This is a genomic window from Acinetobacter sp. XH1741 (assembly GCF_041021895.1).
Classification (GTDB): domain Bacteria; phylum Pseudomonadota; class Gammaproteobacteria; order Pseudomonadales; family Moraxellaceae; genus Acinetobacter.
The window spans coordinates 2,074,412-2,132,082 of the sequence record NZ_CP157428.1; the positions used below are offsets into that span (position 1 = coordinate 2,074,412).

At 38.2% G+C, this 57,671-nt stretch carries 54 protein-coding genes and 1 riboswitch (2 of these 55 running past the window's edge); of the genes, 34 read left to right on the top strand and 20 right to left on the bottom strand.

All coding sequences use genetic code 11. The features are described 5' to 3' along the window. On the bottom strand, window positions 1–351 hold the beginning of the coding sequence (locus tag ABLB96_RS09845) for an FMN-binding glutamate synthase family protein (RefSeq protein WP_348898183.1). The gene continues 1,323 nt to the left of window position 1, outside the view; 351 of the gene's 1,674 nt are visible here — the first part of the coding sequence; the start codon lies at window positions 349–351; the stop codon falls past the left edge of the window. A 488-nt stretch (window positions 352–839) separates the two neighbouring features. Here ABLB96_RS09845 and ABLB96_RS09850 point away from each other — a divergent pair, with 488 nt between their 5' ends. The 5 genes from ABLB96_RS09850 (at window position 840) to ABLB96_RS09870 (ending at window position 6,592) form a co-directional block, all read left to right on the top strand. Next, window positions 840–1,271 (top strand): hypothetical protein, encoded by a 432-nt coding sequence (locus tag ABLB96_RS09850; RefSeq protein ID WP_348898562.1) that lies wholly within the window; start codon window positions 840–842, stop codon window positions 1,269–1,271. Window positions 1,272–1,800: 529 nt separating this feature from the next. Continuing rightward, on the top strand, window positions 1,801–2,331 hold the full coding sequence (locus tag ABLB96_RS09855; RefSeq protein ID WP_348897368.1) for a spore coat U domain-containing protein: 531 nt from the start codon (window positions 1,801–1,803) through the stop codon (window positions 2,329–2,331). A gap of 85 nt (window positions 2,332–2,416) precedes the next feature. Continuing rightward, window positions 2,417–3,124, top strand: coding sequence for a fimbria/pilus periplasmic chaperone (locus ABLB96_RS09860; protein ID WP_348897369.1), 708 nt, complete (start codon window positions 2,417–2,419; stop codon window positions 3,122–3,124). Between the two features lie 40 nt (window positions 3,125–3,164). Next, on the top strand, window positions 3,165–5,573 hold the full coding sequence (locus tag ABLB96_RS09865; RefSeq protein WP_348897458.1) for a fimbria/pilus outer membrane usher protein: 2,409 nt from the start codon (window positions 3,165–3,167) through the stop codon (window positions 5,571–5,573). Next, window positions 5,564–6,592, top strand: coding sequence for a spore coat U domain-containing protein (locus tag ABLB96_RS09870; RefSeq protein ID WP_348897370.1), 1,029 nt, complete (start codon window positions 5,564–5,566; stop codon window positions 6,590–6,592). Before ABLB96_RS09865 ends, ABLB96_RS09870 begins: the two co-directional genes overlap by 10 nt. Before the next feature lie 64 nt (window positions 6,593–6,656). Here ABLB96_RS09870 and ABLB96_RS09875 read toward each other — a convergent pair whose 3' ends face one another. Then, a complete protein-coding gene (locus ABLB96_RS09875) occupies window positions 6,657–8,009 on the bottom strand; it encodes a PepSY-associated TM helix domain-containing protein (protein WP_348897371.1) in 1,353 nt (450 codons plus the stop codon). A gap of 245 nt (window positions 8,010–8,254) precedes the next feature. Here ABLB96_RS09875 and ABLB96_RS09880 point away from each other — a divergent pair, with 245 nt between their 5' ends. The 3 genes from ABLB96_RS09880 (at window position 8,255) to ABLB96_RS09890 (ending at window position 11,137) form a co-directional block, all read left to right on the top strand. After that, the gene (locus ABLB96_RS09880) at window positions 8,255–9,052 is read left to right on the top strand and encodes an MBL fold metallo-hydrolase (protein ID WP_348897372.1); all 798 of its coding nucleotides are present in this window, start codon (window positions 8,255–8,257) and stop codon (window positions 9,050–9,052) included. Between the two features lie 267 nt (window positions 9,053–9,319). Beyond that, complete coding sequence (locus ABLB96_RS09885) at window positions 9,320–10,486, top strand: MFS transporter (RefSeq protein WP_348897373.1); 1,167 nt, start codon at window positions 9,320–9,322, stop codon at window positions 10,484–10,486. 147 nt (window positions 10,487–10,633) lie between these two features. Then, on the top strand, window positions 10,634–11,137 hold the full coding sequence (locus tag ABLB96_RS09890; protein WP_348897374.1) for a hypothetical protein: 504 nt from the start codon (window positions 10,634–10,636) through the stop codon (window positions 11,135–11,137). Window positions 11,138–11,193: 56 nt separating this feature from the next. Here ABLB96_RS09890 and accC read toward each other — a convergent pair whose 3' ends face one another. From accC to ABLB96_RS09920, 6 genes are all read right to left on the bottom strand, one after another. Further along, a complete protein-coding gene (accC, locus tag ABLB96_RS09895; protein WP_348897376.1) occupies window positions 11,194–12,564 on the bottom strand; it encodes an acetyl-CoA carboxylase biotin carboxylase subunit in 1,371 nt (456 codons plus the stop codon). A 16-nt stretch (window positions 12,565–12,580) separates the two neighbouring features. Then, entirely contained in the window at window positions 12,581–13,000 is a 420-nt protein-coding gene (accB, locus tag ABLB96_RS09900) for an acetyl-CoA carboxylase biotin carboxyl carrier protein (RefSeq protein WP_004701124.1), read from the bottom strand. Between the two features lie 17 nt (window positions 13,001–13,017). Next, window positions 13,018–13,473: a type II 3-dehydroquinate dehydratase gene (gene aroQ, locus ABLB96_RS09905; RefSeq protein ID WP_348897378.1), complete on the bottom strand. Its 456-nt coding sequence runs from the start codon at window positions 13,471–13,473 to the stop codon at window positions 13,018–13,020. A gap of 235 nt (window positions 13,474–13,708) precedes the next feature. Continuing rightward, entirely contained in the window at window positions 13,709–15,037 is a 1,329-nt protein-coding gene (locus ABLB96_RS09910; RefSeq protein ID WP_348897379.1) for a Y-family DNA polymerase, read from the bottom strand. A gap of 351 nt (window positions 15,038–15,388) precedes the next feature. Further along, window positions 15,389–16,396, bottom strand: a complete 1,008-nt coding sequence (locus ABLB96_RS09915) for an ABC transporter substrate-binding protein (RefSeq protein WP_348897380.1) — start codon at window positions 16,394–16,396, stop codon at window positions 15,389–15,391. Then, window positions 16,397–16,987 carry an ANTAR domain-containing protein gene (locus tag ABLB96_RS09920; RefSeq protein WP_348897382.1) on the bottom strand — a complete coding sequence of 197 codons (591 nt, stop codon included), beginning with the start codon at window positions 16,985–16,987 and terminating at the stop codon, window positions 16,397–16,399. It lies immediately after the preceding gene. 380 nt (window positions 16,988–17,367) lie between these two features. On the opposite strand from ABLB96_RS09920, the gene ABLB96_RS09925 reads away from it, so the two are divergent. From ABLB96_RS09925 to ABLB96_RS09980, 12 genes are all read left to right on the top strand, one after another. After that, window positions 17,368–17,709, top strand: coding sequence for a hypothetical protein (locus tag ABLB96_RS09925; protein WP_348897383.1), 342 nt, complete (start codon window positions 17,368–17,370; stop codon window positions 17,707–17,709). An 11-nt stretch (window positions 17,710–17,720) separates the two neighbouring features. Further along, window positions 17,721–20,267, top strand: a complete 2,547-nt coding sequence (gene nirB / locus ABLB96_RS09930) for a nitrite reductase large subunit NirB (RefSeq protein WP_348897384.1) — start codon at window positions 17,721–17,723, stop codon at window positions 20,265–20,267. Between the two features lie 12 nt (window positions 20,268–20,279). After that, window positions 20,280–21,902 carry a nitrite reductase small subunit NirD gene (nirD, locus tag ABLB96_RS09935; protein WP_348897386.1) on the top strand — a complete coding sequence of 541 codons (1,623 nt, stop codon included), beginning with the start codon at window positions 20,280–20,282 and terminating at the stop codon, window positions 21,900–21,902. 18 nt (window positions 21,903–21,920) lie between these two features. Further along, window positions 21,921–24,701: a molybdopterin-dependent oxidoreductase gene (locus ABLB96_RS09940; protein ID WP_348897387.1), complete on the top strand. Its 2,781-nt coding sequence runs from the start codon at window positions 21,921–21,923 to the stop codon at window positions 24,699–24,701. After that, entirely contained in the window at window positions 24,698–25,327 is a 630-nt protein-coding gene (locus tag ABLB96_RS09945; protein WP_348897389.1) for an NTP transferase domain-containing protein, read from the top strand. The genes ABLB96_RS09940 and ABLB96_RS09945 overlap by 4 nt, the downstream gene beginning before the upstream one ends. A 150-nt stretch (window positions 25,328–25,477) precedes the next feature. Beyond that, window positions 25,478–27,751: a molybdopterin-dependent oxidoreductase gene (locus ABLB96_RS09950; protein WP_348897390.1), complete on the top strand. Its 2,274-nt coding sequence runs from the start codon at window positions 25,478–25,480 to the stop codon at window positions 27,749–27,751. 229 nt (window positions 27,752–27,980) lie between these two features. Further along, entirely contained in the window at window positions 27,981–29,021 is a 1,041-nt protein-coding gene (moaA, locus tag ABLB96_RS09955) for a GTP 3',8-cyclase MoaA (RefSeq protein WP_348897391.1), read from the top strand. Next, window positions 29,022–29,276, top strand: coding sequence for a MoaD/ThiS family protein (locus tag ABLB96_RS09960; protein WP_348897392.1), 255 nt, complete (start codon window positions 29,022–29,024; stop codon window positions 29,274–29,276). A 3-nt stretch (window positions 29,277–29,279) separates the two neighbouring features. Further along, complete coding sequence (locus ABLB96_RS09965) at window positions 29,280–29,765, top strand: molybdenum cofactor biosynthesis protein MoaE (protein ID WP_348897394.1); 486 nt, start codon at window positions 29,280–29,282, stop codon at window positions 29,763–29,765. A 23-nt stretch (window positions 29,766–29,788) separates the two neighbouring features. After that, window positions 29,789–30,712 (top strand): bifunctional molybdenum cofactor biosynthesis protein MoaC/MoaB, encoded by a 924-nt coding sequence (gene moaCB / locus ABLB96_RS09970; protein WP_000799986.1) that lies wholly within the window; start codon window positions 29,789–29,791, stop codon window positions 30,710–30,712. Continuing rightward, entirely contained in the window at window positions 30,712–31,947 is a 1,236-nt protein-coding gene (locus ABLB96_RS09975; protein WP_348897396.1) for a molybdopterin molybdotransferase MoeA, read from the top strand. Before moaCB ends, ABLB96_RS09975 begins: the two co-directional genes overlap by 1 nt. Before the next feature lie 207 nt (window positions 31,948–32,154). Then, window positions 32,155–32,637 carry a helix-turn-helix domain-containing protein gene (locus ABLB96_RS09980; protein ID WP_348897398.1) on the top strand — a complete coding sequence of 161 codons (483 nt, stop codon included), beginning with the start codon at window positions 32,155–32,157 and terminating at the stop codon, window positions 32,635–32,637. Here the strand turns inward: ABLB96_RS09980 and ABLB96_RS09985 are convergent. Further along, window positions 32,634–34,037: a PLP-dependent aminotransferase family protein gene (locus ABLB96_RS09985; protein WP_348897399.1), complete on the bottom strand. Its 1,404-nt coding sequence runs from the start codon at window positions 34,035–34,037 to the stop codon at window positions 32,634–32,636. The two genes, ABLB96_RS09980 and ABLB96_RS09985, sit on opposite strands and share 4 nt — an antisense overlap. A 122-nt stretch (window positions 34,038–34,159) precedes the next feature. Here ABLB96_RS09985 and ABLB96_RS09990 point away from each other — a divergent pair, with 122 nt between their 5' ends. Further along, entirely contained in the window at window positions 34,160–35,023 is an 864-nt protein-coding gene (locus tag ABLB96_RS09990) for a DMT family transporter (RefSeq protein WP_348897400.1), read from the top strand. Between the two features lie 4 nt (window positions 35,024–35,027). On the opposite strand, the gene ABLB96_RS09995 is transcribed toward ABLB96_RS09990, so the two are convergent. The 4 genes from ABLB96_RS09995 to tusD are packed head-to-tail and all read right to left on the bottom strand — an operon-like array spanning window position 35,028 to window position 36,424. Then, the gene (locus ABLB96_RS09995; protein WP_348897402.1) at window positions 35,028–35,339 is read right to left on the bottom strand and encodes a TusE/DsrC/DsvC family sulfur relay protein; all 312 of its coding nucleotides are present in this window, start codon (window positions 35,337–35,339) and stop codon (window positions 35,028–35,030) included. Between the two features lie 19 nt (window positions 35,340–35,358). Continuing rightward, a complete protein-coding gene (locus ABLB96_RS10000) occupies window positions 35,359–35,643 on the bottom strand; it encodes a DsrH like protein (protein ID WP_348897403.1) in 285 nt (94 codons plus the stop codon). Window positions 35,644–35,660: 17 nt separating this feature from the next. Next, window positions 35,661–36,011, bottom strand: a complete 351-nt coding sequence (locus ABLB96_RS10005; protein ID WP_348897404.1) for a hypothetical protein — start codon at window positions 36,009–36,011, stop codon at window positions 35,661–35,663. A gap of 44 nt (window positions 36,012–36,055) precedes the next feature. Beyond that, window positions 36,056–36,424: a sulfurtransferase complex subunit TusD gene (tusD, locus tag ABLB96_RS10010; protein ID WP_031982817.1), complete on the bottom strand. Its 369-nt coding sequence runs from the start codon at window positions 36,422–36,424 to the stop codon at window positions 36,056–36,058. Between the two features lie 65 nt (window positions 36,425–36,489). Between tusD and galE the strand changes: the two genes are divergently transcribed. Both galE and fumC read left to right on the top strand, forming a co-directional pair. Next, window positions 36,490–37,497 carry a UDP-glucose 4-epimerase GalE gene (gene galE, locus ABLB96_RS10015; RefSeq protein WP_348897406.1) on the top strand — a complete coding sequence of 336 codons (1,008 nt, stop codon included), beginning with the start codon at window positions 36,490–36,492 and terminating at the stop codon, window positions 37,495–37,497. A 114-nt stretch (window positions 37,498–37,611) separates the two neighbouring features. Continuing rightward, a complete protein-coding gene (fumC, locus tag ABLB96_RS10020; RefSeq protein ID WP_348897408.1) occupies window positions 37,612–39,006 on the top strand; it encodes a class II fumarate hydratase in 1,395 nt (464 codons plus the stop codon). A gap of 127 nt (window positions 39,007–39,133) precedes the next feature. On the opposite strand, the gene ABLB96_RS10025 is transcribed toward fumC, so the two are convergent. Continuing rightward, a complete protein-coding gene (locus ABLB96_RS10025; protein ID WP_348897410.1) occupies window positions 39,134–39,430 on the bottom strand; it encodes a hypothetical protein in 297 nt (98 codons plus the stop codon). Window positions 39,431–39,807: 377 nt separating this feature from the next. On the opposite strand from ABLB96_RS10025, the gene ABLB96_RS10030 reads away from it, so the two are divergent. Together ABLB96_RS10030 and ABLB96_RS10035 are read left to right on the top strand one after the other, a co-directional pair. Beyond that, window positions 39,808–40,299, top strand: a complete 492-nt coding sequence (locus ABLB96_RS10030) for a hypothetical protein (protein WP_348897411.1) — start codon at window positions 39,808–39,810, stop codon at window positions 40,297–40,299. A gap of 146 nt (window positions 40,300–40,445) precedes the next feature. Then, window positions 40,446–40,534, top strand: a riboswitch (glycine riboswitch). A 176-nt stretch (window positions 40,535–40,710) separates the two neighbouring features. After that, a complete protein-coding gene (locus tag ABLB96_RS10035; RefSeq protein WP_348897414.1) occupies window positions 40,711–41,955 on the top strand; it encodes a D-amino acid dehydrogenase in 1,245 nt (414 codons plus the stop codon). A 46-nt stretch (window positions 41,956–42,001) separates the two neighbouring features. On the opposite strand, the gene ABLB96_RS10040 is transcribed toward ABLB96_RS10035, so the two are convergent. Beyond that, complete coding sequence (locus ABLB96_RS10040; RefSeq protein WP_348897415.1) at window positions 42,002–42,646, bottom strand: hypothetical protein; 645 nt, start codon at window positions 42,644–42,646, stop codon at window positions 42,002–42,004. A 100-nt stretch (window positions 42,647–42,746) separates the two neighbouring features. Here ABLB96_RS10040 and ispF point away from each other — a divergent pair, with 100 nt between their 5' ends. Next, window positions 42,747–43,229, top strand: coding sequence for a 2-C-methyl-D-erythritol 2,4-cyclodiphosphate synthase (ispF, locus tag ABLB96_RS10045; protein ID WP_348897417.1), 483 nt, complete (start codon window positions 42,747–42,749; stop codon window positions 43,227–43,229). Here the strand turns inward: ispF and ABLB96_RS10050 are convergent. The 5 genes from ABLB96_RS10050 to glnL all read right to left on the bottom strand — a co-directional run bounded on the left by ABLB96_RS10050 (window position 43,226) and on the right by glnL (window position 48,498). Beyond that, window positions 43,226–43,750, bottom strand: coding sequence for a protein tyrosine phosphatase family protein (locus ABLB96_RS10050; protein ID WP_348897418.1), 525 nt, complete (start codon window positions 43,748–43,750; stop codon window positions 43,226–43,228). The two genes, ispF and ABLB96_RS10050, sit on opposite strands and share 4 nt — an antisense overlap. A 191-nt stretch (window positions 43,751–43,941) precedes the next feature. Beyond that, window positions 43,942–44,862 carry an ornithine carbamoyltransferase gene (gene argF / locus ABLB96_RS10055; RefSeq protein ID WP_348897420.1) on the bottom strand — a complete coding sequence of 307 codons (921 nt, stop codon included), beginning with the start codon at window positions 44,860–44,862 and terminating at the stop codon, window positions 43,942–43,944. 114 nt (window positions 44,863–44,976) lie between these two features. Beyond that, window positions 44,977–45,630 (bottom strand): TetR/AcrR family transcriptional regulator, encoded by a 654-nt coding sequence (locus ABLB96_RS10060; protein ID WP_348897421.1) that lies wholly within the window; start codon window positions 45,628–45,630, stop codon window positions 44,977–44,979. Window positions 45,631–45,908: 278 nt separating this feature from the next. Continuing rightward, window positions 45,909–47,402 carry a nitrogen regulation protein NR(I) gene (gene glnG / locus ABLB96_RS10065; protein ID WP_348897423.1) on the bottom strand — a complete coding sequence of 498 codons (1,494 nt, stop codon included), beginning with the start codon at window positions 47,400–47,402 and terminating at the stop codon, window positions 45,909–45,911. After that, entirely contained in the window at window positions 47,389–48,498 is a 1,110-nt protein-coding gene (gene glnL / locus ABLB96_RS10070) for a nitrogen regulation protein NR(II) (RefSeq protein ID WP_348897424.1), read from the bottom strand. Before glnL ends, glnG begins: the two co-directional genes overlap by 14 nt. A gap of 342 nt (window positions 48,499–48,840) precedes the next feature. On the opposite strand from glnL, the gene rimO reads away from it, so the two are divergent. From rimO to bamA, 8 genes are all read left to right on the top strand, one after another. Beyond that, window positions 48,841–50,184 (top strand): 30S ribosomal protein S12 methylthiotransferase RimO, encoded by a 1,344-nt coding sequence (rimO, locus tag ABLB96_RS10075; protein ID WP_004701193.1) that lies wholly within the window; start codon window positions 48,841–48,843, stop codon window positions 50,182–50,184. A 51-nt stretch (window positions 50,185–50,235) separates the two neighbouring features. Next, a complete protein-coding gene (gene pyrH, locus ABLB96_RS10080) occupies window positions 50,236–50,964 on the top strand; it encodes a UMP kinase (protein ID WP_000852257.1) in 729 nt (242 codons plus the stop codon). Window positions 50,965–51,049: 85 nt separating this feature from the next. Continuing rightward, complete coding sequence (gene frr / locus ABLB96_RS10085) at window positions 51,050–51,604, top strand: ribosome recycling factor (RefSeq protein WP_348897426.1); 555 nt, start codon at window positions 51,050–51,052, stop codon at window positions 51,602–51,604. A 4-nt stretch (window positions 51,605–51,608) separates the two neighbouring features. Continuing rightward, window positions 51,609–52,361 (top strand): polyprenyl diphosphate synthase, encoded by a 753-nt coding sequence (gene uppS / locus ABLB96_RS10090; RefSeq protein WP_348897428.1) that lies wholly within the window; start codon window positions 51,609–51,611, stop codon window positions 52,359–52,361. After that, complete coding sequence (locus ABLB96_RS10095) at window positions 52,361–53,185, top strand: phosphatidate cytidylyltransferase (RefSeq protein ID WP_348897429.1); 825 nt, start codon at window positions 52,361–52,363, stop codon at window positions 53,183–53,185. The genes uppS and ABLB96_RS10095 overlap by 1 nt, the downstream gene beginning before the upstream one ends. Continuing rightward, entirely contained in the window at window positions 53,186–54,382 is a 1,197-nt protein-coding gene (gene ispC, locus ABLB96_RS10100; protein ID WP_348897430.1) for a 1-deoxy-D-xylulose-5-phosphate reductoisomerase, read from the top strand. 1 nt (window position 54,383) lies between these two features. Continuing rightward, a complete protein-coding gene (gene rseP, locus ABLB96_RS10105; protein WP_348897432.1) occupies window positions 54,384–55,739 on the top strand; it encodes an RIP metalloprotease RseP in 1,356 nt (451 codons plus the stop codon). A gap of 37 nt (window positions 55,740–55,776) precedes the next feature. Continuing rightward, window positions 55,777–57,671, top strand: the 5' portion of a protein-coding gene (bamA, locus tag ABLB96_RS10110) for an outer membrane protein assembly factor BamA (protein WP_369029317.1). 631 nt of this gene lie beyond the right edge of the window; only the first 1,895 of its 2,526 coding nucleotides appear in the window; the start codon lies at window positions 55,777–55,779; its stop codon lies off the right edge, out of view.

Sequence of the window (57,671 nt, forward strand, 5' to 3'; positions counted from 1 at the left end):
CATACGCGAGAAAGGTAGGGCATCTTGATCTGCTTCAATAAAGTATTGGCGAATTTCAGGGCGTATATCTTCAAATAAAAAACGGAAATGTCCCATAATTGGGTAATTTCTTAAGATAGAGTGTTTATTTTGCAAGACATCATATAAGCCCAGTAAACTCAAAGCACTAGTGACAACCCATAAACCGTTAAGTAGCGTATCTGAAATGAAATAATAGATACTATGCGGAGTATAGACGGTTCTAAACCATGTAATACTGAGTGCAGTAAAAATACATAAGAACCAGAGAGAATGGCGTGAAAAGAATGTATTGAGAAATTTATGTCGAATAATTTGTGCTGGACTCGCCATATGTGAACAAATTCCTAATGTTTTACTGGCACATACATTGCCAAGAAGCAACTAAAACTACAAGTATGGAATTGTTAGTTATACAAACAACGGGGTAAATCAGTTAACATTTCTATTTTAAAGTGAACTTTATAAATTTTTTATAATTTGGCACTTAATAGGATTTTATTTAAATATAATCATTCAAGTTTAAGATATTTTAAATAAGTTTAAAATTTTAACTTAAGCACTTAAAGCTATATATAATAAGTTTAAATTATTTTAATAATATAAAATTTATACTTATTATATATATTAAATTTTATGATTTTACTTAAATCCAGTTTTTTTGATTGTATATAGTTTAGTCAAAGAGTGAATTTTTAAATTAATAGTTTCGTGTTTTTTTAATTTTTTTGATAGTATTTGTCAATTGAGAGAGTGTTTTCAATAGATTTTATTAGAACTATATAGCTATAGCATTTTAAAAAATTAAGTAAGGATCTGAAATGAGCTGGAAATTATTAACATTTTCTGTTTTTTTTACTGATATTTTTTTATTAGTTTTAATGTTTTATCTTGGTTATGACTTCGAAACTTTTAAAAAAGTAGCTTTATTCGAATCCTTACTGGTCGCCGTGGCTATAATTTTTGATGCATTAGAGAAAAAAAAGAAACCTATTTTTCCTGGTAGTATCGTCTATCCATTATTAGGACTTTTATTCATTTTAGGGTTTACACCTATCCTTGATTTTTTTGCAGAGCGACCTAAAGGCTTCCATAGTTGGGATATAAAAAATATCTTGATGATGAGTGCGAATAGTGAAAATTATCAATTTAATAAGCTTGCTTGGTATGGTAAAGCATACGTGCAACTAGGCTTTGCCATGGTTGGTGGAATATTAGGTTTCATATTTCATTTGGTATTTAGAAATAGTTAAGTAAAAAAGTCGACCTGTTGCCATTCAATTTTTTACAACCTTTAAGTTAAGAAAAACTGTCAAAACCCACATCAACTACTTAGAATTCTTATTCATAGAATCCTTCTTTCTTATTCATTTGAAATATATAGATTAAACAATAGCTTACTTTTTAGTCTATGATTATCAAGATAAATTTAAATAAATTATAAAATATAAAAAATGATGGTAAAATTTAACTAATGAAAATATATTATTTTTTTATAAAAACTAAAATAAAGTGCGGAAAAATACTGGAAAATGATAGAAAAAGTGGTATAGACCATATAAAACCTAATAATTGAGAAATCCATCTATGTGTGAATTGTTAATAGATATTTAAAATGAAACTAATGTAAGTGTTTTTGTTGTTTTTTTGTATTATTCGCGACCAGTAGAGTAAAAAAATGACGCTTTGAAAAAACAGTCAAAAAAGCTAGTGATTGGATTGGGGAAGGCTAGTTTTTACATCTATTAATTTTATTGGCGTAATGTAAAAAAGGTTTCCATCATGAAAAAATCTCTCATTGGTTTGTCAGCGATTGCTATGGGTTTAATGTCTTTCAATGCCGCAAATGCTGCAACGGCTACTGGTACATTGACTGTTAAAGCTACAATTACAAATAGTTGTGTTCTAAATACCTCAGCTACAGGTACAACTGCTAATGCAGTTTTAGATTTTGGTACTTTAAGTTCTCTTGCAAGCAATGTAGATGCTGATACGACTACTACAGGCGGTACTGCAATTAAGGTTCTATGTAACAACACTGTGCCATGGACTTTAGCTTTTGATGCGGGCAAAAATGCTCAAACAACCCAGCGTCGTATGATTGGTGGTGCAACAAGCAACGAATATATCCCTTATAACCTTTTCTCTGATACTAACCGTGCAACAGCAATTGGTATTGCAACGAGTGCGTATAGCGGTACAGGTACTGGTGCAGTACAAACAGTGAACGTGTATGGCCGTATTCCTGCTGGTTCAGTGTTGCCAAGTGCTGGTGGCTACGTTGATACAGTGACTGTGACTGTAACTTACTAATTTTAATTAAGTTCGATTCACTGTTGTCGCTAGCTCTTATTTGAAAGAGCTAGCTTAATTTGAGAAAAGTAATGCTGGGCAAATCATGAGAAAAAATATCTTTGTTGTTACAAGTTTATTGTTATTTTTGCCTAGTATGCTAAATGCTGCCTCAATACGACTTTCGCCTGTAAATGTTGAAATATTGAGTGATCAGACAGCATCCTCAATCAGTTTATATAATCAGTCAAATGACAGTGCTGATTTACAGGTACGTATATTTGAATGGACTCAAAATGCTGGACAAGATCAATTAATACCTACAGATGACATAGCCATTAGCCCACCTTTTTTAAAATTACAACCTAATGATTCCTACAACTTAAGAGTAGTTCGAATTAAGCCAGAAGCTATTTCCGGTGAAAAAACCTATCGTATTATTATTGATGAATTACCAAAGCCTATTGATAGTCGTAAAGCTTCTCAAGGCGTAAATGTATTACTTCGTTCGTCATTGCCTGTATTTGTGGTCAATAAAGATGCAATCACCAAATTAAATTGGTCAATACAACACGAGCAAGATAATGCTTACCTTACGGTGACCAACGTTGGTAATCGCCATGCACTTTTAAATAATTTAATACTTGTCGATATAACTGCAAATAAAAGTTATCCGATTAAAGTAAATACAGTAAATGGTTATATTCTTTCTGGAAAATCAAGAAACTTTAATATTAGCCCAGATTTTAAATTTCAAGCGAATCATAAATATAATATTTCTTTGAATATTAACGGTAAGCAAGCATCTCTTTAAAGAGGCACATATGAAATATCTCGTAAGTGCTTTATGTGTTATGTACTTGCCGGTTCATGCTTTTGCTGAATCATTGCAAGATAGTGCTAATGCCGCTTTACCCAACATTCCGGAAGTTGCAAATTCTTCTTATCAGGGCTTTAGTTCTGATAAAGGATACGTACAGTTATTTTTAAATATTTCTGTTAACTCTAATACTTCTACGGATTTAATATCGGTACACCAAAATCAAGATAAAAAGTTATATATCCGCGCCCGTGACTTGAAAACTCTAAGAGTAAAAGTGGATGAGCATATCCCTGATAGCCAGTGGGTATGTCTTAATGAGCTCAAAGGAATTCAGCTTAAGTATCTGGAAAATGAGCAATCTTTAAACTTACAAGTTCCGTCAAACATGTTAACGGACTATTCAGTTGACTTAACTGGTCAACCGACTACAAACACTAATTTAGTAAAAATGAAACCCTTGAATGCGGCAATTCTGAATTACAGTCTCTACCATACCATCACCAATGATGAGCGTGTTTTTTCAGGTTCGGCAGAAGGGATTTTTAACAGTGCACTCGGTAATTTTTCATCGGGTGTTTTATACAACGGTAGTAATGAAAATAGTTATAGCCATGAAAAGTGGGTTCGCTTAGAAAGTAAATGGCAATATGTAGACCCTGAAAAAGTCAGGATATACACTCTAGGTGACTTTGTTTCCAATAGCTCTGACTGGGGCAATAGTGTACGTCTGGCTGGTTTTCAGTGGTCAAGTGCATATACCCAGCGTGGGGATATTGTGACTTCGGCACTGCCACAGTTTTCAGGTTCGGCAGCACTGCCTTCAACACTCGATTTATACGTTAACCAGCAAAAGATTTATTCGGGACTGGTGCCATCTGGTCCATTTGACATTAAACAGCTCCCGTTTATTTCAGGGAATGAAGTCACGCTTGTGACGACCGATGCCACAGGTCAGCAAAGTATTACCAAAAAGCCTTACTATTTCTCATCGAAGATTTTGGCAAAAGGCATAAATGAGTTTTCAGTAGATATTGGGATTCCACGTTATAACTACGGGCTGTACTCAAACGATTATGATGATGCCACTTTTGCATCGGGTGCGATTCGATATGGTTATAGCAACTCATTCACCTTAAGCGGTGGTGCAGAGGCTTCAACAGATGGATTGACTAACCTCGGAACAGGTTTTGCCAAGAATGTTTTTGGTGTGGGGGTTATCAATGCCGACATTGCAGCAAGCCAGTATAAAAATGAAAACGGCTATTCGGCTCTGGTGGGTTTAGAAGGGCGTATTAGCAAGAATATTTCGTTTAATACCAGTTACCGCAGAGTATTTGATAACTACTTTGACCTAGCTCGAGTGTCACAAGTCAGATACTTAAAAGATAATCAGATTACTTCTGAGCCACAAAACTATCTGAGCTACAGTGCACTGGCAGATGAAATATTTAGGGCAGGGATAAACTATAACTTTTACACTGGATATGGCGTTTATGTCGGTTATAACCAGATTAAATATAGTGATAACTCCTATAAGTTACTTTCTGCCAACTTAAGCGGAAGTTTAAACAAGAACTGGGGTTTTTATACATCTGCTTATAAAGATTATGAAAACCATAAGGACTATGGCATTTACTTTGCGCTGCGTTATACGCCATCTACCAGAATTAATGCGATTAGTAGTTTTTCTAATGACGGCGGTAAAACAACCTATAGACAAGAAATAAATGGATTTAGCGATCCACAAATTGGTTCATTCGGATGGGGGGGCTATGTTGAGCGGGATCAAGATAAAAATGCTAACAATGCATCGATCTATGGTTCTTACCGCGCACGGGCTGCCTACTTAACTGGCCGATATAACCGAATTGGAGATAACGATCAGGTTGCACTTTCGGCGACTGGGTCATTGGTTGCGGCAGCAGGGCGGATTTTTGCGGCCAATGAAATAGGTGATGGTTATGCTGTTGTTACCAATGCCGGTCCACAAAGCCAGATTATCAATGGTGGGGTAAATTTAGGAGAGACTGATAAATCTGGCAGATTCTTAATTGCGAACTTAAGACCGTACCAGTCTCATCACATTTATCTAGATCCATCTTATTTACCTTTAAATTGGGATGTTACATCTACAAACCGGACAGTACTCGTCGGTTATCGCCAAGGGACAGTAGTTGACTTTGGGGCACATCAGGTCATTTCAGGTTTAGTGAGAGTCGTTGATAAAAAAAACTCACCCTTGTTGCCTGGGTATAGCGTTCGAATTAATGGGCAGCAAGATGCTGTAGTGGGCTACGATGGCGAAGTATTTATTCCAAACCTATTACAACAAAACAAACTTGAAGTAGATCTTCTAGATCATGGCACCTGTCAAATTAATTTCACTTATGAAAGTAAGCAATACAGTGCTAAAAAATTGGGGCCTTATGTATGTCAATAAGTGTAGTAAGTCATAGTTCTTGGTTGGTAGCTCAAAAGTTTTCATCAACAATAAAGTATGTGTTAGCTGCGTTATTGTTATTTGTACTTTATGCATTTTTTAGTTCAGCACATGCTGCTTGTACGGTAACTGGAACTACAAATAGTACTTATACTTATACGGCAGCAAATATTAATAGTGATGCAACTATTAATTTTTCAGGAACGATTAGCTGTATTGGTGGGAAAACTACTCCAGAAATATCACCCTATATGTGTATGAAGACGGTATTTACAGGGGCAACTACTGCGAATAGCAGTGTGACCTTACCTTATACGGTTACGGCAACTGTAGGTGGAGCTGGTTCTTCTACCACAAATCAAACGTCAAATGTCTGGTATGGCCCAGTCAAGACGATCGCTACAAATAATATTATTAGCTACTCTGTAAATGTAAAAGTACCAGCGCGAACGGGAACGTTAGTTGCCTATCCTAAAGGAACGTATATAGGTACAGTTCAGCTTTATTGGGATATGCAGGCGAGTTCAAGTACCGTATGTGAAGGTGATAGTGGTGGTGGCTGGGACTCAGGCAATACGACTATTACTGCTAACTATGTTGTGCCAAGTTTCTGTCAGCTAGATTCCACATCAAATGTTGATTTTGGCAACATTAATGATATTGGTACAACCAGTCGTGACTACACCGCTCAAGGTGCGATTAATACAACCTGTAATAATGGAACGCCTTATAGTATTTACTTGGGGGATGGTAATAACCGTATAAGTGGTGGATTTAGGCGTATGACCAATGGGAGTAGCCAATACATTCCTTATCAGTTATACAAAGATGCTGCTTATAGTTCGGTGTGGGATGCTACAGGTGGTGTAACAACAGTCGGCGGTTCTGGAGGAGTATCAAAGACAGGCTCTGGTACTGCTCAAAGTTCAAATGTATATGGAAAGATTCCACAAGGCACCGCTATTTCAAATACTCCTGGTAATTATTCAGATAGCATTGTAGTTACGGTGACTTACTAAGCATCTTGCCAACTCAACATTTACTCAAAGTGAGAAGATGATGAGTTGGCAAGTATCATGAGTTTTATTTGGTTGGTATGGAGCTTTGTTTCCGTATTAGCAATATAAATAGCGTGATCAATAAGCTAAATCCGAAAATAGGCAAACTAAGCCCTAAAATAATAAGTGTAAATGCAGTGAATATTTTTTGATGATTGCTTGCGCGCTTCCATACCAATACAGTTTGGCTAACAAAATGGCTAGTCGTGAGTTTTAAATTAGATGTTTTAAACCAAGCTTTATATGCATAAATAATCATGATGCATAGCCCGAATGCATATAAGGCGAGTATGAGTTGATTGACCCAACCGAATAAGACTCCGATATGTGCATCGACTCCCCAGCGTGTAAGTTTTGCAAATAACGAATAATCTTTAAAAGCCAGTTTATCTATGACTTTATGTTGATGTGTATCAATAGCTACACTATCTGCTTGTGTTGGCCATCTGCGCTGTAATTCAGTAACCGTCCAAGCTTGGTTTATATCAACGGGCGGTTTGATTTGTATTTGTGCTGAATGAATTCCATTTGCTCTAGCAATTGCTAATGCAGAGTCGAATTCAGTTGGCATGATTTCTAACTTCGAAGTTTCCATGATCATTTCATGATGTTCTTTATGCTCATCACGAGACATTTTTGATAATGGGGCATTATTTAAAGTTGTGGCTAATGTTGGCGTTTGCCAATCTAACCATTGACGAGCAATACGAATATTATCACCAGCCCATTGGGACCATGTAAGACCAGTAATCGCAATGAACAATAAAAGTGGTAATAAGGTCAAGCCAATAGAACTATGCCACTTTAATAAAAGATTTTTAGATGTTTGTCTAATTTTAAGGTTTTGCCGACGTTTCCACCAACTGTATAGCCCAGTTAGGGTTAAAATGCCGAGCCAGCTTGCAGCAAGTTCACTATAAAAACGTCCCCATTTCCCTAGTAATAAATTACTATGTAACTGGTCTAGAAATGTACGAAATGGTAATACACCACTGGTTCCATAGACAGCAAGTTGACCTTTTATAGAAAGCGTATATGGGTCAACAAAAATAGCTTCATTGTTTAAATGATGAGTTTGATCGGAAAAAATCACGCGTGTTGTTTGTGTGGAACTTGGTGCTGGCCTAACTTCTGTAATTTGTGCAGAAGTAGGTATAACTTGTTTTGCTGCCTCAATTTGTTCGCTTAGAGGGTGAGTGTCTTTATTTAAAGGCTGAACATACAAAGCATCTTTATAGATAAATTGTTCGATCTGTGGAGTAACTGCATAGAGTAAGCCCGTAAATGCCGCAATAAATATGAATGGGGCAATAAAAATACCTGCATAAATATGTGTAAGACGGAAGAGGCTACGCCAAAAGCTAGAGGGATGAGACATTTTAAAAACAGATATCGAACAAACTTTGGCGTGAAGTATATCTACTTTATTTAGAAATTTTAAAATAATTAAAGCATGAGATTGTTGGGTATATGCTTAAGTGTTTATAAAAATTATCTTTATGGGAGAGGACAACTAAGCAATCTTGATCAAGCGATTAGTGGAAATAATCTATGAGTTATTAAACTTCTACTAAATGAATAGTTTATAATTAAGCTTTATATAATTAAACAATTTGTATAGTTATGAAAATTCATCATTTGCGAAGTGCAACTTTTATCATTGAAGCTGATCCTTATTTTATTTTAGTTGATCCAATGTTAGGTGATAAAGGATCGCTTCCTGCCTTTTCCTACTTTCGTTTTAAAGCTAAAAAGAATCCTTTGGTTGGTCTGCCTTTGAATGCCCAAGACTTATTAAACAAAGTTACCCACTGCCTCATTACTCATAGCCAAACATTTGGCATAAAAAACTTTCAACATACTGATCATTTAGACCAAAAGGGTGAGGACTTTCTCATTCAAAAACAGATTCCTGTTTACTCCTTTCAAAATGATGTGTCGTATTTATCTAAATATGGAATAAATGTTCAGTGTGGTATTGATTACTGGAAAGAAATCGAGTTTTTAGGTGGACGATTAGTTGCAATACCAGCGCGTCATGGTCATGGTTGGATTAGTAAACTTATGGCAAATGGTTGTGGCTTCTATTTAGAGTTGCCAAATGAACCTTCTTTATATATCAGCGGTGATACCGTGCTCACCAATGATGTTAAAAATGCCTTACTTAGCTTTCAACCTGATATTGCTGTAGTTGCTGCAGGGCAAGCGCAAATGGATGTCGGGCAACCGATTCTTATGTCAAAAGAAGAAGTGCGTGAATTTATAGAGCTTTCGCCTAAACATGTTATTGCTAATCATCTTGAAGCATTAAATCACTGTCCAGTAAAACGGGATGAAATTAAGCAAATTTTGAATGAGATGAATGTTGGTGATCGTGTACAAGTCCCCGATGATGGACAAACACTTATTTATGAAAATTAAGATAAGATTTAATCAACATTTACTAAATGAAAGTCTTGTAATTTCATATTTTCTATTATGAATAGCGAATAACGCTATTAGTTTTTTATGTAAATGATAGAATTGCGACGGTCGGTAAGTTGTATCTATTTTGTCTAACTCATGCGCAGTCTACAAAATGTTTGAAATGAAATTTGTAGACTGCTGAACTACAAGTGAGGGTAAAGGTAGATATACCTATGCAACCATCTAGAATTTCAACCTATTGAAAATACAAAGGTTTATCACTTGCTCCCATCTCTTACAATCCAAACCAGATTAGGTGGCTTCTACTTTTTCTACTATTCCATTGTTGGCACATTCATGCCGTATTGGAATTTATATCTTCAAGATCAAGGATTTAATTATCAAGAGATAGGGGTTTTATCATCTATTGCCATTATAACGCGTTTCTTTGCGCCTTTAGTTTGGGGGTGGATTGCTGATAAATCGGGTAAACGAATGCTTTTGGTACGTCTAGCGACTTGGATGGAAGCATGTATCTGGTTAGCTATTTTTATTGTCCCTAATACGTTTCAATCTGTTGCTTTACTCATGCTTATTTTTAGCTTTTTTCAAAATGCTATTTTAGCTCAATTTGAAGGTGTAACTTTATTTTGGTTGGGTGAACAAAGGGCAAAACTCTACGGCAAGGTCCGCAAATGGGGATCGGTTGGCTTTATTGTAGGGGTGTTCACAATAGGAGCAATTTTAGAAATTATTCCAATTTCTATGCTTCCTGTCTTATTACTTATTATTGCATCACTTGCATTTATTTGGGCGTTTACGATTCGTGAACCAGAAGGGGCTCCAAATTCGCAAAAACTGTTAGAACCTTTGTTGCCTGTATTAAAACGTCCTGAAGTTGCTGCTTTTTTTATAATTGAATTTATTCTCCTTTTTTCACATGCACCCTTTTATAGTTTTTATAGTAATTTTTTAAAATCTTTAAATTACAGCACGACTGAAATTGGCTTTTTATGGGCTATGGGGGTGGTTTCTGAAATTGTGATGTTCGCGTTTGCGGCAACATTTTTTAAATATTTTTCTTGGCGAAGCCTTGTTGCTGTGTGTTTGGTTTTGACAAGTATACGCTGGTTATTGGTTGCTGTTTTTTCTCACTATTTTATTGGGCAGCTATTTGCACAGTGCTTGCATGCGTTTAGTTTTGGCTTGTTTCATCTCATTGCAATGCGAGTTATTTTCCAAAACTTTTCCTTAGGGCAACAAGGCCGAGGACAAGCTTTTTACAGTACCATGTGGGGGCTTGGTGTCGCATTTGGAAGTATTTTGGCTGGACACTACTGGAAAGTACTTACGGGTGAGCACATCTTTATGATTGCTGCTTTAGTTGTCCTTTTCGGTTTATGCTTTGTGTTTTGGTTGCCTAAAAAGATTGAACAGCCTGTTACTTAAAGCAAATATTGATAGAAAATGTTTGGATTGGGTAGTTAAAAATATAAATTGTTTGATAAGAAGTATCTATTGGTTACGGTTGAAAAATATTGTTTTTATATGGTTATGAAGCAATGTTTTTCTAAAAAAATGTGCTAACTTAAACCCATGCGTTTAATGATTAATAAATCTATGAAAAATATTTATATTATGGGATTATTATTGGCTTTTTCAGGTTTTACTATGGCTGAGACAGTGACTAAACAGCCGACTGAGCAGCCTGTTCGAACTGCAAGTAATCCTAATGCTATACGTATTGTTACGCGTCCTGAAATTATGGGATTATGGGGAATGGAGATTCCAAATAATAAAAAATGTGTAGAGTACTATAACTTCCGCAGTAGTAATGATGTGGTGATTAAAAGTGGTGAAGAATGGTCATACGGTATTTACGAATACCAACCAGCTGACGATCCTAAAGAGCAGCTATCAGCTTTAGTAATGCAGATTAAGTTTGATAATAATAATGTAGATTGCTCTGGTCAGCAGCAAGATCAAACCGGTGATATTTCTCAATATTTTGTAAAATGGAAAAATGACCATACCATTAATTTCTGTTCAACAGCCAAAGGTGAGCAATGTTTTGCGACTTTACGTCGAATGTTGCCTTAAATCTAAATAGATATAAAAAAGCCTCTTAAATAAGAGGCTTTTTTATATCTTGCATATTATGCAGTTTCAGCTTTCTTTTTTTCTTCCAATTGCTTTAACAAGTGCTTTTCAAGGTAATGGATGTCCATTGCTTGATCACAGAAGCTTTTATCTTGCAAAATGAGATCTTTGTGTAAAGGAATATTGGTTTTAATTCCTGTAAGAATCATTTCATCTAACGCTTGACGCATACGAGCAAGCGAAGTTTCACGATCCTTACCATGCGAGATCAATTTTGCAATCATTGAGTCATAGTATGGAGGAATGCTATATCCAGGATAGATATGTGAATCTAAACGGATACCAGCACCGCCTGGCGCATAGAAGTTCTCAATTTTACCTGGTGAAGGTAAGAATGTTGTTGGATCTTCTGCATTGATACGACATTCAATAGCATGACCACGAACTTCAATATCTTCTTGTTGAAGTTCTAGACCTAAACCTGCTGCAATACGTAATTGCTGCTCAATAATGTCAACACCAGTAACCATTTCAGTTACAGGGTGCTCAACTTGAACACGAGTGTTCATTTCAATGAAGAAGAACTCACCGTCTTCGAACAAGAATTCGAATGTACCAGCACCACGATATTGCATGAGCTGACATGCGTGAACACAAGCTTCTAAAATATCAGCACGTGCTTTTTCTGGTAAATTTGGAGCAGGAGCTTCTTCTAACACTTTTTGGTGACGACGTTGTAATGAACAGTCGCGATCATATAAATGAATCGCATGGCCATTACCATCACCTAAAATTTGAACTTCGACGTGGCGAGGTTTTTGTAAGAAGCGTTCCATGTATACGGTATCATCACCGAACCACATTTCTGCATCACGTTGAGCTGCCTGAACTGACTCAAGTAATGTATCTACGCGTTCAACAATACGCATACCACGACCACCACCACCAGCTGCCGCTTTAACAATAAGCGGGAAGCCGATTTCTTTAGCTTCAGCTAAAGCATTGTGGATAGTTACAGCATGGTCACAACCAGGTACGGTAGGTACACCAGCTTTTTTCATTGCAACAATTGCAGAAACCTTATTACCCATTAAACGAATATGTTCTGGGCGAGGGCCAATGAATGTGAAGCCTGAGCTTTCTACAATTTCAGCAAACTCGGCATTTTCTGAAAGGAAGCCATAGCCTGGATGAATTGCATCAGCACCAGTAATTTCTGCAGCAGTAATAATTGCTGGGATGTTTAAATAGCTGTCACTACTTGCACCCGGACCAATACATACTGCTTCATCAACAAAACGTAAATGCATCAAATCTTTATCAGCATCTGAATAGATACCGACAGTTTTGATTCCTAATGTTTTGCAAGCCCGGGTAATTCGTAAAGCGATTTCACCACGGTTTGCAATTAAAACTTTTTGCAACATAGTTGTCCCCGGGGTATTACGCGCGATAACGGAATAAAGGTTGACCGAATTGGATCACATCACCATTTTTCACTAAAATTTCTTCAATCACGCCGCTTTGAGTTGCTTCAATCGGGTTCATGATTTTCATTGCTTCGATAATACCCAAAGTCTCACCAGCAGATACAGTTTGACCTACTTTAACAAATGGTGCTTCACCTGGGCTTGGAGCAGCATAGAACACACCAACCATAGGAGAAGTTTCAACTGCTCCACGTGGGGTTTTTGCAACAGGTGCTTCAGCAACAGGAGCTGCCGGAAGTGCTACACCAGCCGCAGCAACGACAGGATTACGACGAGTTAAAGCGATTGATTGATCACCTTCTTTAACTTCAATCGCTTGCAAGTCAGACTCAATCATTAAATCGATGAGTTTTTTAATTTTGCGGATATCCATGGGCGACTATTCCTGAACTAGTTTGGGTTAGATGGTTGAATTTTTTCAATAGCGTAATCGAGTGCAAAGCTATAACCTTTTGCACCTAGACCACAAATCACGCCAATTGCTTTGTCTGATAAATAAGAGTGATGTCTAAACGCTTCACGTGCGTGAACATTTGATAAATGTACTTCAATGAAGGGAATGGCAACGCCAAGTAAGGCATCGCGTAAAGCAACCGAAGTATGGGTGAGGGCAGCAGGATTAATAATAATAAGTTTTACGCCTTCAGTTTGTGCCTGATGAATACGGTCAATAATGGCACCTTCCCAGTTGCTTTGAAAAGTATCTAGTGTAATTGAAGCTTGTTTAGCTTGAGCAATAAGTTGTTGGTTGATATTGTCCAAGGTAAGATGACCATATACTTCTGGTTCGCGTTTTCCCAGCAAATTCAAATTCGGTCCATGAATCACCAAAATGGTCGAACTCATTCAGATTGCTCCAGCTCTAAAGTTGCAAATAATCTTTGCAAGATGTCTGCAAAGTTTGCTTATTATGGCATATGTTTCTACAAGTTTTTTATAATTTCTTTTAATTGTCGCAGAAAGGGTACACCAAATTCGGCTTATATATTGTAAATTTTGCGACGAATTAGCAATGTTAAAAAATGACAAAATTTCAAGTAATTTAACGAAGCTTATTTTAAACCGAATTGACAAAAACAGTTCATGTATTTTGTGTAACGACGGTTTGAGCATCTTCAATTGTTAACATTTCATTCCAACGAGTTAGATAGTTTTTTGATCGATGACACTGTTTCATTTGCCAAGATGGATTACGTGAGTGATAGCCGACTTGTAAATAGTGACTACCAAAGCGTCTGCGTACTGTACCTAAAGTTTCCATCAATTGTTGTCTTTGATGGATGAGTTCAAGGGGTTGCCATAAGTCATCGATATGCTGCTGACGGGCATGTAGAGCACAAAATAATACTCCAATTTTTATATAATTTTTATTTTCTTTATATAAAACATCGATTTGTTGCATAGCTGCTTTTGTGAGTATGCATAAGTCATCTGTTGCATATTGAAGACCAATGGCCTGAGATGTAGCTTTTTTATAAGGGGGCTTGTCGGTTTTTTCATAAAGCATGACTTGAATACAGGCACAAAGTTGCTCTTGTTTCATTAAACGGCGGTGCGCCCGATTAAGATGAAAGATAAGCGCTTGTTTAATAATCTCAATGCTGGATAAAGCTTGAGCAAAACTTCTTGATGCTAAAATGCGTTTAGTAGGAATAGCTGGGTCATCAAGTTGAATACATGATTGGCCTTTTAGCTCACGGATAGTACGTGCCATGACCACAGAAAATGCCTTTGCCATATGATGTTCATTGGCAAAAGTTAAGTCTAGGCATGAATACACTTCATAACTTTGTAGCTGTTTGACTAATTGATAGCCAATTCCCCATATTTCTTTGACTGATGTCTGGTGCATAAGGTCTTCAAGAATTAACGGATCTAATGTAATGAAATTACATATTCCCTCAAAACTTTTAATTTTCTTTGCATAATGATTGGCAAGTTTTGCTTGGGTTTTTGAATATCCAATTCCAATACAACAAGGTAAACCTAGCCATTTGAAAAGTGTTTTTCTTACTTCATTGCAATAATCAGGAATATCAATAGATTGAAGGTAAGGAGTGAGATGAATAAAACATTCATCAATAGAGTAGGCTTCTAAATCATCAGGAGAGAAAAATTCGCCTAACACTGCAAAGAAACGACGGGACATCTCGGCATATAACGTGTAGTTGCTTGAGTATACTTCGACACCCGCTTGCACGGCATCTTTCTCAATTTGAAACCAAGGCACTCCCATTTTGATTCCTAAGAGTTTTGCTTCTTCGCTACGTGATACTACACAGCCATCGTTATTGGATAAAACAACTACTGGTTTATTAATGAGTTGAGGATTAAAAAGCCGCTCGCAGCTCACATAGCAATTATTAATATCGACCAGTGCATAAACTTCGCGGTGTGAGATTTCTCTCATTCTCTTATCCCCCAATTCATTACTTCAAACACATATTTGAATTTGTAACGTAATCAAGTTAACAAAATTATGGCTGGATATCTAGGGGAGGTTTGGTTGTTCGTCGAAATTATAAGAACAATGGGTGAAATGAATTAAATGTCAGTTATTGACATGGAATTGTCTGAAAATGATAAGTTTGGTTGGTTATGATCAAAACCATAAGAACAATGTTTAATGGATGGGTTGAGTCCTTTAAATATCGTAATGCGTATAACGCATTTGTCTTATGGGTCTTTCAAGCTGTCTTTTTATAAAAGACAGCTTTTTTTATGCTGATTTTATAAAATTAAAATGCGAAAAGTACCAGAATTATTTAGCTCTTTCATAAGCTTGAAGATTAATGCATTGATGGCTCAGTGCTGTGACTTGTGCTTGGTCTAGTTGAAGCTCATCCCACTTTTGCATTTGCTGAAATATCCAATGAAAATCTTCAGGTTGAGGAGATGCATTTTCTTTAACCAAATTTTTAACAATATTCTGAATCATATAATATTTACTGACATGTACCTCTTCGGAACAATGAAAACGTACAATTCCAAACTCCACTAACAATTGTAAGACAGGCGAAAAATCGTTTAACTCACTCAATTCTTTTTGAGCTTTCATAACTGCTGTGGTGAGTGCGATCAAAGTTTGAGGGTGCTGTTCCGCCCACTCTTGAGTTGTTGCGAGGACTTTGTCTGCCACATTAGGAATAATATGCTGACTTGAACATACAATTTTGCTTAATCCTAAAAGCTCTCCTTGAGTATTCCAAGGTTCTCCAACACAGAAACCATCAATGACATGGTTATCTAAAGCTTCGACCATATAGGGTGGTGGAAGTGTCTTAAGTTGTAGCGTTTGAGCTATTTGAAAGTCTGCTAAAGCGAGCCATTCTCTTAAACAATAATGATGAATTGAATGTTTAAATACATGGGCTAGGGCAAGAGAGTTGCCTTGTTTGAGATACTGGGTAACTTTTTGGGCTGTTACTTTTGCCTCATCATTTTCTTTAATTTCCAATTGATAGCTTAATTTTTGGCTTAAGCTAATAAAGGCACGGTTTTTACTTAAAATAAGAGGAGTTTGCAGTGCAATACCAATCTGGTCTGCACCCACAGCTGCTGCAGGTAGCATTGCAGACAAACAATGTGCAGCATCTAATAAACCAAAAGCCAGACGGTCACGTAAACTTGCCCATGAAGCTTCTTTAACTAGGGTGACATCTAACCCTTCTTTTTCAAAGAACCCTTTTTGTTTTGCCCAAAGCAATGCAACACAATCAAGTAAGGGGATATAGCCAAGTTGCAATTGAGACTTTTCTAAATGACTCATTTATTCATCCTTTAGTTGATTGTTTAATAGTTTCTGGGCATCAAGTAGACGCCGTGCCATTTCCCCAATCGTAATACGGTGACTCATCGCATTTTTTCTGAGCAGCTGAAAAGCTGTGTCCTCTGGTAAACCATGTAGTTGCATGAGTAAAACTTTGGCTTTTTCTACATCTTTACGGTCAGCCAATTTGGTTTGAGCTTCTTTTAAGTCCCCTTCGAGTTTTTTGTGTTTTTTATATTGCTCAATTGAAATCTCTAAAATGGTATGTAAGCGAGCAGGGTCGATGCCATCGACAATATAAGCAGTTACTCCCGCATCTATAGCTTGTTTAATCGTGTCTTTATCTGAGTTTTTGGTAAATAGTACCGTAGGGATATCATAGCTGGTGACGCAACTTTCAATAATGTCTCGATGAGGATGATCCATATCGAGCAAGATCACATCAGCTTGTAAGTCTGTCAGACGAAAGATATTTAAGTGGTCCAAAGTAAGGCAGGCCACCACTTCAAAGTCATTTTCAAGCAGACTCTGCTTTATATAGTCGGCTCGGGCATGATCATCGTCGATAAGAGCTATTTTGAGTTTTGGCATAAGTTCAATCAGGCTAAGAAAATGCGCCAAATCGACGCGTTTTTTGTTATCTATTTTTAAGCAAGATTAGTGCCATAGAAAAACAACTAAAAAACTATGCTTTGAGGGGGCTTTAGTACATATTTATTTAAAACTGGTCAATTGTGGTGCAAAAATACGATTCATTTTGAAGCAAGACTTATTTTTGTTTAAACCATATAAATGTGCAGTGATAGAGCATGAGAACTTAGATATTATTTTTAGTTAATATATGAGTATGATTTATCTGTATGAAAATAAATATAAAAAATTATTCGCTGGAGTTTTAAGAAGAATTGGCATGCAAAATGCTTAGTTAATAACAGGTCGAAGACGACCACAAGTTTTAAAGACGGCCAACGATGTCCGTTCTGATCGATTTTGTGAGTGCAATGGTACACACAAAGAATTTGCGTTCAGTCGGAGTGAAGGTTATGTCTTTATGTTTATTGCATAAAAAAGTTACATCTGAATCATTTAATTTTTTAGTTTCAGCGATGCGAGCCTTCTCTATGAGGGGGCTCGCTTTTTTTATGTCTTTTTATGTCTTTGCTGAGTATTGGGTGTCGTTAACGACTGAAAAAATTGGATTTCAAACAGCTACCTGCTTTGCGATGTTGATTCGGTTCTCGGTAGAACACAAGGCAAAAGAACAACGTCTATTTGAGAACGCAAGAACGCAGCTTAAAAGCAACGTGATTTGAGGAGAAACACTATGAAATTAGTAATGATTGGTCATGGTATGGTGGGCCACAAATTCATCGAAGCCATTTTAGAAAAAGCAGATGATGAACTGGAAATCACGATTCTCGCGGAAGAACCTCGTATCGCGTATGACCGTGTACATTTGACAGAATATTTTTCGGGAAAATCGGTAAAAGATCTATCTTTAGCCCGTTTTGACTTTGCTGATGCTCATGGCATTGATTTACGTCTTAATACAAAAGCAACTGCAATTGATACAGCTGCGCAAACAGTTACAACCAATCATGGCGATGTGATTAGTTATGACAAATTGGTGCTGGCGACTGGTTCATATGCCTTTGTTCCACCAATTCCGGGTAATGACCGTGAAAACTGTTTTGTTTACCGTACGATTGAAGACTTAGACGCCATTCGTGCAGCAAGTATCAATGCAAAAACAGGTGTAGTCATTGGTGGCGGTTTACTCGGTCTTGAAGCGGCCAAAGCGTTGCGCGACCTAGAGTTGGAAACACATGTTGTTGAGTTTGCACCACGTTTAATGGCAGTTCAAATTGATGACTTAGGAGGCAAAGTTTTACGCCGTAAAATTGAAGACCTTGGTGTAAAAGTTCATACCCAAAAAGCGACACAATCTATTGAGTGTGGAAACAATACTACACATGTCATGAAGTTTGCAGATGGTAGCGAGCTTGAAGCAGATGTCATTTTATTCTCTGCTGGGATCCGTCCACGTGATGAACTTGCGCGCAACAGTGGTCTCGCGATTGGTGAGCGTGGCGGTATTGTTATTAATGATTACTGCCAAACTTCAGATAACAACATTTATGCCATTGGTGAGTGTGCACTTTGGCAAAACAAGATTTATGGTTTGGTTGCGCCGGGCTATGACATGGCACGTATTGCAGCAAAACACATTTTAGATAAAGAGTGTAACTGTTTTGCTGGCGCAGACATGAGCACCAAGTTGAAATTAATGGGGGTAGACGTTGCCTCTGTAGGTGATGCTCAGGCCATGACTCCGGGCGCATTAAGCTATTTCTATGCAGATGAGCATGCGCTGGTTTATAAAAAGATTGTTGTAAATGCCGACAAAACCAAATTGCTTGGCGCGGTTTTGGTGGGTGATGCGAAAGAATACAACGACCTTTTGCAAATGATGTTAAACGGTTTGGCTTTACCGGAAGTTCCTGAAAGCTTGATTATGCCGGGCTTTGAACAATCAGCAGGTAAGTCTGGTGGTAACGGTGTAGATTTACTGCCAGACAGCGCGACTATTTGTTCATGTAACAACGTCTCAAAAGCGGACATCTGCCAAGCAATTAGCGATGGTTCGACCTCTTTAGGTGCATTAAAAAAATGCACCAAAGCAGCAACAGCATGTGGTGGTTGTGCACCATTAGTGACTCAAGTTTTAAAGTCAGAGTTACAACGTCAAGGTGTGACTGTAAATAACCACATTTGCGAACACTTCCCATACTCGCGTCAAGAGTTGTATCACTTGGTGCGTGTGAATGAAATCAAAACCTTTGATGATTTGCTTCATCAACATGGTCATGGTTTAGGATGCGACATTTGTAAACCTGCTGCGGCAAACATTTTGGCATCTTGTTGGAACGATTTTGTACTCAAGCCAAGTCATGCAGGCTTACAAGATAGTAATGACTACTATTTGGGTAACATCCAAAAAGATGGTTCTTACTCGGTTGTACCGCGTATGGCTGGCGGTGAAGTGACTCCAGATGGTTTGATTGCTATTGGTCAAATTGCGAAGAAATATAACCTATATACCAAAATTACTGGTGGTCAACGCGTTGACATGTTTGGTGCGCAAGTTCACGAGCTTCCATTCATTTGGGAAGAGTTGAATGCTGCTGGTTTTGAATCTGGTCATGCTTACGGTAAATCATTGCGTACCGTGAAATCTTGTGTAGGTAGCACATGGTGCCGTTACGGTGTAGACAACTCGGTTGGTTTAGCGATTGAACTTGAAAACCGCTATAAGGGTTTACGTTCACCGCATAAATTAAAAATGGCTGTGTCTGGCTGTACACGTGAGTGTGCAGAAGCACAAAGCAAAGACGTCGGTATTATCGCAACCGAAAAAGGCTGGAACCTTTATGTATGTGGCAATGGTGGTATGAAACCACGCCATGCTGAATTACTTGCATCTGACCTTGATAAAGCAACGCTCATTCGTTATATCGACCGTTTCTATATGTTCTACATCCAAACCGCAGATCGTTTACAACGTACCAGTGTATGGCGTGACAACATGGAAGGTGGCCTAGATTATCTTAAATCTGTGGTGGTTGATGACTCTCTAGGTTTGGCTGCCGAGCTTGAGCGCCGTATGGAACACATTATTGGTACATATCAAGACGAATGGCGTACTGCGGTAGAAAATCCTGAAGTACGTAAACGCTTCCAGACCTATATCAATGCAGATGCAAGTGAACAGGCCGATCCACACATTCAATTTACAACTGAACGTGGTCAGATCCGTCCATTAACTGAAGCTGAACGTTCAGAAGACCGTATTCCAATGGTTGAAGCATAAAGGAGAGTTTCTATGAATATTGTACAAGACAAAAATATGCTTCCTGATGATCAGTGGATTGATGTGTGTACACTCGACGATTTAACCCCAAACACTGGCGCGGGTGCGCTAGTAGGTGGTCAAGCGGTAGCAATTTTTCGGGTAGGGCATGAAAAACGTGTTTATGTGCTGAGCAATAAAGACCCATTCAGCCAAGCCAATGTTATGAGCCGTGGGATTATCGGTGACTTACAAGGCGAACGCGTCGTTGCATCTCCAATCTATAAACAACATTTTAGTTTGGCAACGGGCCGTTGTTTAGAAGATAAAGACCAAAAATTGGCGGTTTATCCGAGCAAGATTGTTGATGGACGTGTTTGGGTCAATGCAGTACCGCAAAAAACTTATATTACCAATACAGGTATATCTCAAGACAAGCTTAAACTGGTATTGATTGGAAATGGCTTGGCAGGGATGCGTTGCTTAGAAGATTTGCTCGATATGGCGCCAGATCGTTATGAAGTTACGGTGATTGGTGAAGAACCTTGGGGTAACTATAACCGCATTATGTTATCTCCGGTTTTATCGGGTGAAAAAACCATTGAAGACATTATGCTGCATCCACCAAAGTGGTATAGCGATAAAGGCATTAAATTTATTGCTGGTGATAAAGCGGTAAAAATTGATCGCCCTCGTAAAGTGGTTTACACCGAAAAAGGTCAGACAGTTGATTATGATCGTTTGATTCTGGCAACAGGTTCGGCACCATTTATTCCACCAGTTCAAGGTGTCGACTTAAAGGGCGTTTTAACTTTCCGTGATATTTATGACGTTAACACAATGATTGAATACTGCGGTTCAAAAACCAATGCAGTGGTGATTGGTGGTGGTTTACTGGGTTTAGAAGCTGCGTACGGTTTAAAACAACGTGGTATGAATGTCACAGTTCTACATTTGATGGACCGTATTATGGAGCGTCAACTCGACAGCCGTGCGAGTCAGTTACTGCGTCATAGTATTGAGCAAAAAGGTATTCATATCATTACTGAAGCGAATACAGAAGCGTTAATTGGTGATGAAAACGGCCATGTGAAGCAAATCCGTTTGAAAGATGGCACAGTTTTAGAAGCCGATCTTGTGGTGTTCGCTGTGGGCATTCGTCCGAATATTGCTTTGGCGCAAAGTGCTGGTTTACGTTGTAACCGTGGTGTGTTGGTGAATGACACCATGCAAACTTTTGACCCAAGTATTTATGCGGTGGGTGAGTGTATTGAACACCGCGGACAGACCTTTGGCTTGGTTGAACCACTTTGGGGCCAAGCATTTATTTGCGCGACCCATTTAGCAGAGCACGGCAGCTTAACTTTTAAAGCACCAACTGTGCCGACTCAGTTAAAAGTCAGTGGTGTCGATGTATTCTCGGCGGGCAATTTTGAGCCGAAAGATGATTATGAAGACATTATCTTGAACGATGAAAAACGCCAGATTTATAAACGCATTATCATTCAAAGCGATCGGGTAATTGGTGCAGTACTGTTCGGCGATACTGAAGATGGCATGTGGTATGCAGAGTTAATTGCAGATCAAACACCTGTTTCTTCATTTAGAAATAAACTGCTATTTGGTCGAGATTTTGCATTAAAAAATGCAGGTTAAATAGGGAAAGGAGCAGTTATGAATAGTATTCCAAGCGTTGAAATCGATAGCTCCGACCATGTTGCAAAAATCACCAAGACAACATGTCCATATTGTGGGGTAGGATGCGGTGTCAGTGTACACGTCCAACAAAAACCTCAAGGGCCTGTGGTTCAAGTTGAAGGGGACGCTGAGCATCCTTCTAACTTTGGACGCCTGTGTATTAAAGGTAGCCGCTTAGCGGATACTTTGGGCTTGGAAACACGTGTTTTACAACCAATGATGGGGCGAAAAGCTGATAGGACTATAACGACATGGGATGCAGCAATTAATAAAATTGCCGATAAATTTCAATCTTGTATCGATCAATATGGTCGTGACAGCATTGCATTTTATGTTTCAGGTCAGCTTTTGACTGAAGATTATTATGTAGTAAACAAGTTTGTAAAAGGCTATTTGGGTACTGCAAATATCGATACCAACTCACGGCTTTGCATGTCATCTGCGGTGGCAGGTCACAAACGTAGTTTCGGTGAAGATATTGTCCCTGCAAGTTATGAAGATTTTGAACATGCCGACATGGTGGTATTGGTCGGTTCCAATACTGCTTGGTGCCATCCTGTGCTGTATCAGCGGATTATGCAGGCTAAAAGCCAAAATCCCAATATGTTTGTGGTGGTGATTGACCCACGTTTTACCAGTACTTGTGAACAAGCAGATTTACATTTGCCGATTTTACCCGGCCAAGATGTCGCATTGTTTAATGGCTTATTTCAGTATTTATATGGAAATGGTCATGCCGATCGGGCCTTTGTGGATGCTTATACCGAAGGTTTACAAGGAGTTTTGGCAAGCAGCCAGCCAGAAACTGATATCGAGTATGTGGCTAAGCGTACAGGTATTACACTCGATAAATTACAACAGTTTTTTGAAAAATTCGCTCAAACTGAAAAAGTCATCACCCTATTTTCAATGGGTGTGAATCAATCAAGTCAGGGCGTGAATAAAGCCAACAGTATTATTAACTGTCATTTATTGACTGGGAAAATTGGTAAGCTTGGTGCTGCACCATTTTCAATGACAGGCCAGCCCAATGCGATGGGTGGACGTGAAGTCGGTGGTTTAGCCAATATGCTAGCTGCACATATGGATTTGGATAATCCACTACATCAAAAAGTCGTGCAGACTTTTTGGGACAGCCCATTTATTGCAACTCAAGCGGGTTTAAAAGCAGTTGATTTGTTCCGCGCCGTTGAAGCTGGAAAAATTAAAGCCATTTGGATTATGGCGACAAATCCAGTCGTGAGTTTGCCAGATGCCGATCAAGTGAAACGTGCATTAGAGAAGTGCGAATTGGTCGTCGTATCAGATATCTGTGCAGATACCGATACTACTGCTTATGCCGATATTTTGCTTCCAGCTTTAGGTTGGGGGGAAAAGGACGGAACCGTTACTAACTCTGAGCGCCGTATTTCACGTCAGCGCGCATTCTTACCTGCGCCAGGGGAAGCAAAAGCAGATTGGTGGTCTGTTAGCCAAGTCGCGAGAAAATTAGGCTTTAATGGTTTTGACTTTGCGAGTACCAGCGACATCTTTAATGAACATGCAGCTTTATCAGCACAAGACAATGCAGACATAGATGTACGTAAAGAGAGTACTAATTTTCGTTATTTTAACCTAAAAGGTTTAATGAACCTAAGTAATGCTGAGTATGATGCTCTACAACCAATTCAATGGCCAGTGTGGAATAAAAACCAAGATGCTAAAGCCGTTCAACAACTGTTTGGCAACGGACAGTTTAGTCATAAAAACACCAAGGCGAAATTGATTCCGACTGTTGCAATTGATCCAGTTCATCCGGTTTCAGAAGATTATCCACTCATTTTAAATACAGGCCGTATTCGTGACCAATGGCACACCATGACCCGTACTGGTTTGTCACCAAATTTGACCAGTCACCGTGCCGAACCTTTCTGCGAGATTCATCCGAGTGATGCCTTGAAGTTTGGGGTACGTGATCAAGGCTTGATAGAAGTTCGTTCGAAATGGGGCGGTTGTGTACTACGTGTGACTTTCTCATCAGGTGTGCGCCGTGGTCAAATTTTTGTGCCGATTCACTGGACTGAACAGGTCGCATCCGATGCTCGTATTGGGAAAGTTGTTAACCCTGAGGTCGATGCAATTTCAGGGGAGCCTGAGTTCAAACATACCCCTGTCTCCATTCAACCGTTCTATACCACTTGGCAGGGTGTGCTTTACGTACGTGAAGGATATGATTCGTATATTCAAGATTCCCTACATCACTGTGCATGGTGGACCAAGGTCAAAATGGTGAAAACCAACCGTTACGAACTTGCAGACCGTCAAACTTTTCATGATACTCAAAAGAATCTGAAAAGCTTTTTGCCATTTGCAGATGAAACTTTTGAATGGTTAAGCATAGAAGATATTTCGTCACAACTGAGTCATAGCGTTATTTTGAAAGATGGCATCGTAATTGCTAGTCTATATATTGCACCGCCAGATTTATTGCCAGATCGTGAGTGGGTAGCGAGTCTTTTTAAACGTGAACGTTTAAGTGCCTTGCATCGAAAGGCGTTACTGGCGGGTATGCCAATGACTGCTACAAATAATGACGGACCTTTAGTCTGTAGTTGTTTTAAAGTAGGTAAGAACAAAATTATCGACGTGATAAAAACTCAAAATATTACCCATGAAAAACAAGTGACGGCTTGTTTAAAAGCAGGTGGTAATTGCGGTTCATGTTTACCTGAAATTCGTGGCTTGATTAAAGCTTGCCAACAAGAGGTGGAAGTGTGAATAAGGGATATCCCGTAACTGATTTGGTCATTCTGGCGGGTGGACAAGCCCGCCGTATGAACGGTTTAAATAAGTTATTACAGCAGTTTGATGGTGAAACTCAACTGATTAAAATTCATCAGAAATTAAGATCATCAGTGTCTGAAATTTGGGTGAACAGTCATCGCGACTATTCAATTTATCAAAGTATTGTGCCAGACATTCGATGTTATCAAGATGATGCAGCAGGTTTTTTTGGCCCCCTTATGGGAATGAAAAGCGCGTGGTCTCATGTACAAGCAGACTATGTTTTGTTTGTTCCTTGTGATGTGACCTATATCCCTACGCAAGTCGTTGCGAAATTACATAGCGCACTTCGGAAAAATAAACAGGCTCAGGCAGCTTATGTTTCAATTAATGGAGATGCTTTGTACCCATTTTGCTTATTAAAACGTGAAAGTCTCAGCACGATAACAGTGCAAATTGAAAAGCAAAGATTAAGTTTGAAAGAGTGTTTTAAACTTTTGCATGCTCAAGTCGCTATATTTCAAAAACAAAACCTGTTTTTTCATAGCATCAATTCATTGGATGAGCTTCAGCAATACAAACAAATCAAAGCATTTAAAGAAATTTTTACAGCACATTAACTCATTATCTTAATCCCTTTTAAATTTCATTGGTCGTATGAAACAGGCTTTTAAACTTTGAGCTGTTGACTATTTATTAGTTAAGTTCTATTTTGGAACTTGTTATTTTCATTCCAGTGAACTGTATAAAAATAAAGGGAGCACACGGGTATGGTAGATGCACAACAGCAAAATAAAACAGATGTGACCGCTTGTATTTTGTGTTCTAGAAATTGCGGTCTAAGTGTCGAAATTAAAGATAATCAATTTGTCAAAATTAAAGGTAATCCTGACCATCCATTTTCTCAAGGCTACATTTGCCAAAAAGCTGCCAGATTACAACATTATCAGCAGCACGCAGACCGCTTGACTACACCTTTAAAACGCCAGCCAGATGGTTCATTTCAAGAAGTGAGCTGGGAGGTTGCCATACAAGAAATTGCTGATCGACTAGTTCAGATTCGCGATAATTTTGGCGGTACAGCTTTTGCTTCTGTTGGGGGCGGTGGTCAAGGTAACCACCTCGGTGCAGCCTATGGGCGACAACTCTTGTTGGCCATGAAAAGTTATTATGCTTACAACTCGCTTGCTCAAGAAAAAACGGGTGATTTCTGGCTCAATGGGCGTTTGTTTGGTAGTCAGGCTTGCCATACGACAGAAGATGTTGAGTATGCTGATTATGTTCTTTTTATTGGGACAAATCCTTTTCAGGCCCATGGCATTCCGAACGCGCGAGACACGCTAAAACATATTAAGAAAGACCCCAACCGAACCATGGTGGTATTTGACCCACGTGTTACCGAAACAGCCAAACAAGCAGATATTCATGTACAGCTAAAACCGGGAACAGATGCTTTTTTAATGTCGGCCATGATTGCGATCATTATTAAAGAAAAGCTCTATGATGTATCGTTTATTGATCAGCATACACACGGTTTTGAAGAAGTAAAAACAGCCTTTAGCAGTGTTCCGATTGAAGACTATATTACCAAGGCAGATGTTTCAGTTGATTTGATTTACCAAGTGGTTCGAGATTTTGCCAAGGCAAAAAGAGGCTGTGTGCGGATTGATTTAGGTATTCAGCATACTTTAAATACTACTTTAAATGGATACTTAGAAAAACTGCTGTACTTATTGACTGGAAACTTTGGAAAGCAGGGTACCAATAATTTGCATACCATGTTTATTCCAATTTTAAGCGATACAGATGAAAGAAAGCCGAAATATCGCCGTAGCGTTTACCATAAAATGTTCCCGATTTCGGGGCTTTTTCCGCCTAACATTTTACCTGATGAAATCTTGAAAGCAGGCGAAAAACGAATTCGCGCAGTGTTTGTAGATAGTTGTAATCCGCTATTAACCTATCCCGATACACCTGCCTACGAAAAAGCATTTAAAGCATTAGACTTATTAGTTGTGGTCGATGTAGCCATGACGGAAACCGCGAGATTTGCTGACTATATTTTGCCCGCACACACTCAGTTTGAAAAATGGGAGTTTACTGGCTTTAATCTTGAGTTTCCTAAAAATGGTTTTCACCTTAGACATCCTGTATTGGCTGCTCAAGCAAACACTTTACCGGAAGCCGAAATTTATACTCGATTACTTGAAGCCATGAATGCTATTCCGAAAAATTTCCCACTTTTAGAAAAAATCGCTTCAGTTGACTCTAAGAAAACAGCATATTTACCTTATCTATCGGCTTTAGGTTTAACCTTTGCCCGACATAAAAAATATATTCCTTTTGCAGCCTCAATTCTCTACCGCACTTTAGGTAAACGTTTAGAAAACTCAGCTGCTTCAGCCGCTTTTTTATTGCCACTGTCAATTCAATATGCTGTGTTACATACCAAAGCGGTACGCCGTGCAGGTTATAAAGGTAATCCTCTAACCTTGGGTGTTCGATTATTTGATCAAATTTTAAAGCAACGTTCAGGTGTGGTGTTATCACAGCATGAATATGATGAAGTCTGGAAACTGGTGGCTTATAAAGATAAGAAAATACGGCTTGCAATTCCCGAGATGTTAAGTGAACTCACAAGCTTGAAAAGCCATAACGGTAATGTTGAAGAGTTTCCTTTCATCCTTTTGTCAGGTGAGCGTCGTAGTTATAACGCCAACCAAATTTACCGTGATCCTGCTTGGCGAAAAGTAGATGCAGAAGGGGCTTTACGAATTCATCCTGAAGATGCAACACATTTAAATGTAAAAGTTGGCGATCAACTGAAATGTATTTCACAGCACGGAGAAATTCAGGTCACTGTAGATTTTGATGAAGGGATGCGAAAAGGTGTGGTGTCGCTTCCACATGGTTACGGTATGCGCTTTCAAGGGGGAGAACCAATTGGTCCACAGTTAAACCGACTAATTTCTGGTGAACATTGTGATCCTCTATCTAAAACTCCATACCATAAATATGTACCCATCCGCTTAGAAAAGTGCTAGAAATAATGTAGGGCATATCATAGATTGGCGCCGCACTAACTTTGTACAGTTTTTAAAACTCAAATAAAAATAGTACAGTGATCAATCTATCAAAAAGACCAAAAAGTTAAGGATGATCAATAGAATTGGAACAAATTTTGCATAAAGATCAAAGCACTATTGAAGAGCAATTTCGTATTTTAGTTACTCAGAAAAGGTGTCAGCAATATTTGAACTGTTCTCGACATGAGTGCAAATGATGAAACAATATCACTCTGAAACTGCACCATTTGTTCTACAAGACCAATATGGGCGTATAAAGCGAAAGTTACGGATTTCGGTAACCGATCGCTGTAATTTTAAGTGTGTATATTGCATGCCTGAGCATCCAGAATGGTTAAACAAACAAGATTTGCTAAGTTTTGAGGCGCTCTTTGAGTTTTGCCGTTTTATGGTGCAACAAGGTATTGAAAGCATCCGTATTACGGGTGGTGAACCATTAATGCGTCAGGGCATTGTTCATTTCGTTCGTGATTTACAAGCCTTAAAAGTATTAGGTTTAAAACGGATCTCAATGACTACCAATGGACATTACCTTGCTAAATACGCCCGCCAATTAAAAGATGCTGGCTTAGATGACCTAAATATTAGTTTAGATAGTCTTGATGAGATTCAATTTAAACAACTCACCAAGAAAAAATTAGAACCAGTTCTTGAGGGTATGCAAGCTGCCAAAGATGCAGGACTGCCTTTTAAAGTTAACTGCGTGTTGATGAAGAATAAAAATGACGATCAAATCTTACCCATGGTGAAATGGGCAATAGACAATCACATTCCTTTACGTTTTATTGAGTTTATGCCACTCGATGGTGATGCACTCTGGTCAAGTCAAGATGTGGTCAGTGAAGCTGAAATTTTACAGACTTTACAACTGCATTATTCGGTACAAGTGATCGAGCAGCATCACGAACCAGCACGTCAGTATCTGATTAACAATAGCTATATTTTGGGCATTATTTCTACAATTACGCATTCATTCTGTCATCAGTGTGACCGTATACGGCTTACTGCAAAAGGCGAACTATATAACTGTTTGTTTGCACCGCAAGGCTTAAATATTAAACCTCAGCTTGAAGCATTGGTAAGTAAACACGATACGCCAGAATACGATATGTATATTCAAAATTTAAAAAATTTGGTTCATCCTTATATTTGGCATAAAGCTAAAGGTTTTCATGCCTTACAACATCAACAAACCCGTAAAATCAGTATGCATATGCTTGGGGGATAAATGCAGCAATCTATCCAAATTAAAGTCGAAGCGTTTGGTGCAATTGAAAAATTGCTTCCCCAACATCTTTCATTAGTTTGTCCCAATCCTATTTTAGTTAAAGATGTTTTAGATCAGATTGTGTCATTACATCCGGAATGTACACAAGCCATGGAAAAATGTGCATGCGCTTTAGAAGATAATGTCATAACTCGACAGTCTGTTTTAAGTCAGCCTTGTACTTTGGTTTTATTGTCACCCGTTGCTGGAGGATGAATCATGAAAGAGTTCGCAAGAATACAAGAGCAGGCTTTAAGTCTAGATACTTTTGATTCTATTCAATCATTTCCTGAATGTGGTGGAATCGATATTTTTATCGGTACGGTTCGTAATCATCATGAAGGTAAAGCGGTTAAGGCATTGAAATATACCTCGTATAAACCGCTTTCTGAAAAAATGATACGTGAAATTGAACTGGAAATTGAGAAAAAGTATCAGGTATCTTATGTGCGAGTGGTTCATCGGATTGGGTATCTAGATGTTGGTGAAACAGCCATTATTGCAATTGCTTATGCAGCCCATCGCCGTGAAGCTTTTCAAGCATGTGAAGAAGCGGTTGAGCGAGTGAAGCATGAAGTACCTGTATTTAAAGAAGAGTTCTTTACTGATGGTACAAGTCACTATGTAGAAGGCTGCTGTATTCGTAAGGACGCACAGCAAGAGCATAAGCATCACCATCATGCCGGCCATGAACACTCACACTGAAATAAGCAAGACTAGGATAAATAATGAAAAACGTAGGAATGAAGCCGGAAAGTTATCGTGTTGCTGAAGCACAAGCCATTTTATATGCCCCACCGCACTGTATTGAATTATTAAGACAAGGAAATACTGAAAAAGGTGATGCATTAAAAACTGCCCGTGTTGCAGGAATTTTGGCGGCAAAACGAACTGATGAGCTGATTCCTTTATGTCATCCACTGCCGATTTATCGTGCAGATGTTGAATATGAATTAGAACATGACTTTGTAAAGATTATTACGGTAGTCGAGACCATTGGCCCGACTGGTGTGGAGATGGAAGCCTTAACCGCTGCAAGTCTTGCAGGCTTAACCATTTACGATATGTTAAAGCCACATTGTGAACCAGAAGAACTCTGGATGGATCAATGTAAACTTTTAAAGAAAAAAGGTGGAAAATCACACTTTAAGCGAGTTCTTCGTCAGCCTGTCTCGGCGGCTGTGATTGTATTATCAGATACCGTGGCAGCGGGTAGAAAGCCCGATACTGCCGGAAAATCTGTGGTAGAAACTTTAACTGAAGCTGGTTTTGATCCAATCCATTACCAAATTTTGCCAGATGAAGCAGATACTTTAAAAAACTTAGTGCTTGAGTTGAGTAAATCATATGCTTGTATTATGACCGTGGGAGGTACTGGAATTGGTAAGCGTGATATTACGGTTGATACGCTAGAGCCACTTTTAGAACGTAAGTTAGATGGCTTAATGGAAGCTGCGCGCTCATTTGGACAAAAACGCACACCATATGCGGCAATGTCGCGTGGAGTAGCAGGTTTTATTGATCGTTCATTAGTGGTGACTTTACCAGGAAGCCGTGGTGGAGCAAGCGAATCAATGGCTGCCATACTGCCAGCATTAGTCCATATTTTTGATGTTTGCCGTGATTTACCACATCCGGGAGGCTATGAATAATGTCAGGTTGTGGTGCTGAGCGTGGATTAATCAGTATAGATGAAGCGCTAGATTTAGTTATAAATAAGCCTAAAAACTTAAGTGTTATTTCACAGACTTTAACAAATAGCCTAAGTAGTTACCTTGCAGAAGATATTTACTCTGAAATTAATTTACCAAGCTTTTCTCAAAGTGCTGTAGATGGTTATGCAATTTGTAGTCGTGCAGAAGATTTAAATAATCAAAAGTTTCAGGTCACAGGTGAAATTCGTGCAGGAAGCGAGAGCCATGACATCCTAAGCGAAGGTCAGGCAATTCGTATATTTACTGGCGGTAAAACTCCTGAAGGAACGACTCATGTTGCGAGGCAAGAAATTGTATCTGTTATTTCAGCACAAGAAATTTCGTTAACTGAGCATATTCGTCCTCAAGCTGATATTCGTTTTACCGGAGAAGAAATTCAGCAGGGACAGTTGCTTGCTGAAACAGGGCAGTTTCTAAATATTGGAAGTTTGGCTGCCTTAAGTATGGCAGGTGTACAGGAACTTACGGTTTATCGCAGACCTAAAGTTGCGGTTTTAGTAACGGGCGATGAAGTTGCTCAAACGGCAGATGATTTAATCGTTGGAAAAGTCTTTGATGCAAATGGGCCTTTATTAAAAGCTTGGTTTGAAGATTATAGTTTAGATATCGAACTCATTCATGTGGCAGATGAGGCAATACAAGTCACCAATTACTTCAATCAGCTAAAAGACACTCATGATGTGATTATAACGACTGGTGGAGTTTCGGTAGGAGACTATGACTTTGTTCGACCATGTGCTTTCGAAGTTGGTTTTGAACAAATCTTTTGGAAAGTTAAGCAAAAACCGGGTAAACCGTTATTCTTTGCTGAATACCATAATTCACAAGTTTCGCATTCTTGTTATTTATTAGGCTTACCGGGCAATCCGGCTGCGGTCTATGTAGCAATGCAAGTTTATGGTAAGTCTTTGCTTGATGCGTTGCAGGGCAATAGACGTGGACCAGAATGGTTTACTGCAATTTTAGAGCATGATTTAAAAGAAGATGCGCGTGAACGTTTTCTGCGAATGCATGCTTATTTTGACAATGGACAACTTAAAGTAAAAAGTCTGGCAAAACAGCAATCACATATGCTGAGTAACCTTATGCAAGCCAATTGTTTAGTACGTATTCCTGCGGGTACAAAACTAGAGTCGGGTACTTTGCTAAAAGGGATCTTTATTTCAAATTAGCCAATAATTAAGCTGAATATGATTAATTTATACTGTTAAGTTAATCATATTTTATAAGTATTTCTATTCATTGTTATTTAGAAAATAAGCTTTATAAATATATTAAAAACTTATTTTTAGGCTGAATATTGCATATAACATATTAAGTGGTTTAGGGTATAAATAATCAGGCAAGTAGGCCAGTACGATATTGAGGTAAGCATAAAGATGAAATGGGATGACATCGGTGATCAACCTTGTTCTGTTGCCCGCATGCTATCAGTAATTGGTGATCGATGGACGATGCTAATATTACGTAATGCTTTTATGGGAATTCGCCGTTTTGATGATTTCCAAAAATCATTAGGTGTCACTCGTCATGTGCTATCTGATCGATTAAAACGTTTGGTTGAATACGAAATTTTAGTAAAAGCCCCTTATTTTGATCGTCAGGAACGCTTTGAATACCGCCTTACTGATAAAGGGTTTGAACTTTATCCAGTTATCTTATCTATGGCGAATTGGGCAGATAAATGGATGGATCAAGGTTTAGGTAAGCCGTTGGAATATCGTCATAAAGCGTGTGGTCATAAATTTGAACCAGTCATGGTATGTTCGGTCTGCCGTGAACCTTTACATGCAAAACAGGTTCAGGTTTCGGCTGGACCAGGCTATTTTGCTTATATGGAACAAAAGCAAAAACAAGCTTAATGTTCTTTCTTTGAAGACTCTTGCTGAAGTGCTTCTGTAAGAGTCTTATAAATATAATCATGATTTGACTGAGTAATATTAAAACGAATAAATTGGCCTGCCGATTTTGATTGGCTAAAGGCATTACCCGGCGCAAGAATTACTTCCTGATTCAGGCAAAACTGAGCAATCTTCGCCGCATCTATTCCTTCTGGTAGACGACACCACACAAAAATTCCAGCCTTTGGTTCAATCCACGGTTCTATTCCAATCGCTTTAAGCTTCCTTATAGTTTTCTGCATGGCTTGAGCCAAACGAACTTTTAATATATCTAAATGCTTACGGTATGAACCATCAGTTAATGCCGTATGTAATATCTTGGCTGAGAGTCCATTATGAGAAAAACTGGTGGCAATTTTTAAGTCGGTAATTTGGTCAATCCATTCTGGTTTCGCAATAATATAGCCACAGCGAATAGATGCAGAGAGGGTTTTAGAGAAACTTCCAATGAAAATCACACGTGAAAGATTATCCAAAGCTGCAAGTCGCGGAGCTAAAGTATGTTCAAAGTCTGAAAATATATCGTCTTCAATTACAATTAAATTAGACTGCTCAATGAGTTTTAATAATTGATGAGCTGTCGATAATGAGAGCGTTGCACCCGTAGGATTATGTATTCCTGAGTTCGTAATATAAAGCCGTGGGTTATAGGTCTCAATAGCTTCTTTAAATGCTTCTAAATCTGGACCATTTGGTGTGTAAGGAATACCTATAACTTTAACTTGATGAACTTTAAGTAGAGCATGGAAGTTAAAGTAGCAAGGGTCATCAATCAGAACGACATCATCTGGTTTAAGTAAAAAACGGCAAACTAGATCAATCGCTTGAGTACCCGAATCGGTTAAAAGAACTTGGTTCAAGTTTGCTTCTATACCTTTACTTTGTGCTCGTCTAGCGAGTAAATCACGTAATGCGGGTAGTCCTAAAGGTGAGGAATAGCCCATTAAGTTATCATCTTCGTTACGTGTAGCGGATCTTAACGCTTTGCGGATACTTTCAAGCGGCATCCAGTCATTTGGTAGCCAACCACAACCGGGTTTAAAAGCATCAGGTTTTGCTTCCAATGACTGGCGTGAAATCCATAACGGATCGATAGAGCGATCTAATTTAGGGCCTAATTCACTTAAGGCTAAAGGTGCAAGTGGCCCAACCACATAAAAACCGGAACCACTTCGAGATTCAATTTTACCTACGGCAATTAATCGTTCATAAGCTTCGACAATGGTCGAAACAGAAAAACCTAAATCTTTTGCCAGTTTGCGTACAGAAGGTAAACGGGAACCTGGTGTTAAAGAACGATTTTTAATTTGTTGTTCGACCTGTGAAATAACAAGCTCGATTTTTGTTTTCGTTTGGTTCACGTTAATTATCTCTAACTGTACTGCTGATTCATACATAACAGTTTTTTAAAATTGTACTGCTCTGTATCTGGTTTTAACACCATATCACAGCTTAAATTCTTCGTATAGCTGCGGAGAATAATATGCAAAAGTTTATGAATGGTTGGGTGAATGGATTTATCGGAGTTGCAATTTTTGCGGGATCACTCCCTGCTACCCGTGTTGCGGTAACGGGATTTGATCCCGGTTTCCTAACGGCGGCAAGAGCCGTTATTGCTGGTGTTTTAGGTTTAATTCTTATCTTTTTGCTTAAAGAAAAAAGACCTGCTAAGCAAGATTGGTGGCCACTCGCTATTGTTGCTTTAGGGGTTGTGGTGGGTTTCCCTTTATTTACAGCACTTGCTTTGCAATATATGAATGCAGCACATTCAATTGTATTTGTAAGTCTTTTGCCATTAGCTACAGCCATATTTGCAGTGGTAAGGGGTGGAGAAAAACCTAATCTATTTTTTTGGATATTTGCAGTTTTAGGGAGTCTGGTTGTTTTCGCTTATATGTTTTTTTTATCGGGTGAAGCTTCTTTTGGCATTGGTGATTTATATATGCTTATTGCAATTATTCTATGTGGATTTGGCTATGCAGAGGGTGGAGTACTTTCGAAAAAAATAGGTGGATGGCAGGTAATTTGTTGGGCGCTTATTTTAGCTTTACCCGTTATGCTACTTGCTACGCTTTTTTACATGCCTGTTTCTTTCCAAGATGTATCTGCATCAGCGGTAGCAGGGCTGGTTTATGTATCTTTGTTTAGTATGCTCATCGGATTCTTTTTTTGGTACAAAGGCCTTGCCCAAGGCGGAATTGCTGCAATCAGCCAGCTACAACTCTTACAACCTTTAATGGGACTCGCGATTGCTGCACTTTTATTACATGAGCATGTCAGTTGGTCGATGTTAATGGTCACGGCAGTAACCATTTTATGTGTTGCTGCCGCTAAAAAATTTGCATAAAAATTTATAAACAATTTGCCGGTTTAGGAATGCCTGCCAATCGACTGAGATGGCGAGCAACTAAACCGGTATTAAATTTTTGTTGTAAAACAGCATTATTAATATCAGGGCTTACCGTCTTCATTAAAAACTTAATTAGAGGACGTGTTGCAGGTGAATGACCAAAATGTTGATAAAATTGGCGAACTGCAGCTAAAACTTCAAAATGCCAATCTGTTAATTCAAGATCGAGAGATTTGGCGAGTTCCTGTGCTACTTCAGGATTCCAAATCGTATAGTCGACTAAATGACCATCTTGATCTAATTCTAAATTCATAAAAATGAGCCTAACTATATTATTTCAAAGAAATGCATCGATTAAATTGTAAAACCAGATCCGCAAATTGATCATAGTTCAACACATTAACGTGAGCTAAGGTTTCTGCATCAATTAAATCTTTTTCATAACATAAACAAGAAATTGAGCCGAATTGCTGACAAATACTCACCGAAAGTTGTGCGGTTGAATCACCCATAAAAACAATTTGGTCATCCTTATCAAAATAATTTGTAAGTTCTTCAATAATTTGAGGCGTATGGTGATAAGAAGCTTGCACCAGATAAAGTGTTGATTGCGTCATTAAATTTACACCTTTATCTACCAATATAAGACATGATCGAAAGATTGGATGAGTTCAGTATCTAACTGAACAAACTCTAGCTCCTGTTCGCTGTTTTGAACAAAAGGATGCTGTTTATTTTTGGTCTCAACAAGGATTGGACTCAAGTCATAAAACTCAAAGCTATCCACCATATTTGAAGCAATTTTAAAAGCATGCTGTAACTGGTCAAAGTTACGTTCATTTTGTAAGAGGCTGAGGGCTGCATCTTTTAATAATACTTTGACTGGTGAGCCAAAGGTTGCTAAAACCATAGTAGCAGCGAGGCTTTCATTGACTTGTAGGCTAGTTAGATTGGCTTGGGTCAAAATAACGAGTACAGTTTTCACACAATATACCTTTTAAAAGCAACAATCTAAGTTAATAAAGTAACTTAGAATTGAAGAAGACGAGAGGCTGACTGTACTGCATCAGCAAGTTCACCTAGTCCAACCAACTCAAAGTTGCTCGCTAGGTTATGATGACTAAGTTGATGGCGACTCGCATTTTCTGCATCGGTAATACCGCGTGCAAGAGCAGCGCTGACACAGACAGGAAGTCTGATCGCAAGCTTTTGCCATTCATGCGTTAAATTACGCTGGTCGTCAGGAACCCACTGAAAATCATTCGCAACTTGAACGCCATCTTGGTAAAAGAATACACGAAAGTCTTCATTTTTACTTTTGAGTGCCTGAGCGAGGCCCAGCGCATGCCAAGCATGGATTGAAGTAGGAGCAGAGGTTATTAGTAGTAATGTACTCATTGAGAATTCACTATGGTCATACGTCTAAATGGGCGTAGATACATTAAGATAAAGGTAAGTATACAATGATTTTAGTGACAGGTGGTTTAGGCTTTATCGGTTCACACATTGCATTGAGTCTGCTGGCTCAAGGCCAAGAAGTGGTTATTGTCGATAATTTGGCTAACTCGACCTTGCAAACGCTTGAGCGGTTAGAATACATCTCTGGGATGTACGTTCCGTTTGTTAAACTTGATGTACGTAATACGCCTGCATTGAACAAAGTATTTGAACAGTATTCAATCGATGCAGTGATTCATACGGCAGGTTTTAAATCTATTGAAGAATCTAATTTAAAACCGCTTGAATATTATAACGATAATGTCAGTTGCATCATGAGCCTATTGCGTGCGATGCAACGTACAGGTGTCCGTCATTTTATTCATTTGTCTAGCTTGGCAGTCTATGGAAAATCTGGTTTACAGTTAAGTGAAACAGAAGATTTTAACTATGCCTATCCTAATCCATATATCAAATCTCAGCAGATGATTGAAGAAATCATTCGTGATACTTATAAAATTGATCATGAGTGGAAGATTGCGATCTTGCGCTTATCCAATATTGTAGGTGCGTTTGAACATGGTGTATTAGGTGAATATGTTGCACAGCTTCCTAAAAATATTGTACCGCTTGCACTACAAGTTGCGGCAATGCAGCGCGATTTAATTGAATTGCAAGATCAAGTTGAAACGTCTGATCATACAACTGAACGAAGCTTTCTACATGTTTTAGATGTATGTGAGGCTGTCAGCGCGAGTTTACATTGGTTGCGTGATCAAACCCACTGTTGTGAAGCTTTTAATATTGCGCATGACCAAGTACATTCAATTCGTCAATTATTAGATGAAATTTCACAGGTTACCCAAGCTGAAATTCCAACACAAGCTGCAATTTATAAGCATGAAGAGTTGGCCCAACTTGGTGCAAATATTGGAAAAGCAAAAACTTTATTACAATGGGACCCGAAACGAACTTTAAAGCAAATGATTGAAGATGAGTGGAGATTCTATCAAAATACATTAAATGGAAGATAAGATAATGATTCTTATTTACAATAATGAAATGCTTGAGTACGATATTAAAATTAACTAGCCAAAGCAAAAATTGCTTCAGCCCGTGAGTTCTTTAACCAGATAACCGAGGTTTCTATGCAAACACGAATTGAACATGACACTATGGGTGAGATTGAAGTTCCAAATGAAGCATTATGGGGGGCGCAAACCCAACGTAGCTTACAGAACTTTAAAATCGGGCAAGAGCGCTTACCCCGTGCCATGATTCGAGCAATGGGTTTGGTAAAAAAAGCGGCAGCTATTACCAATGCAGAGTTAGGGCAGTTACCACAAGACTTAAGTCAATACATTGTGGGTGCAGCCGAAGAAGTGATTGCAGGGAAATGGGATTCACAATTCCCACTCGTTGTTTGGCAAACAGGTTCTGGTACGCAAAGTAACATGAACTGTAATGAAGTGATTGCTAATATTGCCAACCAAAAATTAGGTCAAGCATTGGGTGCGCAAAAACCAGTACATCCAAATGATCATGTCAACCGTGCACAGTCTACCAACGATTCATTTCCAACGGCTATTCATGTGGCGGCAAGTTTGCAAATCAATGAACTACTCATTCCTGCTGTAGAGCAGCTTAAAGCGACTTTGCAAAAAAAATCTGATGAGTTTCAATCTATTGTTAAAATTGGGCGTACTCATTTACAAGATGCGACTCCATTAACATTAGGTCAAGAATTTAGTGGGTATGTATCTCAGCTTGAACATGGTTTAGTCCGTCTACAACAAGCTTTAACAGGTTTGTATGAGCTGCCATTAGGTGGGACAGCAGTAGGAACAGGGTTAAATGCTCATCCTGACTATGCTGTAAAAGCCGCAGCTCAGCTTGCTACGTTAACTGGTTTACCATTTATTACTGCACCTAATAAATTTGAAGCATTAGCAGGGCGTGACGCTGCTGTTTTTGCATCAGGTGCATTAAAAACTTTAGCTGTAAGCCTAAATAAAATTGCTAATGATATTCGTTGGTTGGCAAGTGGCCCACGTTGTGGTTTTGGTGAAATACGAATTCCTGAAAATGAACCTGGTTCAAGTATTATGCCGGGTAAGGTGAATCCAACCCAGAGCGAAGCAATGACTATGGTGGTTGCACAAGTGCTTGGCAATGATACAACTATTAATGTAGCTGGAGCTTCGGGTAACTTTGAGTTAAATGTGTTTATGCCAGTGATTGCTTATAACTTATTGCAATCTATTCAGCTACTTGGTGATGCTTGTAATAGTTTTAATGATCATTGTGCGGTTGGAATTGAACCAAATCGCGATAAAATCGATCATTTTTTACATAACTCTCTCATGTTGGTGACTGCATTAAACCCAGTTATTGGTTATGAGAACTCAGCAAAAGTTGCGAAAACAGCTTATAAAGAGAATAAAACTTTAAAACAAGTGGCTGTTGAGCTCGGTTTAGTTACACCAGAACAATTTGATGAAGTGGTTAAGCCTGAAAATATGGTTTCCCCAAATAGTAAATAAGCGATCTATATAGCCATCAGCAGTATAATTCGTACTGAATGTACGGTTAAATTACTGATGGCTATTATGCTTACACCTTAAATGTAGAGCATTATATGTACTCTAATTGATGAACTTAAAATAAAAACTACGCTAATAGATCTTCTATATATTCCCAACCATTTGCTTTCATCTCTGTAAACTTTCTTTTTAATTCTTCTTTTGTATATTCATGTGAGTCTTTTGCTAACAGTACATGATACGAGTTGGAAGCTGGATCTATAGTGACGTCTGTAATTTCTACAGGTTGAATCACACCATTTTCAGTCAAACCAAGATCTGTAAAACACATCTCTTTGACTGGAATAACGCTACATTCAAACTCTTTTGAGATAAAGTAGTGATTTGAGTAAGTTGAATAAGTACGTGAAGCTCTAATCTTCATTGATCTCTCCTTTTTTGTGTAGAGAAGATCTGAATAGTCTGGTGTGTTTTAAAAGTTAAAACTGTTTAATTTTTATTGTTGGTTTACTATGAATGTTTGTTATTTAAAGTTTTTTTACAATCTATATTAAAATTATTATAGAAATTCCCCATCAAAAGACGGTTTTATAACTTATAAAGACTCATCTTAAAGTTTTGTAAACTTTATCTTTATATTCATCATCAGAAATGATGTCCTTCTAATTAGTGTTGAATAAGCTGTCATAATTGTTAAAATGCCCACCTCATCCTGTTTTTGTATTGTTTTTAATTTGCATTTATTTTGCGATATAGAAATTAAACACATAATAAACAGTTGTTTAGCTAAGGATTTTTTGAATGCTCTCGATTTATTTAACAGATACTCAACAACATGTGCAATTTAATGATTACCCAAGTGATCAGCCTGTTAAATTTCTGTTAAATCTTAAAAAGATTTTTCCAAGTACGGGTGATTTATTGTTACCTGTTTTGCCGGAAGATAACGATCTGGAAAACGTAACTTGGGAATCAACCACAGAAGACTTTGAAATTTTTAAAAAATTATTAGCAGGCTGGGGTGTTATTGAGCTTCGTTTAAATGCTATTACGGCATACAAAGATAAAACTTTTGCAAATGAACTCATTAAACAAGCCCAAGTGAAGCGTAAGAAAGTAGCACAAAAAAACCATCAGCTATCTTTGGTCGCACTTGATTATATTTTTATGCACGAAATTCATGCATTGATTGATGCTGAGTTGGTCACAATTGGTGAGAAATTTTATTTACCAACCTTGCGAGAACAGTGGAAAGGTAGTGTCTCAGACCAAGTGCTTAATGGAAAACTCTAATGAAAGACAAAAGGTGAATTTTAATAATTCACCTTTTTTTATAATTAAATCAATTGCTTTTTTGGTTTTTTATTTACCTGTACAAAAGTTTACAAGAAAAGAATGCGTTTTTTTAAAAGTGGCAGATACATTGCTTATATAAATACAAAATTATTGCGGGAGAGAGGTTCTTTAGAACCCGCCGAAGGAGCAACAAGCCCGGAAACTCTCAGGCAAAAGGGACTGTAATAATTAAAAAATCTGGAGAGAAGCTTAAGATTTATAAGATGAATAATAAAAACTTATAAGTCATAAACTCACCGAAGGGGAAGATCGAAATACTAAAAGGTAGTATTTAGGTCGAAACTCTCAGGTACAAATGACAGATGGGCTGTACTGATGAAATGTTTTTGCATTTCAGAGGAGTCTGTTATGCCACATGTTATTGTGATTGGTGCAGGAATCACCGGGGTTACTTCAGCCTATGAATTATCTCAATTGGGTTACCAAGTCACAGTGATCGATCGCCACCTATATCCAGCTATGGAAACATCATTTGCAAATGGAGGGCAATTATCTGCTTGTAATGCAGAAGTCTGGAACCAGAAAGCGACCGTTATTAAAGGTTTTAAATGGATGAGGCAAAAAGATGCTCCTCTATTACTTAACCCTTCTTTTAGCTTGCATAAATATAGTTGGTTAGTTGAGTTTCTTTCTCATATTAAAAATTATGAAGAGAATACGATAGAGACTGTTCGTTTAGCATTACTGGCCCGTAAGCGCTTGTTTGAAGTTGCTGAAAAAGAGCAGCTCCAATTCGATTTGGAGAAACGTGGCATTCTTCATATGTACCATAGCAAAGCTGATTATGACGTTGCTAAACAAGTCAATGATGTTTTGAATAAGGGTACTTTGGAGCGCTATTCAGTTTCACCGGACGAGATGAAAACAATCGAGCCATCTTTAACTGGTGATTACTTTGGCGGTTATTACACACCAAGTGATGCAACGGGAGATATCCATAAGTATTCAACTTCTTTGGCTGAAAAAACTAAACAGTATGGAGTTCAATATAAATTTGGTCTGGATGTCACCGATATTAAGTGTCATACCGATAAAGTAGTAGTGAATTGTCAGCCAAGTGCAGAACACCCTTATCTTTCTTCAACAGATAACTTTGAACTAGAAGGTGATATTCTGGTTGTCTGTGGTGGTGTAGGAAGTTATCAGTTAGCTGATATGATTGGTGAACGTGTCAATGTTTATCCGGTCAAAGGTTATTCTATTACTGTGCAGTTAAAAGACGAGAAAAGCATTAAAAATGCACCATGGGTCAGTTTGCTTGATGAGAGTGCAAAAATTGTTACTTCTCGCTTAGGTCAGGACCGTCTACGTATTGCAGGTACAGCTGAGTTTAACGGTTATAATCGAGATATACGGGCTGATCGTATTCAACCTTTAGTCAATTGGGTGAATCGTAATTTTGATATCTCAACTGAGCATGTCGTGCCTTGGGCGGGTTTAAGACCAATGATGCCTAATATGTTGCCTGTAGTGAAACAGTCTAAGCAGTCACGAGTTTTTTATAATACTGGACATGGCCATTTAGGGTGGACTTTATCAGCAGCGACAGCTGTTTTAGTGAGTCAGGATATTCTACAAAAGTATCCAGCTTAAAAAGAAAAGCCAGTGTAGATGCACTGGCTTTTTTATTTTATATCAATTAATCGTATAGGCGATAAACACCAGAAAATCTTTCACAGCCCTTTTGTTGAGTTTTTACGATGAGTAAGGCTTTTTGAAAATCGAACTTATATTTACAGTTATGTTCGTTATCTAAAATCTCACTTTTCTGTTCAGGGGAACTGTAGGCCATGAGTGAGATAGTTTGGCTTTCTTTCCGGTTATTTGGATTGCGATATGCTAAGCCTTCAATTTTAATTTTATCTTTAGCAAGTTGATGGATTTGTAAATGAACAGGCTGTGCTGCAATATGCCCATTTTCAAACTTAAGGTAATGTTGAGTTAGGGTTTGTTTAAGTGAAGCATAAAAGTTTAAATCATCCCCACGTACATCAAATTGCTGTTGAATACATGAATTGGTTTTACATTGTTGTGTATGTCTAAACCATAATGTCTGTGTATCTTGTAAGAGTTGTAAGGGTGCATCTGTGACTAAGTATGCAGAAAGATATTTATTGCTGAGTTGCTTACGTGCTTCACTAAAGGTTTTTGAACAGATTTTGAGCTCAGATTTGGAATTTGAGCAGTCGATAGATTCCGCAAAAACAAGCGATGAGCATAAACAACTCAATGTCACGACAAAACTTAATCTTTTCAATTGATTCATATCAGTATTCGACGGCATGATCGCTTATACTTTCAGTCTACTTTGCTAAGTGTACTATAGCGAAACACGACGGCTGAATACAAGATTTCTTAAGTTTTTATAGAAGGGAAGAGTTTATATGGTTGCTCAAATTCGTATCGGACAGGGAATGGATGTACATGCCTTTGAAGAGGGTAACTTCGTAACCTTAGCTGGCATCCAGATTCCGTATACGCATGGTTTAAAAGCGCATTCAGATGGTGATGTGGTACTTCATGCGCTGTGTGATGCCTTACTTGGTGCATTAGCACTTGGAGATATTGGTCAGCATTTTCCGGATACTGATCCTGAATTTAAAGGTGCAGACAGCCGTGTATTGCTAAAGCATGTTTATCAACTAATATTAGACCGTGGTTATCATTTGAATAATGCTGATATTACGGTAGCTTGTGAGCGTCCTAAGTTGGCGAAACATAATTTAGAAATGCGACAAAGTATTGCAGATGTTTTGAATGTTGATTTAAATCAAATTAGTATTAAAGCGACCACTACCGAAAAACTTGGATTTACAGGTCGCCAAGAAGGAATTTTAGCTACAGCAACGGTACTGATATCTAATTAAACTAAATTATCAGCTTGTTGCAAAGACTGTTGAAGCTCTAGGGTAGCCTTACGGCCTTGAAGCTGTAAGGTAATACTATGGATTAGTCCGGTCCATGTTTCATTCGGTTCCCAAATTTCATGAAGTAGGGTTTGAGAAGTCGGCATGTCCATGTTCATATAAAATTGTCTATAGACATACATAAGGCAACTTGAACGATCATTTTTGGCACAATGTACCCAAACAATCTCATTTTGAACTAAATGATCAATCAAATCTAAAACCAATAAGCATTGGTCAGAAGAAGGTGTTTCCCAGTCAATTGGAATATGAATATAATTTAAACCATACTCAAGACAGATCTGATCTTCATTTTCAATACAGTGTGGTGTATTGGTTAAAGCTAAGTTAATAACAGTGCTACAGCCATACTCTTTAATAAGTTTGAGCTGTTCAACAGAAGGTTGTGCTGAACTAAATAGATGTTCATGAATAATTGAAAATGCAGGGATTTGAGCTAGTGATTCTTCAAGGGTTGTCATAATCGCACTCTACAAGAGTAGGCTTGGCTTATTGTGTAGAATGTTATACACGATTCTAGGTCATTGTTGAAATATAGGCTGGTTATATATTCATCAACTTGGTGGAATTTTTTAAATAATGAATAATAAAAATAAGAGTTTTATAAAAATAAAAAAAACAGCATCATCAAGATGCTGTTTTTAAATAAAGATTAAGCTTTTTTCAAATTTTCATTGAGTAAAAATTCCATTAAAGCTTTTTGTGCATGTAGGCGATTTTCAGCCTCATCCCATACAACAGAGTTTTTATGGTCAAGCATTGTTTCTGAAATTTCTTCACCACGATGGGCTGGTAAACAATGCATAAATAAACAATCTGGGTGTGCAAGACTCATCAATTTTTCATTGACCTGAAAAGCTGAAAAAGCATTTCTACGTAATTTTTGTTCTTCTTCTTGTCCCATGCTTGCCCATACATCTGTAACAATCAGATCGGCATTTACAGCTGCATCTTCAGCATTATCAAAAAGTTCAACACAATGTCCAAACTCTGCCAAAAATTCAGGTTTGGGCTCAAAGCCTTTTGGCGAAGCAATTTTTAATTTAAAACCCATTAAATGTGCAGCTTCAATATATGAATTACACATATTATTGCCATCACCAATCCAGGCTACAGTTTTACCTTCGATGCTGCCACGATGCTCAATATAAGTTTGTAAATCTGCAAGTAGCTGACAAGGGTGATGATCATCAGTCAGGCCATTAATGACAGGAACTTTTGAATAAGATGCAAAACGTTCAACAATGTCATGACCAAAGGTACGAATCATCACGATATCAAGCATGCTTGAAATAACACGTGCTGAATCTTCAATAGGTTCACCACGGCCTAGTTGTGTATCACGAGGTGATAAAAAGATAGCGCTACCACCAAACTGATTAATACCGGCTTCAAAAGAAATACGAGTGCGTGTGCTCGATTTTTCAAAAATCATTCCCAATACTTTACCAACAAAAGGTTGAAATACCTCATGGCTTTGTTGCATTTTTTTTAGTTCGCTTGCGCGTTGTAAGACGCGGTTGAGTTCTAATGTAGATAGGTCACGTAAAGTTAGGAAATGTCTTAAAGCCATGTAGCTACTCCATAATAATTGTCTTTGAAATACAACAATTATCTGTTGTTGGCTGGGTGGATGTGGGGAAAAAAGAAGTCTACTATACTATAAGCATTTCAAAATGCAAAAGAATTAGACTTTATGATGGCCTTTTAAGAAAATGTCTACACAATATTCAATATAATCAAATGCTTCCTTCTCATCTGGTAGGGCGGGCATACCCATAATCATACGCCATTCAATATCACGTAAAATTCCAAAATACATGAGTGAAGAATGATAAGGAGAAGTGCATGTAATTTCTCCTGATTTATCTGCAAATTCTAATGCTTGAGTCAGTGTATTCTGTAAATTGTGTACCCATTTGTCATATAGATATTGTATGAGGACTGTATTACATTCGGTTTGTTCAATAATAAGTCGTAAAAACGCAATATGTTCAGGTCGAATGATGTGAAGATAAACGCGATTGAGCGTTTGAATCAGATACTCTCTTAAAGTGCTTTTCTCTGGTTGAAATGGAATACAAACATCTTTAAAAAACATTTCACGTTTATAGTCACAAATAGCGGTGAAAAGCCCTTCTTTATTACCAAAGTATTTATAAATAGAAGCTTTAGAACCACCTGCATGATTTACGATATCGTCAAGAGATACGGCATCGTATCCTTTTTCCAAAAACAGCTCGGTTGCGCTTAGCAATAAAGCTAAACGGCGCTCTATACCGCGGCGTGTTTGGGGTTTGTCACATATAGGATGATGTGACTCAAGGACTGGATCATGCATAAATTTTAATAACAACGGCTAATACTGCTCGTCTAGTATAGCAAAACTATCTTTGACGATGGACATTGCTATATTTTTAGGTTATCTCATAGACAATAGTTTAACGCCAAACAGGAATGAAATTATTACAATATAATGACTTATGTTGGGTTTTTGAGGTTTTTAATGATGTAACTGTATGTTCATATTTGAATTTAACGAATGATTTACATATAAATCAAAATAAATAAAAAAGCGGCTAAAAGTGAATTAGCCGCTTTTTGATATGCTTGTTAATGTTAGGCTTCAGATAAAGTAACTTTGTGTTCGTCCTCATCATCATCGTCTGCCGAATCCATTCCCAACTCTTTTAACTTGCGAGTAAGAGTATTACGCCCCCAGCCTAATAATTCTGCTGCATGACGTTTACGTCCGCGAGTTTGTTGTAGGGCGGCATTAATTAAAGTGCGCTCAAACATGGGTGTTGCAATATCCAAAATTTTCATTTCACCATTCTTAAGCTTTTGAATCGCCCATTGGTTTAGCAATTCATCCCAATGATGTAACGAAATACGTTCAAATGAAGGTGCAGGTTGGCTAGCTTCACTATTTTTTTGAAGTGGAACCTGTTTGAGTTCAGAAGGTAAGTCTTCAGGGTAAACTTCACGACCAGTGATCATGACAGTTAACCAGCGGCAAGTATTTTCAAGCTGGCGAACGTTACCAGGCCATGGTAACTGTTGCATATAGTCTGTTGTCTCTGTACGTAAAATCTTAGGACTCACGCCAAGTTCTTTACCTGCACGAGCTAAGAAGTGCTGAGCCAGCATCGGTATATCTTCACTACGGTGAGCAAGTTTCGGAATGTGAATACGAATCACATTTAACCGGTGATATAAATCTTCACGGAAGCGGCCTTCATTTACAAGTTTTTCTAAATCTTGGTGTGTGGCTGCTACGATTCGAACATCAACTTTAACTGGAATGTGTCCGCCTACACGATAAAACTCACCATCAGCGAGTACGCGCAGTAGTCGAGTTTGTGTTTCAAATGGCATGTCACCAATTTCATCTAGAAACAGTGTTCCACCATTAGCTTGCTCAAAGCGACCTTGGTGTTGCGTATTGGCACCAGTAAATGCGCCTTTTTCATGGCCAAATAATTCCGTTTCGATTAGATCTTTAGGAATTGCTGCCATGTTTAGAGCAATAAAGGGCTTAGCACGGCGTGGTGAGTGCTTGTGTAGTGCATGTGCAACCAACTCTTTACCTGTTCCTGACTCACCATTAATTAGGACGGTAATATGTGACTGTGATAAACGGCCAATTGCTCGGAAAACCTCTTGCATAGCAGGAGATTCGCCAATTATTTCTGTTGATTGTAGTGGGGAGGCGGTTTTTGTGGCTTCTTGCTGCTGCAATTTATTAATATGCAAAATAGCTCGATTAACTAAAGCTAAAGCCTCATCAATATCAAATGGTTTTGGTAAATACTCAAATGCACCAGTTTGGTAGCTTGAAACAGCTGACTCTAAGTCAGAATGCGCTGTCATAATAATGACAGGCAAATCGGGGTGAGAATTTTTTACTTTAGATAAGAAAGTTAACCCGTCAATACCTGGCATGCGAATGTCCGTTAAGATGACATCAGGCGCATCATGGTGTAAACGTTCGAGTGCTGTTTGAGCTTCTTCAAAATTAGTGACGTCAAATCCTTCTTCTTTAAAGGTCTTTTCAAGTACCCATCGCATGGCGCGATCGTCATCAATAACCCATATTTTATTTCGCGACACGGTCTGACTCCCAAGGTAAATATAAGCTAAACATTGTTTTTCCAGGAACTGATTGGCATTCAATCATTCCGTTATGTTGATGCATAATGTTCTGTGCAATACTCAGGCCAAGCCCTGTACCTTTTGCTCGTCCTGTAACCAAAGGATAAAACACAGACTCTAAAATGCTTTCTGGAATACCTGGTCCATTGTCTTCAATATCGACTCGTACAGCTGAGCGATTGAGTACACCATTAATTGTGACAAGACGTTGGATTCGGGTACGTAAAATTAATTCTGGCTCTTGATCTGTAAAAAATGATTTATTCTCTGTAATCGCTTGAATCGCATTGACACTAATATTCAGCATGACTTGGATGAGTTGATCTCGATCAGCTTTTACATCAGGTAAGGACAAATCATAGTCACGCGTGATTTTGATTTTTTTCTTAGTTTGATTTGCGATTAAAGAACGTACACGCTCTAAAGGCTCATGTACATTCACATTCTCATAACTCGGCAGTTGTCTTGAACCCAACATGGTGTCAGCCAAGTTGGTGAGACGATCTACCTCGTTAATGATGACATCTGTAAATTCTGCATAACTTTCATCATTTAAGCTACGAGCAAGTAATTGGGTTGCACCTCGTATACCCGCAAGTGGGTTTTTAATTTCATGGGCAACTCCTCGAACTAACTGCCTAGCCACTTGATGTTGTTGAATTAAGTTTTCTTCTTTAGAAATTTTCAACATACGATCAATTGGATTAAGTTCAATAAGTAGAAGCGGATGATAGCTTTTACCTGCATTTAATTGAGAAACCGTATAATCAACATGTAGATCTTTAAAGTTGACATTAATAACAGCCTCACGACGTGTATAAGGCTGTCCTGTTTTTAAGGTATTAAGTAAAGCTTCCTGTGTATTAAAAGTATCATCAGGCGCATGAAGTAAATTAAAAACCGGTTGTCCGGATGCTCGAAGCAAACTAATGTCAAAAAGTGCTTCACAAGCTGAATTCAAATAAAAAATATTAAAGTTACTATCGATTAATAAAATCGCAGTAGTTAAATTGTCTACCAATAGGCGATAGTCGATAGGTGTGTGTTGATCCATTAGCGAATCGTTCCTGTCTTAAAATAGCGCAATGGCATCTTCATTGGTTAGCGGTTTTCACCGTTATAGAACATGAATGATGCAAAATGTACGCCAACTTTGTTTATGGATTATTTTAAGGTTTTAAGCGGATTTAAAGCGCTCTAAAATCGTTCTTTATATCTTTTGATCAAAAAATAGCAGCTTATTTACTTATAATATCATGTTCCAACTTGGTGCAATATTGAGTTTTGGTGCAAATATTGGTTGTATTTTGGTGCATTACACAAAGAGTGGGGTTTCCACCTATGCTTGAGACAAGAAAAGACATACAATACGCGCATTCAAGTGGAGCGCAGATTCATGAAGACCCCCAAAGTCGGTTTTGTTTCTTTAGGTTGTCCTAAGGCATTGGTAGATTCTGAACGAATTTTAACTCAGTTAAAGACTGAAGGTTATCAAGTTGCATCAGATTATGATGGTGCTGATTTAGTTGTTGTTAATACCTGTGGTTTTATTGAATCTGCAGTACAAGAATCTTTAGATGCAATTGGCGAAGCCATGAGTGAAAATGGCCGAGTTATTGTTACGGGTTGCTTAGGTAAAGACGAAGATAAAATCCGTCAAATGCACCCGAATGTCTTAAAGGTTACTGGTGCAGCAGCTTATCAGGATGTTATGGAAGCTGTACATGAATATGTACCAGCGCCGCCTAAACACAATCCGTTTATTGACCTTGTTCCTGAACAGGGTATCCGTTTGACACCGAAGCATTATGCTTATTTAAAAATATCTGAAGGCTGTAACCATCGTTGTACCTTCTGTATTATCCCAAGCATGCGCGGTGATTTAGTATCACGTCCAGTTGGTAGCGTATTAGAAGAAGCTGCTGCTTTAAAACGTGCAGGCGTGAAAGAAATCTTAGTCATTTCTCAAGATACTTCAGCTTATGGTGTAGATACCAAATACAAGCTTGATTTCTGGAATGGTCAACCTGTAAAGACCAAATTCTTTGACATGTGTGAAGCACTCGGCCAACTTGGTATCTGGGTTCGCTTACATTATGTATATCCATATCCGCATGTTGATGCAGTTATCGATTTGATGGCTCAAGGGAAAATCCTGCCATATCTTGATATTCCTTTCCAGCATGCAAGCCCACGTGTTCTTAAGTTAATGAAACGTCCGGCGCATAGTGAAAATACATTAGAAAAAATTAAATTATGGCGTGAGAAATGCCCGGATCTTGTTATCCGTTCTACTTTTGTGGTTGGTTTTCCTGGCGAAACTGAAGAAGACTTCCAGATTTTGTTAGATTGGTTGGTTGAAGCTCAACTTGATCGTGTAGGCTGCTTTACCTATTCACCAGTAGAAGGTGCTACGGCAAATGATTTACCCGATCATGTGCCAGAAGAAATTAAGCAAGAGCGTTACGAGCGCTTTATGCAAGTGCAGCAGCAAATATCTGCTGCCAAATTACAAAAACGTATTGGTCAAACGATGACTGTATTAGTCGATGGTTTGGAAGATGAATATCCTGTTGCTGTTGCACGTTCTTATGCCGATGCTCCGGAAATTGACGGTAATGTCTTTGTAGAAGATATCGATAAGAGCACTATTCAACCAGGCGATATGTTGGAAGTCGAAATTACCGATGCGGATGAATACGATTTATTTGCAAAGTTAATTAAAATTAAATCGGTCTAATCGAAACACGATTCAAAAAGCATTCAGTTTAAGAGGTTTTGGAGCAAAATCATGGCGGAAACAATCAGCCCCCGTTATTCACGAATTTTATTAAAATTATCTGGTGAAGCTTTATCAGGTAATAAAGATATGGGTATTGATGCTCAAGTTTTAGATCAAATGTCGTTGTCAATTGCACATTTGGTTGGCTTGGGTGTGCAAGTAGGTATCGTTGTGGGTGGCGGTAACTTATATCGCGGTAGCCAGTTACAAAAAGATGGTTTGGTTGGCCGCGTAACAGGTGACCAGATGGGTATGCTTGCAACTGTTATGAATGGCTTGGCAATGCGCGATGCATTGGTACGTCGTAACATCAGAACTCGTCTTATGTCAGCATTGCCAATTGGTACTGTTGTGGAGTCATATTCAAGTCGTGATGCGATTCGCCATTTAAGCCAAGGCGAAGTGTGTGTATTCGTTGCAGGCACAGGCAATCCATTCTTTACAACTGATACAGCAGCATGTTTACGTGGTATCGAAATTGAAGCAAATTTAATTTTGAAAGCAACCAAAGTAGATGGTGTTTATAATAAAGATCCAAGCAAATACGAAGATGCGGTGAAATACGATCATTTGACATTTGACCAGGTGTTAGATGAGAAGTTGGGTGTTATGGATTTAACGGCAATTTGCTTATGTCGTGACCATAATGTGCCATTACAAGTATTTGATATGAATAAATCTGGTGCGCTATTGTCAGTTGTAATGGGTGAAAAAGAGGGTACACGCGTTACTAAATAATGTACGTGTGCCGTAAAGCTCTTTATACTAGCGCTAAATTAAATTTGTTAAATACATCCTTGAATAAATAAGTAAGGAAGATCATATGATTAACGATCTGAAAAAAGACAGCGAACAGCGTATGTTAAAAACTCTTGATTCTTTGGAACAAGGTTTTGCTAAAGTTCGTACCGGCCGTGCACACCCATCAATTTTAAATGGGGTAATGGTTCCTTACTATGGTTCTGATGTGCCTTTAAACCAAGTGGCAAACGTTGGTGTTGAAGATTCGCGTACGCTTATTGTTCAACCATTTGAACGTACTATGGTTGCTGCAATTGATAAGGCAATTCGTGAAAGTGATCTTGGTTTAAATCCGATTACTGCTGACTCAATTCGTGTACCTTTACCAGCTTTGACTGAAGAAACACGCCGTGATATGCAGAAAGTTGCACGCAGTGAAGCTGAAAATGCAAAAGTTGCGATTCGTAATATTCGTCGTGATGTATTAGGTGATATCAAAGCATTGTTAAAAGAGAAAGAAATTTCTGAAGATGATGAGCGTCGTGCAGGCGATGATATCCAAAAAATTACTGATAAATATGTTGCAGAAGTAGATAAGCGTCTTGCAGCGAAAGAAGCAGAATTGATGAAGGTCTAATTTTATGACCGAAACAGAAGAGTATCATCTTCCTCAGCATGTTGCCATCATCATGGATGGCAACAATCGCTTTGCAAAGAAAAATCAAATGCAAAAAGGTGATGGACATCGAGAGGGTAAAAATATTCTTGACCCTATCGTTGAGCATTGTATAGAAACTAGCGTCCGTGCTTTAACTGTTTTTGCATTTTCGAGTGAAAATTGGAATCGACCACAATATGAAGTCGATCTGCTTATGAAGCTTCTTGAAGAAACAATTCATGAGCAAATACCTCGCATGAAAAAATTCAATATTGCTTTGCGTTTTATAGGGGATCGTTCCAGATTACCTTCACATTTAGTTGCCTTAATGGAAGATGCAGAGCAACAAACAGTACATCATGACACTATGACACTCACCATCGCGATTAGCTATGGTGGTATGTGGGATATTGCAAACGCAGCTAAACAGGTTGCTCAAGCAGTTTCACGTGGTGAAATTGACGCTGATCAAATAAATGTTGATTTGTTCGAAAAATATGTCAGTCTAAACGATCTGCCAGCTGTGGACTTGTTGATCCGTACAGGTGGAGATTTCCGTATATCTAATTTCTTGTTATGGCAAGCAGCTTATGCGGAACTGTATTTCACGGATACTTTGTGGCCGGAATTTACAGTCGAAGAATTCGATCATGCATTGAATGTTTTTTCAGGGCGTGAACGTCGTTTCGGTAAAACATCTGAACAAATTCAGCAAGAGAAAATCGAGAAATTATAATGTTAGAGCGGATTGTTACCGCATTGGTACTTGTTGCAGTTGTTTTAGGCTGTATGTTTGCTACGCAATCACATTATCCAATGTTGGTACTTATGATTGTTGCAGCAGGGGTTGCGGGCTATGAATGGTATAAGTTAATGCCTCGCGAAGCTGGTGCTGTAGTAAAACCTAAAGCATGGTGTTACGGTTTACTAGTTGCTTTTGTTTCTGGTGTTGCTTTATTTTTCCATGATATTGCTTTGCTGTTATGGTCTGCTTCAATTTTAACTTGGCTCGTTAGTGTTTATTGGGTTAAGTCATTTCCTGAATTTGATGGGTGGTATAACGCCACTTTATATGTCATTGGTTTAATTCTTATCTGTGCAGCAGTGACTGCAATCTTTGTAGTATGGCAAAGCTCACCATGGTGGTTGATGTATTTGTTCTTGCTAGTATGGGGTGCAGATAGTGGAGCTTACTTTGTTGGTCGTAAATTCGGTAAAAGGAAACTAGCGCCTACAGTAAGCCCTAATAAATCAGTAGAAGGTTTGTATGGTGGTATTATCACCACAATCATTGTAATGCTAGTGGTGCAATATCAATATTTAAACCTCACTTGGGTTCAACAGCTTTTATTCCTGATCTTGTCTTTAATTACAGTGTTTGGTTCAGTATTAGGTGATCTATTTGAATCAATGATCAAACGTCGTGCTGGTATTAAAGATTCTGGCCGTGTATTGCCAGGTCATGGTGGTGTATTGGACCGTATTGATTCTTTACTCGCAGCAGCCCCGATTTTTGCAACGGGAATGTATATATTAAAGCTTATTGGTGTAGATTTATAGATGACACAATCTGTTTGCATATTGGGTGTAACCGGTTCTATTGGGCAAAGTACCTTAAAAATTTTAAGTCAACATCCAGATAAGTATTCAGTCTTTGCGATTTCGGCGCATAGTCGAATTTCTGAGCTTGTTGAAATCTGCAAACAGTTTCGACCTAAAGTCGTGGTTGTTCCTGAACAAAAAGTAGTTGATTTAAAAACATTATTTGCTCAACAAAATATACATGATATTGATATTTTAGTTGGGCAAGACGGTTTGGTAGATATCGCATCGCATGCAGATGTTGATGTTGTGATGGCGGCGATTGTAGGCGCAGCTGGGTTGTTGCCAACATTGGCAGCTGTTAAAGCCGGTAAGCGGGTATTACTAGCAAATAAAGAAGCACTGGTCATGTCTGGTGAGATCATGATGCAAGCTGCTCGTGATCATCAAGCTTTATTGTTACCCGTCGATTCAGAACATAATGCAATTTTCCAATCATTACCTCATAACTATTTGCAAGTAGATAGAACTGGGCAACCTCAATTGGGTGTTTCCAGAATATTACTCACTGCATCAGGTGGTCCTTTTTTAAACCATTCTTTAGAGCAGCTGGAACATGTAACACCGCAGCAGGCATGTAAACATCCAAACTGGTCAATGGGACAAAAAATTTCTGTCGACTCCGCTACTCTGATGAATAAAGGTTTGGAGCTGATAGAAGCTTGCCATTTGTTTTCAATATCTGAACATTTTGTTACAGTTGTTGTTCACCCACAAAGTATTATTCACTCTATGGTGCAATATGTTGATGGTTCAACATTAGCACAAATGGGTAACCCTGATATGTGTACGCCAATTGCGCATGCATTAGCATGGCCTGAGCGTTTACAAACAAGTGTTCCTGCTTTAGATTTATTTGAGTATTCTCAACTTAATTTTCAAGCGCCAGATACCCAAAAATTTCCTGCACTCGATTTAGCAAGACAAGCGATGCGTGCAGGAGGTTTAGCTCCTACCATTTTGAATGCAGCAAATGAGATTGCTGTCGAAGCATTCTTAAAGGAAAGGATTGGATTTATAAATATTCCACAAGTTGTAGAGCATACTTTGCAAGTGTTGGATAATGCGGGTGCTGAGAGTATTGAGTGCATTTTAGATAAAGATAAAGTGGCTCGATCTGTAGCTCAGCAGTATATTTCAAGTATTGGAGGCTGAAATGAATGCACTTTTTATGATTGCAGCGGCAGCTCTTTTACTTGGGCCTTTAATTGCAATCCATGAGTTTGGGCATTACTGGGTCGCACGAAAACTAGGTGTTAAAGTTTTAGTCTATTCGATTGGTTTTGGACCAACTTTACTAAAATGGACTTCTAAAAAGTCTGGCATTAAATATCAACTTTCTGCCTTGCCTTTAGGTGGATACGTTAAAATGTTAGACGAGCGCGAAGGTAATGTAGCAGAACAAGATCTGCCATATGCTTTTAATCGTCAAAAACCTTGGAAACGTATAGCTATTGTTGCTGCAGGACCATTAATTAACTTACTTTTTGCGGTACTTCTTTTTTGGATTTTATTTTTACCTGCCCAAGAACAGTTAAATACTAAAATTGGCAAAATTATTCCAAATTCTCCAGCTGCAACTGCCCAGTTACATATTGGTGATAAAATTATTGCCATTGATGGGAAAGAGACCGCGACTTGGGAAAAGCTAAATTTTGCTTTAATTGATCGTGTGGGTGAAACAGGTACTGTAAATGTAGATGTAGATCGTGCCGGCACCGAGAAAAATTTTGTATTACCCGTAAAAGATTTCTTAAAAAACCAAAATGAGTCTGCACTTGATATATTAGGCTTTTTGCCTTATCGCCCTGTGATTCCTGCTGTTGTAACAGATTTAACTGCAGATGGTGCCGCGATTCGTCAAGGAATGAAAGTAGGTGATCGCATTGTTGCGATTGATGGTCAAACTATGAAAGATTGGTTTGATGTTGTTGAGGTTGTTCAACATTCTCCAGAAAAATTACTTAATATTGATGTGTTGCGTCATGAACAATTGGTGCATTTACAAGTAATGCCACAAGGAAAGCGCGATAACATGGGACAAGTAAATGGTGTCCTTGGTGTAAAAAGTGATGCTGGAAAAATTACAATTCCTGACGAATATAAGCAAACAATTCAATATACTCCAATACAAGCTTTTGAAATGGCGCTGGATAAAACTGGCCAGATCTCTAGCATGATTTTGAATTCAATAGTGAAAATGGTAAAAGGATTAATTGGATTAGAAAATCTTTCTGGGCCTATCACTATTGCAAAAGTAGCTGGACAAAGTGCAGAAATGGGATGGGAAACTTTTATCTCTTTCATGGCATTAATGAGTGTAAGTCTTGGAATTTTAAACTTATTACCAATTCCAATGTTAGATGGTGGCCATCTAGTGTATTACATCATTGAAGCTATTCGGGGAAAACCTGTTTCTGAACAAATACAAATGTTTGGTCTAAAAATTGGTATGGTACTGCTCGGTAGTATGATGCTTTTAGCTTTATTTAATGACTTTATGCGTTTGTAAACGTATATGGATTTATAACTTACTGGAAAAAACTGGCATGCGGCACACACATTTTTTAATGCCTTTGGCACTTGTTAGCGCTATGGCAGCGGTACAACAAGCATATGCAGCTGATGATTTCGTTGTTAGAGATATTCGTGTAAACGGTTTGGTCCGTCTTACTCCTGCAAATGTTTATACCATGTTGCCAATCAACAGTGGCGATCGCGTTAATGAACCGATGATCGCCGAAGCAATTCGAACATTGTATGCCACTGGACTTTTTGATGATATTAAAGCATCGAAAGAAAACGATACTTTGGTTTTTAATGTTATTGAACGCCCAATTATTTCAAAACTTGAATTTAAGGGTAATAAACTTATTCCTAAAGAGGCATTAGAACAAGGCCTTAAAAAAATGGGTATTGCTGAAGGTGAGGTTTTTAAGAAATCTGCTTTGCAAACCATTCAGACAGAATTAGAGCAACAATATACTCAACAAGGTCGTTACGATGCTAGCGTTACAGTTGATACAGTTGCTCGACCAAATAACCGTGTTGAATTAAAACTTAATTTTAATGAAGGCACGCCAGCAAAAGTTTTTGATATCAATGTGATTGGTAATACTGTTTTTAAAGACAGTGAAATCAAGCAAGCATTTGCTGTTAAAGAAAGTGGTTGGGCTTCAGTAGTCACACGTAATGACCGCTATGCACGTGAAAAAATGGCAGCAAGCCTTGAAGCATTACGTGCAATGTACCTTAATAAAGGCTATATTAATTTCAATATTAATAATTCTCAGCTGAATATTAGTGAAGATAAGAAACACATCTTTATTGAAGTTGCTGTAGATGAAGGCAGCCAGTTTAAATTTGGCCAAACTAAATTTTTAGGTGACGCGCTTTATAAACCTGAAGAATTACAAGCATTAAAAATTTATAAAGATGGCGATACTTATTCGCAAGAAAAAGTAAATGCTGTTAAGCAGTTACTTTTACGTAAGTATGGTAATGCAGGTTATTATTTTGCTGACGTAAATATCGTTCCACAAATTAATAATGAAACTGGTGTAGTTGACTTAAATTACTATGTGAATCCGGGTCAGCAAGTCACTGTACGTCGCATTAACTTTACTGGTAATAGCAAAACTTCTGATGAAGTATTACGTCGTGAAATGCGTCAGATGGAAGGCGCTTTAGCAAGTAATGAAAAAATTGACTTATCAAAAGTTCGTTTAGAGCGTACAGGTTTCTTTAAAACTGTTGATATTAAACCAGCTCGTATTCCAAACTCTCCAGACCAAGTCGATTTGAATGTGAATGTTGAAGAGCAACATTCAGGTACGACAACATTAGCTGTGGGTTATTCGCAAAGTGGTGGTATTACGTTCCAAGCAGGACTTAGCCAAACTAACTTTATGGGTACAGGTAACCGAGTTGCAATTGATTTGTCTCGTTCGGAAACTCAAGACTATTATAACTTAAGTGTTACTGATCCGTACTTTACGATTGATGGGGTAAGCCGTGGTTATAACGTCTATTATCGTAAAACCAAGCTAAATGATAATTACAACGTTAATAACTATGTAACAGATAGTTTTGGCGGTAGTTTAAGTTTTGGTTATCCAATTGATGAAAATCAAAGTTTAAGTGCATCTTTAGGTATTGATAATACTAAAGTCACAACAGGAGCATACGTTTCAACTTATGTACGTGACTACTTGTTGGCAAATGGTGGTAAAGCGACCAGTAAGGGTTCATATTGTCCACTAGATGCGAATGGTAATTCTCAATATGACTCTACAAAAGGTGAGTGTAAAGTTCCAGAAGAAATCTATGATAATGCGTTTGAAGGTGAATTCTTTACTTATAACTTGAATTTAGGTTGGTCATATAACACTTTAAATAGACCAATTTTCCCAACATCAGGTATGTCTCACCGTGTAGGGCTTGA

Excerpts from the sequence above, each read along its gene's own strand:
- ABLB96_RS09850 (WP_348898562.1), top strand. The coding sequence starts at position 840 with ATGAGCTGGAAATTATTAACATTTTCTGTTTTTTTTACTGATATTTTT.
- ABLB96_RS09855 (WP_348897368.1), top strand. The coding sequence starts at position 1,801 with ATGAAAAAATCTCTCATTGGTTTGTCAGCGATTGCTATGGGTTTAATG.
- ABLB96_RS09860 (WP_348897369.1), top strand. The coding sequence starts at position 2,417 with ATGAGAAAAAATATCTTTGTTGTTACAAGTTTATTGTTATTTTTGCCT.
- ABLB96_RS09865 (WP_348897458.1), top strand. The coding sequence starts at position 3,165 with ATGTACTTGCCGGTTCATGCTTTTGCTGAATCATTGCAAGATAGTGCT.
- ABLB96_RS09870 (WP_348897370.1), top strand. The coding sequence starts at position 5,564 with ATGTCAATAAGTGTAGTAAGTCATAGTTCTTGGTTGGTAGCTCAAAAG.
- ABLB96_RS09875 (WP_348897371.1), bottom strand. The coding sequence starts at position 8,009 with ATGTCTCATCCCTCTAGCTTTTGGCGTAGCCTCTTCCGTCTTACACAT.
- ABLB96_RS09880 (WP_348897372.1), top strand. The coding sequence starts at position 8,255 with ATGAAAATTCATCATTTGCGAAGTGCAACTTTTATCATTGAAGCTGAT.
- ABLB96_RS09890 (WP_348897374.1), top strand. The coding sequence starts at position 10,634 with ATGCGTTTAATGATTAATAAATCTATGAAAAATATTTATATTATGGGA.
- accC (WP_348897376.1), bottom strand. The coding sequence starts at position 12,564 with ATGTTGCAAAAAGTTTTAATTGCAAACCGTGGTGAAATCGCTTTACGA.
- accB (WP_004701124.1), bottom strand. The coding sequence starts at position 13,000 with ATGGATATCCGCAAAATTAAAAAACTCATCGATTTAATGATTGAGTCT.
- aroQ (WP_348897378.1), bottom strand. The coding sequence starts at position 13,473 with ATGAGTTCGACCATTTTGGTGATTCATGGACCGAATTTGAATTTGCTG.
- ABLB96_RS09910 (WP_348897379.1), bottom strand. The coding sequence starts at position 15,037 with ATGAGAGAAATCTCACACCGCGAAGTTTATGCACTGGTCGATATTAAT.
- ABLB96_RS09915 (WP_348897380.1), bottom strand. The coding sequence starts at position 16,396 with ATGAGTCATTTAGAAAAGTCTCAATTGCAACTTGGCTATATCCCCTTA.
- ABLB96_RS09920 (WP_348897382.1), bottom strand. The coding sequence starts at position 16,987 with ATGCCAAAACTCAAAATAGCTCTTATCGACGATGATCATGCCCGAGCC.
- ABLB96_RS09925 (WP_348897383.1), top strand. The coding sequence starts at position 17,368 with ATGTCCGTTCTGATCGATTTTGTGAGTGCAATGGTACACACAAAGAAT.
- nirB (WP_348897384.1), top strand. The coding sequence starts at position 17,721 with ATGAAATTAGTAATGATTGGTCATGGTATGGTGGGCCACAAATTCATC.
- nirD (WP_348897386.1), top strand. The coding sequence starts at position 20,280 with ATGAATATTGTACAAGACAAAAATATGCTTCCTGATGATCAGTGGATT.
- ABLB96_RS09940 (WP_348897387.1), top strand. The coding sequence starts at position 21,921 with ATGAATAGTATTCCAAGCGTTGAAATCGATAGCTCCGACCATGTTGCA.
- ABLB96_RS09950 (WP_348897390.1), top strand. The coding sequence starts at position 25,478 with ATGGTAGATGCACAACAGCAAAATAAAACAGATGTGACCGCTTGTATT.
- ABLB96_RS09960 (WP_348897392.1), top strand. The coding sequence starts at position 29,022 with ATGCAGCAATCTATCCAAATTAAAGTCGAAGCGTTTGGTGCAATTGAA.
- ABLB96_RS09965 (WP_348897394.1), top strand. The coding sequence starts at position 29,280 with ATGAAAGAGTTCGCAAGAATACAAGAGCAGGCTTTAAGTCTAGATACT.
- moaCB (WP_000799986.1), top strand. The coding sequence starts at position 29,789 with ATGAAAAACGTAGGAATGAAGCCGGAAAGTTATCGTGTTGCTGAAGCA.
- ABLB96_RS09975 (WP_348897396.1), top strand. The coding sequence starts at position 30,712 with ATGTCAGGTTGTGGTGCTGAGCGTGGATTAATCAGTATAGATGAAGCG.
- ABLB96_RS09980 (WP_348897398.1), top strand. The coding sequence starts at position 32,155 with ATGAAATGGGATGACATCGGTGATCAACCTTGTTCTGTTGCCCGCATG.
- ABLB96_RS09990 (WP_348897400.1), top strand. The coding sequence starts at position 34,160 with ATGCAAAAGTTTATGAATGGTTGGGTGAATGGATTTATCGGAGTTGCA.
- ABLB96_RS09995 (WP_348897402.1), bottom strand. The coding sequence starts at position 35,339 with ATGAATTTAGAATTAGATCAAGATGGTCATTTAGTCGACTATACGATT.
- ABLB96_RS10000 (WP_348897403.1), bottom strand. The coding sequence starts at position 35,643 with ATGACGCAATCAACACTTTATCTGGTGCAAGCTTCTTATCACCATACG.
- tusD (WP_031982817.1), bottom strand. The coding sequence starts at position 36,424 with ATGAGTACATTACTACTAATAACCTCTGCTCCTACTTCAATCCATGCT.
- galE (WP_348897406.1), top strand. The coding sequence starts at position 36,490 with ATGATTTTAGTGACAGGTGGTTTAGGCTTTATCGGTTCACACATTGCA.
- fumC (WP_348897408.1), top strand. The coding sequence starts at position 37,612 with ATGCAAACACGAATTGAACATGACACTATGGGTGAGATTGAAGTTCCA.
- ABLB96_RS10025 (WP_348897410.1), bottom strand. The coding sequence starts at position 39,430 with ATGAAGATTAGAGCTTCACGTACTTATTCAACTTACTCAAATCACTAC.
- ABLB96_RS10030 (WP_348897411.1), top strand. The coding sequence starts at position 39,808 with ATGCTCTCGATTTATTTAACAGATACTCAACAACATGTGCAATTTAAT.
- ABLB96_RS10035 (WP_348897414.1), top strand. The coding sequence starts at position 40,711 with ATGCCACATGTTATTGTGATTGGTGCAGGAATCACCGGGGTTACTTCA.
- ABLB96_RS10040 (WP_348897415.1), bottom strand. The coding sequence starts at position 42,646 with ATGCCGTCGAATACTGATATGAATCAATTGAAAAGATTAAGTTTTGTC.
- ispF (WP_348897417.1), top strand. The coding sequence starts at position 42,747 with ATGGTTGCTCAAATTCGTATCGGACAGGGAATGGATGTACATGCCTTT.
- ABLB96_RS10050 (WP_348897418.1), bottom strand. The coding sequence starts at position 43,750 with ATGACAACCCTTGAAGAATCACTAGCTCAAATCCCTGCATTTTCAATT.
- argF (WP_348897420.1), bottom strand. The coding sequence starts at position 44,862 with ATGGCTTTAAGACATTTCCTAACTTTACGTGACCTATCTACATTAGAA.
- ABLB96_RS10060 (WP_348897421.1), bottom strand. The coding sequence starts at position 45,630 with ATGCATGATCCAGTCCTTGAGTCACATCATCCTATATGTGACAAACCC.
- glnL (WP_348897424.1), bottom strand. The coding sequence starts at position 48,498 with ATGGATCAACACACACCTATCGACTATCGCCTATTGGTAGACAATTTA.
- rimO (WP_004701193.1), top strand. The coding sequence starts at position 48,841 with ATGAAGACCCCCAAAGTCGGTTTTGTTTCTTTAGGTTGTCCTAAGGCA.
- pyrH (WP_000852257.1), top strand. The coding sequence starts at position 50,236 with ATGGCGGAAACAATCAGCCCCCGTTATTCACGAATTTTATTAAAATTA.
- frr (WP_348897426.1), top strand. The coding sequence starts at position 51,050 with ATGATTAACGATCTGAAAAAAGACAGCGAACAGCGTATGTTAAAAACT.
- uppS (WP_348897428.1), top strand. The coding sequence starts at position 51,609 with ATGACCGAAACAGAAGAGTATCATCTTCCTCAGCATGTTGCCATCATC.
- ABLB96_RS10095 (WP_348897429.1), top strand. The coding sequence starts at position 52,361 with ATGTTAGAGCGGATTGTTACCGCATTGGTACTTGTTGCAGTTGTTTTA.
- ispC (WP_348897430.1), top strand. The coding sequence starts at position 53,186 with ATGACACAATCTGTTTGCATATTGGGTGTAACCGGTTCTATTGGGCAA.
- rseP (WP_348897432.1), top strand. The coding sequence starts at position 54,384 with ATGAATGCACTTTTTATGATTGCAGCGGCAGCTCTTTTACTTGGGCCT.